This is a genomic window from Clostridium sp. Marseille-Q7071 (assembly GCF_965112025.1).
On sequence record NZ_CBCOPR010000001.1, the window covers coordinates 1,075,172 to 1,131,844 of the forward strand.

Consider the following 56,673-nt stretch of genomic DNA (forward strand, 5'->3'; position numbering starts at 1 on the left):
CGGAGGACAAAGATTTGGAGAGATGGAGGTTTGGGCACTTCAAGCATATGGATCAGCTCATACTCTACAAGAAATCTTAACAGTTAAATCTGATGATGTAGTGGGAAGGGTTAAAACTTATGAAGCTATCGTAAAAGGTGAAAACATACCAGAACCAGGTGTGCCAGAATCATTTAAAGTTCTTATTAAAGAATTACAAGCACTTTGCTTAAATGTTAAACTTCTTGATGATTCACATGAAGAAATTAGGCTTAGGGAATCTGTTGAAGATGAACTTGAAGACTTAGAAGTTAACATAGAAGGAAATGAGGAGATAGTAAAAGAGGCGCCATCACCTGAATATGTTGAACCTGTTGAAGAGGCTGAAGAAGAAGTAGAACTAGATTATGAAAATTTACCTATAGATTTTACTGATGAATTAGAACTTAATGATTTCAGTGATGAAAACTAAAATGAAGGGAGGATGTACCCTTGTTTGAATTAAATAATTTTGATGCAATACAAATAGGGCTAGCTTCTCCAGAACAGATCAGAGAGTGGTCTAGAGGAGAAGTGAAAAAACCTGAAACAATAAACTATAGAACTTTAAAACCAGAGAGAGATGGGTTATTCTGTGAAAGAATATTTGGACCTATGAAAGACTGGGAGTGTCATTGCGGAAAATATAAAAGAGTTAGATATAAAGGAATCGTTTGTGACAGATGTGGTGTTGAAGTTACTAAAACAAAAGTAAGACGTGAGAGAATGGGGCACATAGAACTTGCTGCTCCTGTATCACACATATGGTATTTCAAAGGAATACCATCAAGAATGGGATTAATTCTTGATATGTCACCACGATCCTTAGAAAAAGTTTTATATTTTGCTTCCTATGTAGTTCTAGATCCAAAGGATACAGGACTAGATAAAAAGCAAATATTAACTGAGAAGGACTATAGAGAAGCTATAGATAAGTATGGCTATGATGGATTTGTTGCTGGAATGGGAGCAGAATCAATCAAAGTTTTACTTCAAGATATAGATCTTGATGAGTTAGGCGCTGAACTAAAAGAAGATCTAAAGACAAGTAGCGGACAGAAAAGAGTAAGAACTATAAGAAGATTAGACGTAGTTGAATCCTTTAGAAAGTCAAAAAATAAGCCAGAATGGATGATTATTGATGTTATACCAGTAATACCTCCAGACTTAAGACCAATGGTTCAATTAGACGGAGGAAGATTTGCTACATCTGATTTAAATGACCTTTATAGAAGAGTTATAAACAGAAATAACAGATTAAAGAAACTGTTAGACTTAGGCGCTCCAGATATCATTGTTAGAAATGAGAAGAGGATGCTTCAAGAAGCTGTTGATGCTCTTATAGATAATGGTAGAAGAGGAAGACCGGTTACAGGTCCAGGAAATAGACCACTTAAATCATTATCAGATATGCTTAAAGGTAAGCAAGGAAGATTTAGACAGAACCTTCTTGGAAAACGTGTTGACTACTCAGGACGTTCCGTTATAGTTGTTGGTCCAGAATTGAAAATGTATCAATGTGGACTTCCAAAAGAAATGGCTCTTGAATTATTCAAACCATTTGTTATGAAGAAATTAGTTGAGACTGGAGTTGCACATAACATAAAGAGTGCAAAGAGAATGGTTGAAAGAGTAATGCCTCAAGTATGGGATGTATTAGAAGAAGTTATATCTGATCATCCAGTATTACTAAACCGTGCTCCTACTTTGCATAGATTAGGTATTCAAGCCTTCCAACCAATTTTAGTTGAAGGAAGAGCTATAAAGTTACATCCACTTGTATGTACAGCATACAACGCTGACTTTGACGGAGACCAAATGGCGGTACACGTACCACTATCAGTTGAAGCACAGGCAGAAGCTAGATTTTTAATGTTAGCAGCTCATAATATATTAAAACCATCTGATGGAAAGCCTGTTTGTGTACCTACACAGGACATGGTTTTAGGCTCATATTATTTAACTTTGGATAAAGATGGAGCTAAAGGTGAAGGAAGAATGTTCTCTTCACCAAATGAAGTTTATATGGCATATCAAGTTAAAGATATTGATATACATGCAAAAATTAAAGTTAAAATGAGCAAGATTAAAGATGGTAAGTTAATCACTGGAATCATTGATACCACTCCAGGTAAGCTGATATTTAATGAATCTATTCCGCAAAACTTAGGATTTATTGATAGAAGTAAACCAGAAAATGAGTTTAAGCTTGAAATTGATTTCTTAGCAAGTAAGAAGAATTTAGGTAAAATTATAGATAGATGTTATCTAAAATATGGTGCTACTGAGACATCAAAAATGTTAGATAATATAAAAGCAAAAGGATATCACTACTCATCAATAGGAGCTATAACTGTTGCTACTTCAGATATGGAAGTTCCAGCAGCTAAGGAGACCTTACTAGCTGAGACAGATGCTGCTGTTGATAAGATAGATAAAATGTACAGAAGAGGATTTATATCTGAAGATGAAAGATATGAAAGAGTTATAGATAAGTGGACTAAGACTACTGAAGATATAGCTAATGCCCTTATGGATAGCTTAGATAAATTTAACCCAATAGCAATGATGGCTGATTCAGGAGCCAGAGGTTCTAAGAGTCAGATTAAACAGCTTGCGGGTATGAGAGGGCTTATGGCTAATCCATCTGGTAAAATTATAGAGTTACCAATTAGAGCATCATTTAGAGAAGGTCTTGATGTATTAGAATATTTCATATCTACTCACGGAGCTAGAAAAGGTAACGCCGATACAGCACTTAAAACCGCGGATTCAGGATATCTAACAAGAAGACTTGTTGACGTAAGCCAAGATGTTATTGTAAGACATGAGGACTGTGGTTCTACAGAAGGATTTGAAGTAAGTGAAATCAAAGAAGGAAGCGAAGTAATCGAACCTTTAAGCGAAAGACTTACTGGAAGATATAGTGCGGAAGATATAATTAATCCAAAAACAGGAGAAGTTATTGTTCCAAGAGATACTTATATGGATATACACCTTGCAGAAGAAGTTGAAAGTACAGGAATTAAAAAAGTTAAAATAAGATCTGTATTTACATGTAAATCTAAGATAGGTGTTTGTTCTAAATGTTATGGTATGAACATGGCTACTGCTCAAAAAATTAACATTGGAGAATCTGTTGGTATTATAGCTGCACAATCTATAGGTGAGCCAGGTACACAGCTTACAATGAGAACTTTCCATACAGGAGGAGTTGCTGGAGCGGATATTACTCAAGGTCTTCCAAGGGTTGAAGAGCTATTTGAAGCTAGAAAACCTAAAGGATTAGCAATTGTAAGTGATGTTGCAGGTGCAGTGAGAATTGAAGAAACTAAGAAAAAGAGAACTGTTGTTATAACTACAAATGAAGGGGAAGAGTTTAGCTATGATATCCCATTCGGCTCAAGAATCAAAGTTTTAAATGGAGATACAATTGGAGCTGGAGATGAAGTTACTGAAGGGTCAGTTAACCCACATGATATCATCAGAATTAAGGGAGTAAATGGTGTTAAAAACTATCTTCTTTCAGAAGTTCAAAAAGTTTATAGACTTCAAGGTGTTGATATCAATGATAAACACTTGGAAGTTGTTATAAGACAAATGACTAGAAAAGTTAAAATAGAAGAGTCAGGAGATACTGATTTATTACCAGGAACAATGATAGACATATTTGACTTTGAGGAAGAAAATGAAAGAATTCTTGCTGAAGGTGGAATGCCAGCAGAAGGTAAAATAACATTACTTGGAATAACAAAAGCAGCACTTGCTACTGATTCATTTTTATCAGCGGCTTCGTTCCAAGAAACTACAAGAGTTCTTACTGATGCGGCTATCAAGGGTAAAATTGACAATCTAGTGGGATTAAAAGAAAATGTAATTATTGGTAAATTAATCCCGGCAGGAACAGGGATGACTCGCTATAGAACAATTAAGATTTCTACAGAAAAAGAAAATGAAGAAATCTTAACTGAGGATTTACAAGCATAGAATATATTTTGTTGACAGTGTAGTTCTAAAATGATAAAATACAGTTTGTGTGATTTTAATACTTACAAAGTGCGGTTTCTTTTAGGATAATTACACATATGAGGGGGGTAAATATGATAGGCAGACTCGAAGGTGAAAAGGTGGTTGGAATCAAGCAAACAACAAAGGCTTTGAAGAATAAACAAGGTAAAGTTCTCTATTTAGCTAAAGATGCTGATCAAAAACTATTAAAACCTATTATAGAGTTAGCTAAAACTAATTCCCTGCAGATTGAATATGTTGATACTATGAAAGAACTAGGAAAATTATGTGCAATAGATGTATCAGCTGCAACTGCGCTCATATTATAATTTATATTTAGCTAGCAGGTAATTAATATAAATAAATATATAACATCATGCATTGTCAAGACTTTGATAATGTATGATGTCTGTATAGATATACTATTATTTGATAGTATACCCAAAATATAGGAGGTGAAAAAATGCCAACAATCAGCCAATTAGTTAGAAAAGGAAGAAAATCTTTAGAAACTACCTCAAACTCACCAGCATTAAAAGAGTGTCCACAAAAAAGAGGAGTATGTACAGTAGTTAAAACTACAACTCCAAAAAAACCAAACTCAGCTTTAAGAAAAATTGCTAGGGTTAGACTTACAAATGGATATGAAGTTACTGCTTACATCGGTGGAGTAGGTCACAACTTACAAGAGCACAGTGTTGTTCTTATAAGAGGCGGAAGAGTTAAAGACCTTCCAGGGGTTAGATACCACATAGTAAGAGGTGCTTTAGACTCAGCAGGAGTTGCTAACAGATCACAATCAAGATCTAAGTACGGTGCTAAGAGACCAAAACAAAAATAGAGGTCTTAAAGATTAAACTAAGAGGTGCGATGCCTTCGGCATTTATATAGATATACATAGATAGTTGGAGCAGAGCGCTTTGCGGTAGAAATATCGAGTACCTATGAGTTAATTTAAATTGTTAAGGAGGGAAGAAAAGTGCCAAGAAAAGGATTTATAGCAAAAAGAGATGTATTACCAGATCCAATGTACAATTCAAAAGTTGTTACTAAGTTAATCAACAACATAATGGAAGATGGTAAAAAAGGAGTAGCACAAAAAATATGCTACGATGCTTTCCAAATAATTAGTGAAAAAACAGGTAAAGAACCTTTAGAAGTTTTCGAAGCAGCAATGAATAATGTAATGCCATTACTTGAAGTTAAGGCAAGAAGAATCGGTGGAGCTACTTATCAAGTACCTATCGAAGTTAGACCAGAGAGAAGACAAACTTTAGGTATTAGATGGATGCTTGCGGCTTGTGAAAAAAGAGGCGAAAAGTACATGAGAGAGAGACTTGCAAATGAGTTAATCGACGCTTCTAACAACACTGGTGTTGCTGTTAAAAAGAGAGAAGATACTCATAAAATGGCTGAAGCTAATAAGGCTTTTGCTCATTACAGATATTAATATAGAAACTGTTTTGGCTGCGCTAAAACAGTTTTCTCAAATCTAAAATCACTCGTCGAGAGGAGGAAAAATTGTGACTAGACAATATGCATTAGAAAAATTTCGTAATATTGGAATAATGGCCCATATAGATGCTGGTAAAACAACTACTACGGAGCGTGTATTATTCTATACAGGAAAAACACATAAGATCGGAGAAACACACGAAGGTGGAGCTACAATGGACTGGATGGCTCAAGAGCAAGAAAGAGGTATAACAATTACTTCTGCAGCAACAATGTGTTTTTGGAAAGATCACGTAATAAATATAATAGATACACCTGGACACGTAGATTTTACTGTTGAGGTTGAAAGATCTTTAAGAGTTCTTGATGGAGCTGTATCTGTATTCTGTGCTAAAGGTGGGGTTGAACCTCAATCTGAAACAGTATGGAGACAAGCGAATAAGTATTCAGTACCAAGAATGGCTTATGTAAATAAAATGGATATAATGGGTGCTGATTTCTTTAGAGTTGTTAGTATGATGAAAGAAAGATTAAAAACTAACGCAGTGCCAATACAAATACCAATAGGTAAAGAAGAAAACTTTGTAGGAATTATAGATTTAATGAAAAATAAAGCTGAAATCTACAAAGATGATTTAGGTACTCAAATAGAAGAAAGTGAAGTTCCAGAAGACATGAAAGATTTAGCTGAAGAGTATAGAGCAGCAATGATAGAAGCTATTGCTGAATTAGACGAAGAGCTAATGATGAAATATCTAGATGGAGAAGAAATAACTGAAGAAGAATTAAAAGCTGCACTAAGAAAAGGTGTTATAGACAATGAAATAGTTCCAGTAATATGCGGATCATCTTACAAAAATAAAGGTGTTCAAATGATGATAGATGCAGTAGTTGACTATATGCCATCACCATTAGATATACCTGCTATAAAAGGTGTAGATGCTGTAACTGGAGAAGAAGTTGAAAGACATACAAGTGATGAAGAACCATTAGCTGCATTAGCATTCAAAATTGCTACTGACCCATTTGTAGGTAAGTTAGCATTCACAAGAGTTTACTCTGGTGTAATGGAAAGTGGTACATATGTATTAAATGCTAACAAAGGTAAAAAAGAAAGAATCGGAAGACTTGTTAAAATGCACGCTAACGCAAGAGAAGAAGTTACTGAGTTACGTGCTGGAGATTTAGGTGCTGTTATAGGATTGAAAACAACTACAACAGGAGATACTCTATGCACAGAAAATGATGCAGTAATTCTTGAAAGTATGGAATTCCCAGAACCAGTTATCCATGTTGCTATAGAGCCAAAATCCAAAGCAGGTCAAGAAAAAATGGGTATTGCTTTAGCTAAACTTGCTGAAGAAGATCCAACATTTAAGACATATACAGATCAAGAAACTGGTCAAACAATTATAGCTGGTATGGGAGAGCTTCACCTTGAAATCATTGCAGATAGACTTCAAAGAGAATTTAAAGTTGAATGTAACGTTGGTAAGCCACAGGTTGCTTACAAAGAAACAATTAGAAAACAAGTTAAAGCTGAAGGTAAATTTATTAGACAATCAGGTGGACGTGGACAATACGGTCATGCTGTAATCGAATTAATACCACACAGCGGACCATATGAATTCGAAAATGCTATCGTTGGAGGATCTGTACCAAAAGAGTATATTTCACCAATTGATAATGGAATTCAAGAAGCTTCTGAAGCAGGTATACTTGGCGGATATCCAGTTCTTAACTTTAAAATTAGACTTGTTGATGGATCATATCATGATGTTGACTCATCAGAAATGGCATTTAAAATTGCTGGATCTATGGCATTTAAAAATGCTATGTCTAAAGCAGACCCAGTATTACTTGAGCCAATAATGAAAGTTGAAGTTACTATGCCTGAAGAGTATATGGGTGACGTTATGGGTGACATTAACTCAAGAAGAGGAAGAATTGAAGGTATGGATCCACAAAATGGAGCACAAGTTATAAGAGCAATGGTTCCACTATCACAAATGTTTGGATATGCGACTACATTAAGATCTAGAACTCAAGGTAGAGGAAATTATACTATGGAGTTCGCCGCTTATGAAGAAGTTCCAAAGAGTATTCAAGAAGAAGTTCTAGGTAAAAAATAATAAATATAATTAGACAATTAAAATAAATATTTAAAAATTACTTTAAAGTGTTAAAGGAGGAATAAAAAATGGCTAAGGAAAAATTTGAAAGAAGCAAACCGCACGTTAACATTGGAACTATAGGACACGTTGACCACGGTAAAACAACATTAACAGCTGCAATCACAACAGTATTAGCAAGCAGAGGATTTGCAGAGGCATTCAAATATGACCAAATAGACAAAGCACCAGAGGAAAAAGAAAGAGGAATCACAATCAATACATCACACGTTGAGTATCAAACAGATAACAGACACTATGCTCACGTTGACTGTCCAGGACACGCTGACTATGTAAAGAACATGATAACAGGAGCAGCTCAAATGGATGGAGCAATCTTAGTAGTATCAGCAGCAGACGGTCCAATGCCGCAAACAAGAGAGCATATACTGCTAGCATCAAGAGTAGGAGTACAATACATAGTAGTATTCTTAAACAAAGCAGATATGGTAGACGATCCAGAATTATTAGAATTAGTTGAAATGGAAGTAAGAGAATTATTAAGCGAGTATGACTTCCCAGGAGATGATATTCCAGTAATAACAGGATCAGCATTAAAAGCATTAGAAAACCCAACAGATGAAGCTGCGACAGCATGCATAATGGAATTAATGGAATCAGTAGACAGCTATATTCCAACTCCAGAAAGAGCAACAGACAAAGCATTCTTAATGCCAGTAGAGGACGTATTCACAATCACTGGAAGAGGAACAGTTGCAACAGGAAGAGTAGAAACAGGAATATTAAAAGTTGGAGACGAGATAGAACTTGTTGGATTAAGCGAAGAGAAGAGAAAAGTAGTTTGTACAGGAGTTGAGATGTTTAGAAAACTTCTTGATGAAGCACAAGCAGGAGACAATATAGGAGCATTATTAAGAGGGGTACAAAGAGCAGACATCCAAAGAGGTCAGGTTTTAACAAAACCAGGTTCAGTAAACCCACACGTTAAGTTTGTAGGTCAAGTATACGTACTTAAAAAAGAAGAAGGTGGAAGACATACACCATTCTTTGATGGATATAGACCACAGTTCTACTTCAGAACAACAGACGTAACAGGATCAATCAAATTACCAGACGGAATGGAAATGGTAATGCCAGGAGACCACATTGACATGAACGTTGAATTAATCACTCCAATCGCAATGGATGAAGGATTAAGATTCGCAATCAGAGAAGGTGGAAGAACAGTAGGTTCAGGAGTTGTTACTTCTATAATTAAGTAATATAATTATTTAACTTAGTAATTTAGATAATTTAGTGTATACATGAGAATATGCCTAGGCTTTAAGGAGAAGGGGACGCCCTTCTCCTTAATTAATAATATTGCATAAAAAGTACAAATTTACCAATACTATAACGTATTAATTAATTTATAAATTAATGTATAAATTAATTAAAAAATACTTGTCAAAGTATATAGAGTACGGTATAATATAGAAGTTGTAAAGTGGTAACAGCGATGAGGTAAGAGGTTGCCGGACTTCCGGGGAATTCTTCACCGAGCATGTCCTAATCTTGAATTGGGCGACGGGGTCTGTGTTTGCTCTGTGTTGCGTTAATTTAATGCAACACCCGGAACAGTTTACAGAACATCCGCTGTTGCACGTAAGAAGTATAGCGTGCGATGAAAAGGAGGGAATACAATGTCAAAACAAAAAATCAGAATCAGATTAAAAGCTTTTGATCACAATATATTAGATCAATCAGCTGAAAGAATTGTAGAAACAGCTAAATCTACAGGAGCTAAAGTAGCAGGTCCAGTACCACTACCTACTGAAAAAGATGTAGTAACAGTTTTAAGAGCTCCACATAAATACAAAGATTCAAGAGAGCAGTTCGAAATAAGAACTCACAAGAGACTAATCGATATATTAAGCCCATCACCAAAAACTGTTGATGCGTTAATGAGATTAGACTTGCCAGCAGGCGTAGATATAGAAATAAAACTATAGACGTACATAAGAGTACGAGTAATAGATAACTATTACTAACTATTATGACCACTGAGGTGGTCCGCTAATAAGTAGGAGGTGTATTTGAATGAAAAAAGCTATAATGGGTAAAAAACTAGGAATGACTCAAATATTTGATGAAAATAGAAAAGTAGTTCCAGTAACAGTTGTAGAAGCTGGTCCATGCGTAGTTATCCAAAAGAAAACTCTTGAAACTGACGGATATGAATCAGTTAAGGTTGCTTTCGGAGATATAAGAGAAAAATTAGTTAATAAGCCAATGAAAGGTCAATTCGAAAAGGCTGGAGTTGGTGTTAAGAGACACATAAAAGAGTTTAAATTAGAGGACATGAGCGGCTTAGAAGTTGGTTCAGAAATAAAAGCTGAAGTATTTGCAGCAGGAGATAAAGTAGACGTTTCAGGAGTATCTAAAGGTAAGGGATTCCAAGGCGTAATTAAAAGATGGAACTTCCACAGAGGACCGATGACTCACGGATCTAAGTTCCACAGAGCAGTAGGTTCTATGGGAGCTACAGATGCTGCTAGAACTTTCAAAAACAAGAGAATGCCTGGACATATGGGAAATGTTAATACAACAGTATTAAGTTTAGAAATCGTAAGAGTAATACCTGAGAAAAACATAATCCTTATAAAAGGTGGAATACCAGGACCAAATAAAGGTCTTGTAGTAATTAGAGACGCTGTTAAAGCTTAGGGAAAGGAGGATACAGAATGCCTACATTAAAAGTGTTTAATAAAGAAGGAAAAGAAGTTGGAGATATCCAATTAAATGAAAATATATTTGATGTTGAAGTAAGCAGAGATGCTATGCATCAAGTAGTATTAGCTCAATTAGCTAATAAAAGACAAGGAACTCAAAGCGCTAAAACTAGAGCTGAAGTTCGCGGCGGTGGTATAAAACCATGGAGACAAAAAGGAACTGGTAGAGCAAGACAAGGTTCAATAAGAGCACCACAATGGATTCATGGTGGTATCGTATTTGCACCAAAGCCAAGAGACTATAGAGTTTCAATTCCAAAAAGCATGAGAAGAACAGCTATGAAGTCAGCTTTAACTTCAAAAGTTGTTGACAATGAAATGATAGTATTAGAAAGCTTAAATTTTGAAGCTCCTAAGACTAAAGAAATGATAAAAGTTTTAAGTGCTTTTGAAGCTAAGAAAACTTTAATAGTAGTAGCTGAGTCAAACGAGAATGTTTATAAATCAGCTAGAAATATACCAGGAGTAGCTGTGTTACCAGTAAACAACTTAAACGTATATGATATATTAAAATACGAGAAGTTTGTGGTAACTAAAGAAGCTGTATCTAAAATTGAGGAGGTGTATGCATAATGAAAATGACAAGCCATGATATAATAAGAAAACCTGTTATAACTGAAAAAAGTATGGCAGCAATGGCTGATAAAAAATACACTTTCATAGTTGACATACACGCTAATAAATTCCAAATAAAGAAAGCAGTAGAAGAAGTTTTTGGAGTAGAAGTAGAAAATGTAGCTACAATTAGAAGCTTAGGAAAAACTAAGAGAGTTGGAGTTCATGTTGGTAAAAGAGCAAACTTCAAAAAAGCAATAGTTACATTAACTGCAGATAGTAAAACTATAGAGTTCTTTGAAGGAATGTAGTTAGCGAATAAGCATTTATTGGTTTAGAACCAGATAAGCGAAAAGAAGGAGGGAAACCTAATGGCAGTTAAGAAGTTTAGACCTACCACACCTTCAAGAAGAAATATGACAATGGCTACATTTGAAGAAATAACTACTGATGTACCAGAAAAGTCACTTCTTGTAAGTAAGACAAAATCAGGTGGTAGAAATGCCCATGGTAAAATTACTGTTCGTCACCGCGGTGGTGGAGCGAAACAAAAATATAGAATAATTGACTTTAAGAGAAGAAAAGATGGTATTCCAGCAAAGGTTGCAACTATTGAGTATGATCCAAATAGATCAGCATACATTGCTCTAGTTGTATATGCAGATGGTGAAAAGAGATACATAATAGCTCCAGTAGGATTAAAAGTTGGAGATGTAATAGTATCTGGTCCAGATGCAGATATAAAAGTAGGAAACACTCTTCCAATAGCTAACATACCAGTTGGTAGTGTAATTCATAACATAGAGTTACAAGTTGGAAAAGGTGCTCAACTTGTTAGATCAGCAGGTTCTTCAGCTCAGCTTATGGCTAAAGAAGGAGAATATGCTCAAGTAAGACTTCCAAGTGGAGAAGTAAGATATGTAAGAATTAACTGTAGAGCTACTATAGGAACAGTTTCTAACTTAACTCATGAAATTGTTAAAATAGGTAAAGCAGGAAGAAAAAGGCATTTGGGTTTCAGACCTACAGTAAGAGGTTCTGTTATGAACCCTAATGACCATCCACACGGAGGTGGAGAGGGAAAATCTCCTATCGGACACGCAAGTCCACTTACTCCATGGGGTAAACCAGCTCTTGGATACAAAACTAGAAAAACTAAAAAATACTCTGATAAATTTATTGTTAAGAGAAGAAATAAGAAATAATAAGAAGGGAATATTTTATTCTCTTCTGAACTACGCATACATTGTATGAAGGGAGGCCGCTAACACATGGGTAGATCTATAAAAAAAGGACCTTTTGTTAAAGAGTCGCTTTTAAATAAAATCAATGAGATGAACAAAAATGGTGAGAAGAAAGTTGTAAAAACTTGGTCAAGAAGTTCTACTATTTTCCCACAAATGATAGGTCATACTATCGCAGTTCATGACGGAAGAAAACACGTTCCTGTATATATCCAAGAAGATATGGTAGGACATAAGTTAGGTGAATTCGCATTAACTAGAACTTTCAAAGGTCACATCGATAAGTCAAAATCAAGCAAAGTAAGATAGTCCGGGAAGGAGGAAATACACGATGGAAGCTAAAGCTATAGCAAGATATGTAAGAATGTCTCCAATGAAAGTTGGTATCGTTCTTGATTTAATAAGAGGTAAAGATGTAAATGAAGCTTTTGCTATATTACAATATACTCCAAAAGATGCAGCTGAAGTTGTAAACAAAGTACTAAAGTCAGCAGTTGCAAATGCAGAAAATAATTTAAGTTTAGATAGAAATAGATTATATGTTGCAAGTGCACATACTGGTCAAGGTCCAACATTAAAAAGATTTAGACCACATGCGCAAGGAAGAGCTTTCAGAATAAGAAAGAAAACTAGCCATATAACTTTAGTAATCAAAGAAAGAGCATAAGAAGGAGGGATATATAGTGGGACAAAAAGTACATCCACACGGCTTAAGAGTTGGTGTAATCAAAGATTGGGATGCTAAATGGTACGCAGAAGGAACTAACTTTGCAGACAATTTAGTTGAAGACAATCATGTAAGAGAATACCTTAAAAAGAAGTTATACACTGCAGGAATTTCTAGAATAGAAATTGAAAGAGCAGCAAAAAGAATGAAACTTAATATACATACTGCTAAACCAGGAATGGTTATAGGAAAAGGCGGTCAAGGTATAGAAGAACTTAAAAAAGGATTAAAGAACATTGTTAAGGCAAGTAATGTTCTTATTAATATCGTAGAAGTTAAAAACCCAGAAAACAACGCTCAATTAATGGCTGAAAGCATAGCAGCTCAATTAGAAAAGAGAATATCTTTTAGAAGAGCTATGAAACAAACAATCCAAAGAGCTATGAGAACAGGCGTTAAAGGAGTTAAAACAGCTTGTTCAGGAAGACTTGGTGGAGCAGAAATTGCTAGAGCAGAATTTTACCATGAAGGAACAATTCCGCTACAAACTTTAAGAGCTGACATAGATTATGGATTTGCAGAGGCAGATACAATTTATGGAAAAATTGGAGTTAAAGTTTGGGTATATAAAGGCGAAGTTCTTCCAACAAAGAAAGTTGAAAAGGAAGAAGCTAACGCTTAATAACGTGTAAGGAAGGAGGAATATGACATGTTAATGCCTAAAAGAGTTAAACATCGTAAGGTTCATCGTGGCAGAATGAAAGGTAAAGCTACTAGAGGTAACTTCATCGCTTACGGAGATTACGCTTTACAAGCAACTGAATGTGGTTGGATAACAAGCAACCAAATTGAGTCTGCCAGAATAGCTATAAATAGATACGTAAGAAGAGGAGGAAAGGTTTGGATAAAAATCTTCCCTGATAAGCCAGTTACTGAGAAGCCAGCTGAAACACGTATGGGATCTGGTAAAGGTTCACCAGAATACTGGGTAGCAGTAGTTAAACCAGGCAGAGTGTTATTTGAAATCTCTGGAGTTTCAGAAGAAGCTGCTAGAGAAGCTATGAGACTAGCATCTCACAAACTACCAATTAAAACTAAGTTTGTGACAAGAAAAGATTTTGAGGAAATGGGTGGTGAAATCAATGAAGGCTAATGAATTAAAAGAGTTGAGACAAAGTACTCCTCAAGATTTACAAGTGAAATTAACTGATTTAAAATCAGAATTATTTAACCTTAGATTTCAGTTAGCTACAGGACAGTTAGAAAACCCAATGAGAATTAAACAGGTTAAAAAGTCTATAGCCCAAATTAAAACCATCCTTAGAGAAGAAGAATTAAGGGCTTTTGAGCAGTAATACTGAAAGGAGGTTCGTCTTGTGGAAAGAGGAAATAGAAAGACAAGAATAGGAAGAGTTGTTTCTGATAAAATGGATAAAACAATCGTTGTTGCAGTTGAAACAAAGGTTAGACATCCACTGTACGGAAAAACAGTTAACAGAACTACAAAATTCAAAGCTCATGATGAAAATAATGAAGCTAGAATTAATGATAGAGTATTAATTATGGAGACAAGACCATTATCAAAAGATAAAAGATGGAGACTTGTTGAAATCACTGAGAAAGCTAAATAGTTAACTGAAAGGAGGGTATTTTACATGATACAACAACAAACATTATTAAAGGTAGCAGACAACTCTGGTGCTAAGGAAATAATGTGTATTAGAGTACTAGGTGGTTCCAAAAGAAAATGGGGAAACATCGGAGATATAATCGTTGCTAGCGTTAAAAGTGCAACACCAGGTGGAGTTGTTAAAAAAGGTGACGTTATAAAAGCAGTTATTGTTAGATCAGTAAAAGGTTTAAGAAGAGCAGACGGTTCATACATTAAATTTGATGAAAATGCAGCTGTTGTAATAAAAGAAGATAAAAATCCAAGAGGAACTCGTATCTTCGGACCTGTTGCTAGGGAGCTAAGAGATAAAGAATTTAATAAGATATTATCATTAGCACCTGAAGTTCTATAAGATAGGAGGTAGCTATAATGAAAGTTCATGTTAGAAAGAAAGACACAGTAATGGTTATTTCTGGTAAAGATAAAGGAAAAATTGGTGAAGTTCTAGCTGTTTATCCTAAAAAAGGAAAAGTTGTAGTTAAGGACGTTAGTGTTGTTACTAAACACCAAAAACCTAATAAACAAAACATGCAAGGTGGAATAGTACACTTTGAAGGAGCTATAAACAGTTCAAAGGTTATGTTATACTGCAATAAGTGTAAATCTGTTACTAGAATAAGTAATAAAATATTAGAGGATGGCACTAAAGTAAGAGTGTGCAAGAAGTGCGGAGAAACATTTTAATTCGCGAAAGGAGGTTTAACCAATGGTTGCAAGACTACAAGAAAAATACAATAATGAAGTAGTTCAAGCTATGATGGAGAAGTTCGGATATAAAAACATAATGGAAGTACCTAAGCTTGAAAAGATAGTAGTAAATATGGGAGTTGGAGAAGCTAAAGATAATTCTAAGGTTCTTGAGGCTGCTGTTGCTGACATGCAACTAATAACAGGACAAAAGGCAATCTTAACAAGAGCTAAGAACTCTGTAGCAAACTTTAAAATAAGAGAGAAGATGCCAATCGGATGTAAAGTTACATTAAGAAAGCAAAAAATGTTTGAATTTGCAGATAAGCTAATCAACATTGCTATACCTAGAATTAGAGACTTCAGAGGAGTTCCTTCAAAATCCTTTGATGGAAGAGGTAACTACGCATTAGGAATAAAAGAGCAATTAATATTCCCTGAAGTAGAATATGATAAGATTGACAAAGTAAGAGGTATGGATGTAATATTCGTTACTACTGCAAAGACAGACGAGGAAGCAAGAGAATTATTAAGATTCCTTGGAATGCCATTTGCTCAATAATAAGGAGGGAATAACGTGGCACGTAAAGCTTTAATAGAAAAATGGAAAAAAGAGCCTAAATATTCAACTAGAGCTTATACAAGATGCAGACTATGTGGAAGACCACATTCTGTATTAAAGAAATTTGGTATTTGCCGTATTTGTTTCAGAGAACTTGCTTATAAAGGACAAATTCCTGGATGTAAGAAGGCAAGTTGGTAATAAATTCATTATATGAAAGGAGGCACAATAAATGGTTATGACTGACCCTATCGCAGATTTGCTAACTCGTATAAGAAATGCAAATGTTGTTAGACACGAAATATTAGAAGTTCCTTCTTCAAACATAAAGAAGGCAATCGCAAACATAATGCTTCAAGAAGGATACCTTAAAAATATAGAAGAATATCAAGATGGTTCTGTAGCAATGTTAAGACTTACTATGAAGTATGGTCAAAACAAAGAGAGAGTAATAACAGGACTTAAGAGAATATCTAAACCAGGTTTAAGAGTATACACAAAGAATGAGGATGTTCCAAAAGTATTAAATGGCTTAGGAGTAGCAGTAATATCTACTTCAAAAGGAATCGTAACTGATAGAGAAGCTAGAAAATTAGGATTAGGTGGAGAAGTAATCTGCTATATCTGGTAGTTTGATGAACAGGAGGTGCAATTATGTCAAGAGTAGGAAGACTTCCAATAGCTATACCAAGCGGTGTAACAGTTACAGTATCACCAGAGAACGTTGTTACAGTTAAAGGACCTAAAGGTGAATTAACTAAAGCAATGGCAAAGGTTATAAATATAGCTATAGAAGATAATTCAGTGGTTGTTACAAGACCAAGCGATGTAAAAGAACATAGAGCTCTTCATGGATTAACAAGAGCATTAATAAATAACATGGTAATCGGAGTAACTAACGGTTATACTAAAATACTTCAATTAGTTGGTGTTGGATACAGAGCAACACTAAAAGGAAATAAATTAACATTAAACCTTGGATTCTCACATCCAGTTGAAGTAGAAGCAGTTCCAGGAATCACATTTGAAACTCCTGATGCTAATACAATACACGTTAAAGGCATAGATAAAGAACTAGTTGGAGATATTGCTGCCGACATTAGAGCGTGGAGAAAACCTGAGCCTTATAAAGGAAAAGGAATTAAATATTCTGATGAAGTTATAAGACGTAAAGAAGGTAAAACAGGTAAATAATAAATAGTGGGAAGGAGTGAAGGTAATGTTCAAAAAGGCTGATAGAAAACTATCAAGAGAAACTCGTCACTTAAGAGTACGTAAAAAAATAGCTGGAACAGCTGATAGACCAAGATTAGCTGTTTATAGAAGTGAAAAGAACATATACGCTCAAATTATAGATGACGTAGCTGGAAGAACTTTAGTTGCTGCTTCAAGTTTAGATAAAAACCTTGAATTAAAGGCTGGAAGCAACAAAGAAGCTGCTAAAGCTGTTGGAGAGCTAATAGCTAAAAAAGCGTTAGAAAACGGAATAAAAGAAGTGGTATTTGACAGAGGCGGATACGTTTACCACGGAAGAGTACAAATGCTTGCAGAAGGCGCAAGAGAAGCAGGACTTCAATTCTAAAAAAAGGAGGGAAATTCATGAAAATAGATCCTAGCACACTAGATCTTAAAGAAAAAGTTGTTTTTATTAATAGAGTTGCTAAGGTTGTTAAAGGTGGAAGAAACTTCAGATTCAGCGCACTAGTAGTTGTTGGAGATGAAAACGGACACGTTGGCGTTGGAATGGGTAAATCTATTGAAATACCTGAAGCTATAAGAAAAGGTATTGAAGATGCTAAGAAGAACCTTGTAAAAGTTGAATTAGATGGAACTACAGTTCCTCATACTATAGATGGAAAATTTGGTACTGGAAGAGTGCATATAATGCCAGCAGCAGAAGGTACAGGAGTTATCGCTGGAGGTCCAGCAAGAGCGGTGCTTGAGCTTGCAGGATTAAAAGACGTTAGAGCTAAATCTTTAGGTTCTAACAATCCAAGAAACATGGTAAATGCTACAATCAATGGATTAGCAAACTTAAGAACAGCAGAACAAGTTGCTAAATTAAGAGGCAAAACTGTTGAAGAAATTTTAGGATAGGAGGGGAATGACCTTGGCTAAACTTAAAATAACATTAACAAAAAGCTTAATCGGTAGAAAAAAAGACCATATAGCTACAGTTAATGCATTAGGATTAAAGAAAATAGGTAAAACTGTAGAGCACGAGGAAACTCCTCAAATCAGAGGTATGGTAAACAAAGTTAATTACCTACTGAAAGTAGAAGAAGCATAATACAAGGAGGTGTAGACTATGAAACTTCATGAGTTAAGACCTGCAGAAGGATCAAAAAGAGCCGCTAAAAGAGTTGGTAGAGGTACTGGTTCAGGCTGGGGTAAAACTGCAGGAAGAGGCCAAAATGGACAGAACTCAAGATCAGGCGGTGGTGTAAGACCTGGATTTGAGGGAGGTCAAATGCCTTTATACAGAAGATTACCTAAAAGAGGATTCACTAACATATTCGCTAAAGAATATGCTTGCATAAATGTTGATAGATTGAATATATTTGAAAATGGTACAGAAGTAACACCAGAATTACTAATCGAAAGAGGAGTAATTAAAAAAGTTTATGACGGTGTTAAAATATTAGGAAATGGTAACTTAGAGAGAAATTTAACTGTTAAAGTTAACAAAATCTCTAAAGCTGCTGCTGAAAAGATCGAAGCCGCTGGAGGCAAAGTTGAGGTGATATAGATGTTATCAACCCTACGAAATGCTTGGAAAGTTCCAGAGCTTAGAAAAAGGATGCTATTTACGTTATTTATAGTGGTGATATTTAGACTAGGGATATTTATTCCTGTTCCTGGGGTAGATGCTAGTAAGCTAGCTAACTTAACAAGCTCAGGAACATTGTTCACCTTCTATGATATGCTTTCCGGTGGTGCTCTAAGCAAGTTTAGTATATTTGCCATGGGTGTAGGACCATACATAAATGCATCAATCGTATTGCAATTATTAACAATAGCAGTTCCATATTTAGAGCAACTTTCTAAAGAAGGCCAAGACGGAAGACAAAAAATTCAAAACTACACAAGAATTGCAGCAATAGTTTTTTCAGTAGTTCAAGGTATTGCTGTATATGCTATGATAAATAGTGCTGGAGCACTTCAAATGGATGGAAAATTTGGGTTGTTTTTAGTAATTCTTACAACCACTGCTGGTTCGACATTATTAGTATGGTTAGGCGAACAGATACAAGTATATGGAATTGGAAATGGAGTTTCAGTAATAATTTTCGTAAATATTATTTCTACCATTCCAACCATGGCTTACCAAATTGGCGGACTTCAAAAGGCCGGTTCAGTAAGTATAGTAGAGGTTATAATATTTATACTAGTAGCTTTGGCTTTATTATTATCAGTTATTGTAGTAAATTTAGCAGAAAGAAGAGTGCCTGTGCAATATGCAGGAAAAGCAGTAGGAAATAAGATGTTCAAAGGACAATCAACGCACATTCCTTTTAGCTTAAATTCATCTGGAGTTATGGCGATAATTTTTTCTATGTCAGTGATGCAATTACCTGAAACAATAGCTAGAATTTGGCCAAAATCTTCTTTTGCAACGTTTGTATTGGAAAGTCCTTGGAGTATATTCCAAAGAGGATCCTTAAAATATGTAGTAGTGTATTTCGTATTAATATTATTTTTCTCATGGTTCTATACTATAGTTACATTAAAACCAGATGAGATGGCTGAAAATATGCATAAATCATCAGGGTTTATACCAGGTATAAGACCAGGAGAGAAAACAGCAATTTTCTTAGAAAAAGTTTTAACTAAAGTATCCATAATAGGAGGAACTTTCGCAGGGATAATAGCTGTATTCCCAATTATAATGGAATCCTACACTAAATTTAAAGGAATAGCCTTTGGAGGAACTAGTATATTAATTATTGTTGGAGTTGCTCTTGAAACAATGAAGCAACTTGAATCACAATTAGTAATGAGACATTACCAAGGTTTCCTTAAATAAATATTTTGGAGTTGATGCTAGTGAAAATCATTTTATTAGGTCCTCCGGGAGCCGGAAAAGGAACACAAGCTAAATCGATTAGTAATAAATACTCCATACCGCATATATCAACAGGAGACATTTTTAGAAAAAATATTTCTGAAAAAACTCCTCTAGGAATCGAAGCTAAGAGTTATATAGATAAAGGCCATTTAGTGCCTGATAAACTAACCATAGATATCGTACAGGATAGATTAGAGCAAGGAGACTGTAAAAGTGGTTTTTTACTTGATGGCTATCCAAGAACTGTAAATCAAGCAGAAGCCCTAAAAAACTTTTTAAAGGAAAAAGGAAAGAAACTTGATACAGCTCTATTAATAAAGGTTCCAAAAGAGTATATAATTGATAGAATGACGGGCAGAAGAGTTTGTTTAAGCTGTGGAGCAAGCTATCATGTTAAGTTTAATCCTACTAAAGTAGAAGGCAAATGTGACATTTGTGGTAGCGTTGTAATACAAAGAGATGATGACTGTGAAGAAACAGTAAATGAACGTCTTGAAATATATGATGCTCAAACACAACCACTTATAGATTACTATAAGGAGCAAGACCTTCTATCCGAAGTTGATGGAACCCAAGCTATTAATGATGTTTTTAAGAATATTTGTGGTATCTTAGGAGCGATAAATAGTGATAATAATTAAAAGTGATATGGAAATTGAATATATGAGAAATGCAGGTAAAGTAGTTGCTGATACACTTGCAACCATAGAGGCGGTAATAAAGCCTGGAATAACAACTGCAGAAATCAATAAATTGGCGGAAGAGTTCATATTAGAACAGGGTGCAAAACCATCTTTTAAAGGATACGGTGGATTTCCGGCTTCCATATGTGCATCAGTGAATGATGAAGTTATTCATGGAATCCCTGATAACAGGGTTTTACAAGAAGGAGATATCATAAGTGTAGATTGTGGAGCAGTTCTAAATGGGTTTCATGGTGATGCAGCTAGAACTTTTCCAGTAGGTAAAATATCTAAAGAAGCTGAGGAGCTTATTAGAGTTACTAAAGAATGTTTTTTCAAGGGTGTTGAAAAGGCAAAGGTGAATAATAGGCTTACAGATATATCAGCAGCAATTCAAATTTATGCTGAAAGCTTTGGGTATTCTGTGGTTAGGGATTTTGTAGGACACGGTATTGGTAAGTCCATGCATGAAGATCCTCAGGTTCCTAATTACGGCACTGCTGGTAGAGGACCAAAGTTATCTCATGGAATGGTTCTTGCAATTGAACCTATGATAAACATTGGTAAGTTTAATGTTAAGGTAAAACCTAATGGATGGACGGTTGTTACAAGTGACGGAAGCTTATCCGCACACTACGAAAACACTGTGGCTATATTAAACAGTGGTCCTGAAATATTAACTTTAAGCTAATGAGGTGAATGGATTGGATGATAATAACCTTTTAGGTAAGGTGGTACATTCTAAATCAGGAAGAGATCGTAATAGATACTTTATAATAGTAGGTATACTAAATGCTGATTATGTCTATATTTCAGATGGAGACTTAAGAAAGATTGAGAAACCTAAGAAAAAGAAAATTAAACATTTAATTTTCACAGATATAACAGCAGATGAGATCAGTGAGCTAATCTTACAAGGTAAGAAGATTAGCAATTCTAAGATAAGAAAGTTTTTGCAGGTTGAGGAGGTTTGATTACCTTATGTCAAAAGATGATATAATTGAAATGCAAGGTGTAGTTTTAGAAGCACTACCCAATGCAATGTTTCAAGTTGAACTTGAGAGTGGGCATAAAATATTAGCACATATATCAGGAAAGTTAAGAATGAACTTTATTAGGATATTACCAGGCGATAAGGTTACAATAGAGCTTTCTCCATATGATTTGACACGTGGGAGAATAACTTGGAGAGATAAGTAATAAGGAGGGTTAGCTATGAAAGTAAGACCATCAGTTAAACCTATATGTGAAAAATGTAAAGTTATAAAAAGAAAAGGAAGAGTAATGGTTATCTGTGAAAATCCTAAACATAAACAAAAACAAGGCTAGTAAATAGCTAGTTAGAGTATTTAATGTACTTAGGAGGTGCAAGTTGTAGATGGCAAGAATAGCAGGTGTTGACCTACCAAGAGAAAAAAGAGTTGAGATAGGTCTAACTTATATATTTGGTATAGGATTACCAAAATCACACGAAATACTTGAAGCTACGTCAGTTAATCCAGACACAAGAGTTAAAGATTTAACTGAGGAAGAAGTTAATGCTTTAAGAGAGTATATAAACAAGAATATATTAGTTGAAGGTGACTTAAGAAGAAGAGTTGCTCTTGATATAAAAAGATTAATGGAAATCGGATCTTACAGAGGAATAAGACATAGAAGAGGACTTCCAGTAAGAGGACAAAAGACAAAAACAAACGCTAGAACAAGAAAAGGTCCTAAAAAGACAATAGCGGGCAAAAAGAAATAGTAAGGAGGGAATATAATGGCTCAAAAAGTTAAAAGAAGTAGAAGAAGAAAAGAAAGAAAAAATGTTGAGCATGGTGCAGCACATATTAAATCTACTTTCAACAATTCCATCGTTACGCTTACTGATGCAGCTGGAAACGCATTGTCATGGGCTAGTGCAGGTGGATTAGGATTTAGAGGATCAAGAAAGAGCACACCATTCGCAGCTCAAATGGCAGCTGAAACTGCAGCTAAAGCAGCAATGGAACATGGATTAAAAAGTGTTGAAGTTTACGTTAAAGGACCAGGAGCAGGAAGAGAAGCGGCTATAAGATCTTTACAAGCTGCTGGATTAGAGGTTACTTTAATAAAAGACGTAACTCCAATTCCACATAACGGATGTAGACCACCAAAAAGAAGAAGAGTTTAGTAAACAGGAGGTGTAATTAATGGCAAGATATACTGGAGCTACTTGCAAACTGTGCAGAAGAGAAGGTTTAAAACTTAACCTTAAAGGTGACAGATGCTTCACAGAGAAATGTGCTTTCGCTAGAAGAAGCTATGCACCAGGACAACACGGACAAAGCAGAAAAAAAGTGTCAAACTACGGATTACAATTAAGAGAAAAGCAAAAAGCGAAAAGATTATATGGAGTTCTTGAAAAACAATTTAGACTATATTATGATAAAGCTGAAAAACAAAGAGGTATAACAGGTGAAAATCTATTAAGATACCTTGAGTTAAGACTTGATAATGTAGTATATAGATTAGGATACGGAAATTCAAGAGCTGAAGCGAGACAATTAGTTAATCATGGACACTTTTTAGTGAATGGAAAAAAAGTTGACATCGCATCATACAGTGTTTCATTAAACGATGTAATATCAGTATCTGAAAAGAGCAGAGCTACTGAGAAATTCAAAGTGTTCAATGAGAATCCAAAAACTTTACCTAACTGGTTAGAGGCTAATCAAGCTGCTTTCGAAGGAAAGGTTCTATCTTTACCAGCTAGAGAAGATATAGATGTTCCTGTTAACGAAACATTAATCGTCGAGTTATACAGCAAATAGTCAATAATTTAAATCAGTTGCCCTCAAAATAGAACACCCATTTAATAAAGAAGGAGGGTTATATATATGTTAGAAATAGAAAAGCCAAAAATAGAATGTGTAGAAACCGCTGAAAATGGTACATATGGAAAGTTTGTCATTGAACCATTAGAAAGAGGTTATGGAATAACTTTAGGTAATGCTTTAAGAAGAATTCTTCTTTCTTCATTACCTGGAGTTGCTGCAAATTCAATTAAAATAGAAGGTGTACTTCATGAATTTTCAACAATAAATGGAGTAAAAGAAGATGTGTCAGAGTTAATTCTAAACATAAAAGGATTAGCTTTAAAAATGACAGGGGAAGGTTCTAGAACAGTATACATTGACGCTGAAGGACCAGGTGAGGTAACAGGCGCTGATATTAGAACTGATGGAGATGTAGAAGTTATTAACAAGGATATTCATATTGCTACTTTAGATGAAAATGCTAAGTTATTTATGGAAATCAATGTTAGCAAGGGAAGAGGTTATGTTTCTCAAAATAAAAACAAAACTGAAGATAAACCTATAGCTACTATACCTGTAGACTCAATATATACTCCTGTTAAGAGAGTTAACTATACAGTTGAAAACACAAGAGTAGGCCAAATTACTGATTATGATAAGTTAACTATTGAAATTTGGACTAATGGAACAATTAGACCTGATGAAGCAATAGGATTATCAGCTAAAATTCTTATCGAGCACTTTAAGCTATTTATGACATTAACGGATCATGCGGATAATGTTGAAATAATGGTTGAAAAAGAAGAAGATAAAAAAGAAAAAGTATTAGAAATGACAATAGAAGAGCTTGATTTATCTGTTAGAAGCTTCAACTGCTTAAAAAGAGCAGGTATAAATACTGTTCAAGAATTAACAGAGAGATCTATGGATGACATGATGAAAGTTAGAAACTTAGGAAAGAAATCTCTCGAAGAGGTTGAACAAAAACTTGAAGCCTTGGATTTATCATTTAAACCAAGCGAAGAGTAAGGAGGTATAGACATGGCACAACAACGTAAGTTAGGACGTCCAACTGATCAAAGAATGGCAATGCTTAGAAATCTTGTGACTAGTTTCTTAAAGTACGGAAAGATTGAAACTACTGAAACTAGAGCTAAAGAAACTAAGAGACTAGCTGAAAAAATGATCACTCTTGCTAAAAGAGGAGACTTACATGCTAGAAGACAAGTTCTTGCATTTGTGACTGAAGAAGAAGTTGTTAAAAATTTATTTGATAATGTAGCTCCAAAGTATGCTGAAAGAAATGGTGGATATACTAGAATAATGAAAGTAGGTCCAAGAAGAGGCGACGGAGCAGAAGTTGTTATATTAGAATTAGTATAATATATTCCAGGGGATTAAGTATGCCTAGCTTAGTCCCCATTTTATTATAGATATTGAGTATTTTTGATATTACATGGAGGGATGAGAAATGGAAAAAAATAAAAATTTCGTGGCAGAGAACCCTCAAGCTTTAGATAGAATTGATGATAAAAAAATCGAAATACACAGTGAAAATTTAGTTTTTAAATATGATAATAATGGAAGTAATGACGTAAAAGTTGCTATTGATTCTGTTAATATTGACATCAATAAAGGAGACTTTGTTGTTATTTTAGGTCATAATGGTTCAGGAAAATCTACTTTTGCTAAGCATATAAATGCATTACTTATACCTACAGAAGGTAAGTTATATGTGGGTGGATTGGATACGACAGTAGAGGAAAATGTATGGAATATAAGAAATAAAGCAGGTATGGTATTCCAAAATCCAGATAATCAAATAGTTGCAACTATAGTGGAAGAAGATGTAGCTTTTGGACCAGAGAATTTAGGAGTTGAACCTGAAGAAATAAGAAGAAGAGTTGATGATTCTTTAAAAAGAGTTAATATGTATGAGTATAAAAAACATGGACCACATCTACTATCTGGTGGACAAAAACAAAGAGTGGCTATAGCGGGTATTTTGGCAATGATGCCAGAATGTATAGTTCTTGATGAACCTACAGCAATGTTAGATCCTTCTGGTAGAAAAGAAGTTATAAAGACCGTTAGAGATTTAAATAAAGAATATGGGATAACTATAGTACTTATAACACACTATATGGAAGAAGCAGTAGAAGCAGACAAAATATATGTTATGGATTCTGGAAAAATTGTTATTGAAGGAACTCCTAGAGAGGTATTTAAAGAAGTAGAAACAATGAAAAAACTTGGCTTAGATGTACCTCAAATGACAGAACTTGCTTATGAGCTTAAGAAAAATGGTGTTGATATAAGTGAAGATATATTAACTATAGATGAGATGGTGAATGCATTATGTCAATTAAAATAGAAAATTTAACTCATATATATATGCCAAAGTCACCTTTTGAAAAAACAGCGCTAGACAATGTGTCTGTCGAGATAAAAGATGGTGAGTTTATGGCTCTAATAGGTCATACAGGTTCAGGAAAATCGACTTTGATTCAACATATTAATGGATTATTAAAGCCTTCTTCAGGAAAGATAATAGTAGATGATATAGATATTACTGCTCATGGAGTAAAGCTTAGTGATATAAGAAAAAGAGTAGGGTTAGTGTTTCAATATGCTGAGTATCAATTATTTGAAGAAACTATAGAAAAGGATATTGCTTTTGGACCTCGTAACTTAGGATTAAATGAAGAGGAAATTACTTCTAGAGTAAAAAGAGCAATGAATATAGTTGGATTAGACTATGAAACTTATAAAGATAAATCACCTTTTGAGTTAAGTGGAGGTCAAAAAAGGAGAGTAGCTATAGCAGGAGTTGTAGCTATGGAACCTAAGGTTCTTATATTAGATGAGCCTACCGCTGGGTTAGATCCGAAGGGAAGAGATGAGATACTTGGTAAGATAGAATTATTACATAGAGAATATAATATGACTATAATTTTAGTTTCTCATAGTATGGAAGATGTAGCAAAAGTAGCAAATAGAATATTAGTTATGGAAGATGGAAAATGTATTTTAGACGGTCCTCCAAATTTAATATTTAGAGAAGTAGAAACTTTAGAGAGAGTTGGCCTTGCAGTACCACAAGTTACTTATTTAATCAGAGAACTTAGGAAAAAAGGCTTTGATATATCAGAAGACATATTTACCTTAAAACAAGCTACTACTGAAATACTAAGAGTTCTAAAGAGTTCATAATATATTGTGTAAAAGTGTAATTTTCTTTTACCCATTGGAGGAGTTAATATGATTAAAGATATTACAATAGGACAGTATGTTCCTGGTGACTCTTTTATACATAAGCTTGATCCTAGAGTTAAAATATTAATATCACTATTCTTTATAATAGATTTATTTTTAGTTAATAGCTTTATAGGGTATTTAGTGGTATTTCTATTTCTAATATTAATTATTTTTATATCTAAAGTTCCTTTTAGATATATTTATAAAGGGTTAAAGCCAATATTTATATTGATGTTAATTACAGCAGTATTCAATTTATTCTTTACTAGAGGAGAAGTTCCGTTATGGGAGTGGGGTTTTATAAAGATATATAAGGAAGGTATTATATTAGCCATATTTATGATATTAAGATTAACTTTCTTGATTGCAGGTACATCTTTATTAACTTTAACTACTTCACCAATAGAACTTACTGATGGTATAGAAAAGTTACTTAATCCTTTTAGAAAAATAGGGGTTCCAGCCCACGAATTAGCTATGATGATGACAATAGCACTTAGATTTATACCTACGCTTATGGATGAAACAGATAAAATTATGAAAGCACAAATGGCTAGAGGTGCAGATTTTGAAAGTGGTAATCTATTAAGCCGAGCAAAGAACCTAATCCCGTTGCTAGTTCCACTGTTTATAAGCTCTTTTAGAAGGGCAGAAGAATTAGCTATGGCAATGGAGGCAAGATGTTATAGAGGTGGCGAAGGAAGAACTAGAATGAAGGTATTAAAGCTAACAAATAAGGATACTGTAGCATTTATAGGCTTTGGTGTATATACATCATTAATTTTATTACTTAGAATTTATTTATAAAGGTGTTAGACTATGAAAAATATAAAATTAATAGTAGAGTATGATGGTACCAATTATTCTGGATGGCAGAAACAAAATAATAATATTACAGTACAAGGTACTTTAGAAGAAATCCTTAGTGAATTAACTAAGGAGAAAATTGAAATTATAGGTTGTAGCAGGACAGACAGTAAAGTTCATGCAAGAAAATATATATGTAATTTTCACACTAATAGTACTATACCAAGCCATAAGTTTAGAGAGGCTTTAAACGTAGGGCTTCCTTGTGATATAGCCATATTAGAATCTTCAGAAGTACCACTAAACTTTCATGCAAGATATGACTGTATAGGGAAAAAGTATAGCTATACTATACTTGAAAGATCTGTTAAAGCAACTATTGATAGAAATTTTACATATCAATGTAAATATAATCTAGATATAGCAAAAATGCAGGAAGCTACTAAACATTTTATAGGTACTCATGATTTTTCAGCTTTTAGGAATAATGGAAGTTCTGTGAAAACATCTACTAGAAATATAACAGAGCTTAAAGTAGAAAAACTAGGAAATTATGTAAAAATATATGCTTCAGCAGATGGATTTTTATATAATATGGTAAGAATAATAGTAGGTACATTAGTTGATGTAGGTACTAATAAAATAAAGCCAGAAACTATTATAGATATTATAAATTCTAAAGACAGGTCAGAAGCAGGAAAAACTGCACCACCACAAGGTTTATGCCTAGAAGAAGTCTATTATTAATTAGTTATATTTTAACATAAAAAATATATGTTTTTATTATGTAATAATATTTTAAATAATTGACACGCGTGGCAAATTGTATTATAATATCTATGTTTGTATAGTAAAATTGTGTATAAGATCCACTAGCCCCGGATCTTTAGCATAGAATTCGGACTGTTAAAAATTCAGGGAGGGAAAAGAAATGAAATCATACTTAGCAAAACCAAATGAAGTTCAAAAAAAATGGTATGTAGTTGATGTTGCAGGAATGCCATTAGGAAGAGCTGCTAGCCAAATAGCTTCTATATTAAGAGGAAAAAATAAACCACAATTTACACCACATGTTGATACTGGAGACTATGTAATAGTTGTAAATGCGGATAAAATCGTTTTAACTGGAAAAAAATTAGATCAAAAAATGTTAAGACACCACTCATTATATCCAGGTGGACTAAAAGAAACTCCATACAGAGAAGCTTTAGCTAAAAAGCCAGAGTTTGTATTTGAAGAAGCTGTAAGAAGAATGCTTCCAAATGGAGTATTAGGAAGAAAAATGCTTAAAAAATTAACTGTATACAGAGGACCAGAGCATAAGAATCATGCTCAAAACCCAGAAGTATTAGAGTTAAGATACAAATAAGCTAGTAGTTGGAGGGAGGAAGAAAAATGGCAAAAGTTCAATATTTTGGAACAGGAAGAAGAAAGCAATCAGTTGCTAGAGTTAGACTTGTACCAGGAGAAGGTAAAGTTATCATAAATAAAAGAGATATAGAAAATTATTTTGGATTAGAAACATTAAGATTTATAGTTAATCAACCATTAGCATTAACTGGAACAAAAGAAAAATTCGACGTTTTAGTTAACGTACACGGTGGTGGATATACAGGTCAAGCTGGTGCTATAAGACACGGAGTATCAAGAGCACTATTAAAAGCTGATGAAAATTTAAGACCAGAATTAAAGAAAGCTGGTTTCTTAACAAGAGATCCAAGAATGAAAGAAAGAAAGAAATACGGTCTTAAAAAAGCAAGAAGAGCTTCTCAGTTCTCAAAAAGATAGTATTTCGGATTTATTTACGTATTTATACCAAGGTTATTCAAGTGTTAATCTTTGGAATACATATGGGGGATGCATATACTCAGTAGAGTATATGCATTTTTTTTTGTAAATTTTCTAGTAGTGGATAGAATAAATTATATAATTAATGAAGCTTATTATTAATATAATAGATTATCCGCATATTTAATTATATTTTAAAATTTCACGAAAGCTAAAGATTATGTTATGTTTATGTTAAATTTGCAAATTACGTATTAACAGTACCGAAGATATATTGTATCATTTAAATGGAATTTTACTGAGCAAATTTTTTTGGAGGTAATGTATGGAAGTATTTATTACAGTGATTAATTTATTTGGAGGACTTGGTTTATTTCTCTACGGAATGAAAATGATGGGTGATGGGCTTGAAAATGCTGCCGGAGATAAACTAAAAGGAATATTTGATAGGATAACATCAAACCCAGTAAAAGGAGTATTAACAGGAGCAATAGTTACAGCAATTATACAAAGTAGTAGTGCTACTACAGTTATGATTGTAGGATTTGTTAATGCAGGACTTATGAACTTATATCAAGCAACTGCAGTTATAATGGGTGCCAATATAGGTACAACAATTACTGCACAACTTATAAGTTTTCAATTTGATGCACTTGCACCAATATTTTTAGCCATAGGTGCAATGATAGTATTATTTACTAAAAGCAAAAATACTAAACAAGTTGGTAATATCATATTAGGATTTGGTATATTATTTTTAGGGTTAGAATTGATGAAGAATTCAATGTCTCCATTAGCAGACTCACCATTTTTTTCTGAGCTAATAATAAAACTTCAAGGTAAGACAATATTAGGAGTTTTATTAGGAGTAGTAATGACAGCAGTAATACAGAGCTCTTCTGCATCAACAGGAATATTAGTTGCATTAGCGTCAACTGGTGCATTGCCACTTAATGTTGCAGTACCTATACTATTTGGTAATAATATAGGAACTTGTGTTACAGCACTGATTTCAAGTATAGGAACGTCTAAAACAGCTAAGAAAGCAGCACTAATTCACTTATTATTTAACGTTATAGGAACATTAATATTTATACCATTAATTGGTCAGTTAACCGGCATAGTTCAAGGTATAACACCAGGTATGGGAGCAGAAGCTGTTAAAAGACAAATAGCAAACGCACATAGTATATTTAATATAATTAATACTTTAATATTAATGCCATGTATTAAATTATTAGTATATATAGTAAACAGAATAATCCCAGGAGAAGATGAAAAAGAAGCAATGGGAGTACAATACATAGATGAAAGATTACTAGAAACTCCGGTTATTGCCTTAGGACAAACTACAAATGAATTAGTAAGAATGGCAAACAAGGCAAAAGACAATTTAGAATTAGCTATGGATGCCTTTAACAATAATAATGAAGAATCTCTTAATAAAGTTTATGAGAATGAAAAATTGATAAATATCTTAGAGGATGATATAACTAGATTTTTAGTTAAACTTTCAAATACAGAAATTGGTGAAGAGCAAAAAAATATTGTGGCAGCAATGTTTCATGTGGTAAATGATATTGAGCGTATAGGAGATCACGCTGAAAATATTGCAGATTTAGCTAGTGAAAAAATGGCAAAACATATAGTATTTTCAGAAGAGGCAAGTAAAGAACTTTTATCAATGTTCAATTACACAGTAAGTGCATTGGAAATGAGTATAGATTGCTTTAAACATTATAATAAAGAAAAAGCTCGCACAGTAAGAGGAGTAGAAGATAGAATAGATAGCTTAGAAAAAGAGTTAAGAGCATCACATATTAGAAGACTTAATACAGGAATATGTAATGCTACAGTAGGTGCTATATTCTTAGATGTTATAAGTAATTTTGAGAGAATAGGTGACCATGCTGTAAATGTAGCTGAAATAGTTTCAGAAACACCCTATAAATTAAATTAAAATATATAAAATAAACTAGTCAGTATGCGAAAAAATAAATAAGTATACTGACTAGTTATTTTTTTGAATATATATTATAATTGTACATTTTAAAATCCCTTGTAATAAAATTACAAGGGATTTTATTAGTTATATAAAATAAAAAACTAATAAAAGATTTTGAAGGTAGCTCATAAAAAAGCAGGAGAGTGAAGAGATATTAAAATGTAAGTTAATATATCAGTAATATAATGTTATGAATGAAAAATTAAGAATGAAAGATTAAGAATTATAGTTAGGATTAATTCTTAATAAATTAATTTCTTAAGCTGAAATATTGTATACTTTTTAGAGTTTAATGTGTCTAATTAGTATAAGGTGTCTTCAAAAAAATAATAGACCACTATGTCAGCCTATTTTCCATCAGACTATGTTGTCAGATATAAAATATACTAACATCTTTGGTTTATTATTTTTGTTCAGATGTCTAAAGGGAAAGTAAGAGAGGATTAAATGGATAAGGATATATTATTAAGACTTTATAAAACTCAAGTAAGAATTATATATGGATACCTTTTGAGTAATGGCTGTAGCAGTGAAGAGGTAGAAGATATAATTCAGGATAGTTTTATTAAAGCTATTGAGCATATGGATGGGGTAGACATTAGTAAATTATCATCATGGATTTTTAAAGTTGCACTTAACAATTGTAGAAATACTATTAGAAGGAAAAAGTCAAGAAAACAAATTAGTATAGATGAAGAAGAGTTTTATAATAAATTTGTTTTAGATGAAGATTTTACAGATAAACTCATTTTCAAAGAGAATAATAAGAAAGTAAGAAGTACACCAAATAAAATGAAAGATGGATATAAGGATTTACTAATATTAAAGTATGAAATAGAGCTTAGCCATTTAGAAATAGGAAAACTTTTAAATATGAATGAAAATACTGTCAGCACCTATCTATATAGGGCTAGAAATCAATTTAAAAGACTTTGGGGGATTATAATGAATGAAATAAGTTAGAAGACATATTTGATGACGAGAAGTTAAATAGAGCTGTTAAAAAGGGAAGAAGAAAAACAATAATAAAGATTACTTTGATAGTATTAATAATTTTAATAGTTAGTTATATAGAAGATTTATTTTTAACATCTAGAATTTGCATTGAAGCTGCAAAAAGAGAAGAGGCATATGTAGGGCTTATAGTTTCAAATGGATATATAAGTAAAGCTAAATATGATTTTAGCATTTTGAGTGGAATTGGAAATCATAAGATTAGTAAAAATTTAGGAAATAAGTCAGTCATATTAGAAGAAAACAGAATGGCTTTTGGATTGATTCCAGCTCAAATAGCGAGGAGGAAGAGGTAGCAGTCATACTTCAGGACAATGACCAAGTAGGTATTGAGAAAATGGTTATAGAAAGATGATGTTTTTTCACACTAATGTAGATTATAAGGAATATAAAAATGATTTAGCAGAACTAGATAAAATTCCTGATGACAAGTTGATAGAAATTGGAAATTCCTTTGATAAGCCTTATCCAATTATAGATAGATATAATATTCTTCCAGCTGAAATTAATAAAACTTGGCATTGGATAGATACTTTTTCAGATGAGGATATTGAAAAATTTAAAGATGAAGTAGATAATTATGATTTCAAAGCTTGTTATATTAATGAGGAAAATGTGTGGGCATATCTGTATGGAGTGATACTGGAGATGTAACATTAGATAATAGCTATAACAAGTTTTTAGAAAATCTACAGAATAGTAAATATTATGAACATGAAAAAAATTATGAGGAATTGAAGGAAAAGAGCAAATTACAGTTAGAAAATACTTATATGTTAGGTACTACTATAATTGGAACTAAAGAAGAGCTTAAAAAGCTCATAGGAAACCCACATATAAAAGCTTTATCAATAGGAATAGTGATAGATAAATTCTAATTGAACAGGAAGAAGAAGTTAAAATAAAGAATTGAATAAGAAATCAATTTTAAGGGAGTTAATATTTTTTCATTGTTAACTTTTAGTACTAGCTCAACTAAGATTTGAAATTTTAGTCATCGATAAAAACTTATTCCTATATTATAAGAATGTAATAATAAACTATGGACTAGCTGAATAAATATAGTTACAGAGTAATATATTAAAGGTGGTTTTATGAGATATAAAAATAAGAATTTAATTGTATCATTATTAGTTATATCAATTTCATTAGTAGGAATATTAGCTATAAATATAAAATCAGCTAAGACTACAACAAGTATGGAAGTGGATAAAATGATGGGGACTAAAGTTATATTAATAGACCCTGGTCATGGAGGAATGGATGGAGGGGCCAGTGCTAGCGATGGCACAGTAGAAAAGCATATCAATTTAAACATATCATTGCATTTACAAAAATTACTTATGGAGTCAGGATATAAGGCTATATTAACTAGAGATGAGGATGTAGGATTATATGGAGATAGTGGTACTGTTAAAGAGAAAAAAAGAGAAGATTTAAACAAAAGATGTGAACTTAAAAAAGAAACAGACTGTAATATATTCGTGAGTATACATTTAAATAAGTTCCAACAGCCTAATTGTAAGGGCGCACAAGTATGGTATTCTAATAATCCTGAAAGCGCCATTGTGGCTAAAATAATGCAAGACAATTTAAGGATGGATTTAGATGAAAATAATACTAGAGTAGCAAAACCAGCTAAGGATATGTATAAGGTATTAAGATGCAATGATACCATGCCAGGTGTTATAGTTGAATGTGGTTTTTTATCTAATAAACAAGATTTAGAACTTTTAAAGGATGAAAGTTATCAAAAAAAAGTTGCAGAGTCACTTTATAAATCAATAAGAGAATATTTTGAAAAGTCCAATTGAGTCCAATTGGACTAAAGAAAAGCTAAAAAAAGTCCATTTGTTAATGAAAAATTTAATTGAAATAACAAAAAACGAAAAAAATTATTAATTTATGCTATAAAATTTAATAGAGCTGCAGTTTAGTATAGCACACTTATATCATACTAAAGTGAATAGTCAGAAAAAAGCAAGAAAAAAGTCTATCTTCAATTTGAAGGTTGACTTTTTTCTTAATTTTTATAAAATTGGCGTTGAATTAAATAGGTCCATATGATATTATAACGGTGGGAATGGATTAGTCCATTAATCCATTAACAACTTTGGGAGGTATTTTATGAATATTGTGGTAGATAAAAAATGTGGGATACCGCTGTATATTCAAGTTAAAAAGCAAATTATGGACTTGATTAAAGAAGGTACTCTCAAGGTTGGAAGTAAAATGCCAACAGAAAGAGAGCTTTCTCAAGAGCTAAATGTAAGCAGAAATACAATAAGTACAGCTTACAATCAACTTGAAAGCAGTGGAGTATTAAGATCCATTCAAGGAAAAGGCACTTTTGTTGCTGAAGAGGCTATATCTTGGAAAGACCAAGAGGTAAAAAATAAGATTGTTAAATTTGTAGACTTGGCACTTGAAGAAGCCTTAGAAATTGGTGTGGAAGCAGAAGACTTTTTAGAGATAGTAGTCCAAAGAGTAAAAGAGAAAAAAGAATTAATGGAAAGAATAACTGCAGTCTTTGTAGAATGTAATATTGAACAAGCTAGAATGTTTAGCAGACAACTTACAAAAAATAGCAATATGAATGTGGTGCCATTAACAGTTGGAGATTTAGATAAAATGACAGAAGAAACAGCTAATATTATTGAACAATGTCAAGTAATAATAGCAACCTTCAATCATGTTAATGAAGTTAAGAATTCCATTAAACATATGGACAAGGAAGTACTAGGGGTTGCCATTAATCCAAATCTAGAATCTATTGTTAAAATAGCTAGGCACCCAGCAGATAGTAAGTTTGGTTTTATATGCTTATCTGAGGAATTTATATTTAAAATAAAATCCGCACTGGAAGGTGCAGGACTAGGAGATTTGAAAGTAGATTATTTCAATGATCTAGATGAAGAAAAGGTAAAGCAAATAATTGAAGAGTTTGATGTGCTTATAGTTACACCTGGTAGATATAAGGATGTTTCTAGGCTGAATTTACAGAATAAAGAAATAATTGAGTTTTCCTATAGTTTAGATAATGGCTCTGTAAAAGCGCTTAAATCTAAAATTATAGAAATAAAATATAAGCAAAATCACAATTAATTTTTAGGAGGCTTTTAAAAATGGAAAAGAAGACTTTGGTTCTTGGAGTTATAGGAGCAGATTGTCATGCAGTTGGTAATAAAATATTAGACTATGCTTTAACAGAAGCAGGATTTAATGTAGAAAACATAGGAGTTTTATCACCACAAGAGGATTTTATAAATGCAGCAGTAGAAACAAATGCTGATGCAATAATAGTATCTTCATTATATGGACATGGTGAAATCGACTGTAGAGGCTTAAGAGAAAAATGTGATGAAGCAGGACTTAAAGAAATATTACTTTATGTAGGTGGAAATATAGTTGTAGGAAAGCAGAACTGGGAAGAGGTACAAGTTAGGTTTAAATCAATGGGATTCGATAGAGTTTACCCACCAGGAACTACTCTTGAAACAACAATTCATGATTTAAAAGAAGACTTAGGTCTACTATAATAAAGGTGGAGTGATTTAGGTGGATGCATATTTACTTTTAGACTTTGGAAGCACCTATACGAAGTTGACAGCTGTAGATATAGAAACTGAGGAAATAATAGCTACAGCAAAAGATATTACGACAATAGAAGATGATATAATGGTAGGATTTAATAAGTCTTATAAAAAGATTCAAAAGCTATTAGAAGGAAAAGATGTGAACTTTGTAAAAAAATTAGCTTGTTCATCAGCAGCTGGTGGATTAAAGATGGTTGCTATTGGACTTGTACCTGAGCTTACAGCAGAAGCAGCTAAAAGAGCTGCATTAGGCGCAGGAGCAAGAGTACTGAAAGTTTATAGTTATGAATTAACAGAAGATGAAATTAATGAAATTGAAAATTCTGATGTAGATATAATATTACTTGCTGGAGGAACAAATGGTGGAAATAAACAGTGTATTTTGCATAATGCAGAAATGATTGTTAATTCTAAACTAAATGTTCCTATAGTAGTAGCTGGCAACAAAAGTGCTAATGATGAAATAAAGAGAATGTTTACAAAAGCCAATTTATATTTTAGTATAACAGAAAATGTTATGCCACAACTAAATTCATTAAATGTTGAGCCAGCTCGTGAAGAAATAAGAAAAGTTTTCATGGAGAAAATAACAGATGCAAAAGGACTTTCCAATGCTGAGAATTTTGTAAATGGCATATTGATGCCAACGCCAGCAGCTGTACTTAAAGCAGCAAGAGTTTTAAGTGAAGGTAGTGATGAAGAAGAAGGTATTGGTGATTTAGTAATTGTTGATATTGGTGGTGCCACTACAGATATACATTCTATTGCAGATGGTGAACCTACAAAAGCAGGAGTAAATATGAGAGGACTTGAGGAACCTTTTGCTAAAAGAACAGTAGAGGGTGATCTTGGAATGAGATATTCCGCAATTTCTCTATGGGAAGCAGCAGGAAGTAGAAAACTTAGGAAATATTTAAAAGATGATAAAAGAGAAATTAATATAGAGGAGTGCTGTACATACAGAAATAAGAATATAAAGATGGTTCCTGAAAATGAGGATGAGATAAAATTTGATGAAGCTATGGCAAAAATTGCTACAGAACTATCAATGGAAAGACATTCAGGAGTGATAGAAAATATATACACTCCTATGGGTGTAGTTTATAATCAAACAGGAAAAGATTTAATGGAAGTTAAGTATATGATAGGAACTGGAGGAGTATTAGTTCATAGTAGAAATCCAGGAGAAATTTTAAGTGCAGGCACTTTTAGTAGTGAAAATCCAATTTCACTAAGACCACAAAATCCAAAATATTTATTAGATAAAACATATATATTATCAGCTATGGGATTGTTAGCTCAAGATTATCCGGATAAAGCTGTTAGAATCATGAAAAAATATTTAGTCAGAGTGTAATTATCAGGAGGTAATTTAAAGTGGAATTAAAAAATAAAAAATGGACTGAAGAAGAGTTTTTTAAGGTAAGAGAAGAAGTCTTAGCTCAATGGCCAACAGGTAAGGAAATAGATTTACAAGAAGCAATCGAATATAATAAAAGAATTCCAGATCATAAAAACTTTGCTAAAAAGCTTATAAAAGCAAAAGAAGAAGGTATAACATTAGCACAACCTAGAGCAGGGGTTGCATTAATAGATAAGCATATAGAGTTATTAAACTTTCTTCAAAATGAAGGTGGAGCAGACCTTTTACCTTCTACAATAGATAGCTATACAAGACAAAATAGATATGAAGAATGCGAAATTGGTATTAAAGAAAGTATAAAAGAAGGTAGATCTTTATTAAATGGTTTCCCAGGAGTTAACCATGGACTTAAAGGTTGTAGAGAAGTTTTCGAGGCTGTTAACTTACCATTAGAATCAAGACACGGTACTCCAGATGGAAGATTACTTGCTGAAATTACACATGCATCAGGATGGACTTCAAATGAGGGCGGTGGTATTTCTTATAACATACCATATGCTAAAAATGTTACATTAGAAAAAACAATATTAGATTGGCAGTATTGCGATAGATTAGTTGGATATTATGAAGAACATGGAATATCTATAAACAGAGAACCATATGGACCATTAACTGGTACATTAGTTCCACCAAGTACTTCAAATGCAGTAGCTATAGTAGAAGCATTACTTGCAGCAGAGCAAGGTGTTAAGAATATAACAGTTGGATATGGACAATGCGGAAATTTAGTACAAGATGTTGCTGCTATAAGAGCATTAGAAGAGCAATGTAATGAATACTTAAAAGCTAATGGATACAATGATGTATATTTAACTACAGTATTCCATCAATGGATGGGTGGATTCCCAGCTGATGAGGCTAAAGCTTATGGAGTTATTTCTACTGGTGCAGCAGCAGCAGCATTATCAGGAGCTACAAAAGTTATAGTTAAAACAACTCATGAAGCTATAGGTATACCAACAAAAGAAGCAAATGCTCAAGGTATAAAAGCTACTAAAATGACTCTTAACTTATTAAGAGGTCAAAGATTACCGATGTGTGAAGAGTTAAGAACTGAAATAGAAATTATAAAAGCAGAAACTAAATGTATGATAGATAAATTATATGAAGTTGGAAATGGTGACTTAGCAATAGGAGCTGTTAAAGGAATTGAAATGGGAGTAATTGATATTCCATTTGCACCAAGTAAGTATAATGCTGGTAAGATGATGCCTGCAAGAGACAACAATGGAGCAGTAAGATACTTGAAATTTGGTAACGTTCCATTTACTGAAGAACTAAAAGCTTATAACATGAAGAAGTTAGAAGAAAGAGGAAAGTTCGAAGGTAGAGAAGTTGGATTCCAAATGACAGTTGATGATATATTTGCAGTTGGAAAAGGAAGACTAGTAGGAAGACCTGAATAATTATAAAAACAATTTAAAAAGCTAATAACAAAATTTAAGAAGGCAAGGTGTTTTAAAATGAAAATTGTTGACGTAGTATGTTCAGCAGGAAGAACAGGATTCTATTTTGACGACCAAAGAGCAATAAAAAAAGGAGCGGGACATGATGGATTCACATATGTTGGAGAACCTGTAACAGATGGATTCACATCAGTAAGACAAGCAGGTGAATCTATATCTGTAATGTTAATCCTTGAAGATGGTCAAGTAGCCACTGGAGATTGTGCTGCAGTACAATATTCAGGAGCTGGTGGAAGAGATCCGCTATTTTTAGCTAAGGATTTTATACCTGTTATAGAAAAAGAAATAGCACCAAAGCTAATTGGAAGAGAGCTTGAAAGTTTTAAAGCATTAGCAGAAGAGTTTGATCATATGACAGTTGATGGAAAGAGATTGCATACTGCTATAAGATATGGTGTAACTCAAGCAATACTTGATGGAGTTGCTAAAGCTAAAAAGGTAACTATGGCTGAAGTTGTAAAAGAAGAATACAACACAGGAGTAGATATAAAGAGAATTCCAATATTCACTCAATCAGGAGATGACAGATACTCAAATGCTGATAAAATGATAATAAAAGGTGCAGATGTAATGCCTCACGCATTAATTAACCATGTAGAGGACAAGCTAGGAACTAAAGGTGAGAAATTACATGCATATGTTAAATGGTTAAGTGAAAGAGTATTAAAATTAAGAACAAGCGAAGACTATAGTCCAATATTCCACATTGACGTTTATGGAACAATTGGAGTAGCCTTTGATTATGATATAAAAGCTATGGCTGATTATTTATCTACATTAGAAGAAGCTGCTAAACCATTCAAATTAAGAATAGAAGGACCTATGGATGTTGAGCACAGAGAAAGACAAATGGAAGCTTTAAGAGATTTAACAACTGAGCTTGATAACAGAGGAATAAATGTTGAACTTGTTGCTGATGAATGGTGCAATACTTTTGATGATGTTAAGTTCTTCGCTGATAATAAATCAGGACATATGCTTCAAATAAAAACTCCAGACCTTGGTGGAGTAAATAATATTATTGAAGCTATACTATACTGTAAAGAAAAAGGTGTAGGAGCTTATTGTGGTGGAACATGTAACGAAACAAATAGATCAGCGGAAATCTGTACTAATATTGCTATAGCTTGTGGAGCAGACCAATGTTTAGCAAAACCAGGTATGGGTGTTGACGAAGGTTACATGATAGTAAACAATGAAATGAACAGAGTAATTGCATTAATTAATAGAAGAAATAAATAATTATGTAACAAGTGAAAGGCGGTTTATACAAACTGCCTTTTACACTATAATTGAATATATAAGGCATCTTCAAAAAAATAATAGACCAGTATATTAGCCTATTTTCCATCATACTGCGTCGTCAGAACCTGCCCATAGCTCCACTATGAGCAGAACCTAACGCCTTGTCTGATATGAGGTATATTCAAAAAAATAACTAGTCAGTATGCTCATCTATTTTGTATCATACTGCGTCGTCAGAACTCCATGATAGTTAAACTATCATGGAAACCTGTCTTCTTGTCTGATGCAAAATATATTTCGCATCTTTAACTAGCTATTTTATTTCATATGCTTAAAATATACTAACATTTTTGATCTATTATTTTCTTTCAGATGCCTAAGTAAAAAAATACTAAGCATGGAGGAATTTTTATGAAAGAAATAAATGTTTCAGAGATAATTAAAGCAGTTAGAAAGCTGTGCATAGATGCTAACTACTACTTAGGTGATGACGTTAAAAATGCTTTAATTAATGCTAGAGATAAAGAGGACTGGGCTATAGCTCAGGGGATATTAGATAAAATAATAGCTAATGCTAAAATTGCTGAAAATGAGGATATGCCAATGTGTCAAGACACAGGAATGGCTTGTGTATTTGTAGAATTAGGTCAAGATGTTCATATAGTAGGTGGAAACCTAGAAGAAGCTATAAATGAGGGGATAAGACGTGGTTATGGTGATGGATTCTTAAGAAAATCAGTAGTTAAAGATCCACTAGATAGAGTTAATACAAAAGATAATACTCCGGGAGTAATATATTATAATGTTGTGGCTGGTGATAAATTAAAAATAACTGTAGCACCAAAAGGTTTTGGTTCAGAAAATATGAGTCAATTAAAGATGTTAAAACCATCTGATGGATTACAAGGTGTTAAAGATTTTGTATTAAAAGTTGTTAAAGAAGCAGGTCCAAATCCATGCCCACCAATAATTGTTGGAGTAGGAGTTGGAGGAACTTTTGATAAAGCAGCAAACCTAGCTAAGAAAGCATTAATAAGACCAGTAGAAATAAGAAATTCAAATCCTTTCTATGAAGAGCTCGAAAAAGAATTATTGGAGCTAATTAATAATTTAGGAATAGGACCACAAGGCTTTGGAGGAAGAAGTACTGCACTTGCGGTAAATATAGAAAGTTACCCAACACATATTGCAGGGCTTCCTGTAGCAGTTAATATAAATTGTCATGCTACAAGACATGCTGAAGTAGAGCTTTAATTTAAGGGGGGATTTATAATGGAAAAAAGAGTTACCATGCCATTAACTGAAGAAAAAGTTAAAGACTTAAAAGCAGGTGATAGCGTTTTACTTTCTGGAACAATATATACAGCAAGAGATGCTGCACATAAAAGATTAGTTGATTTAATAGATAAAGGTGAAGATCTACCTATAGATGTTAAAGATAGTGTCATATATTATGTTGGACCAACACCAGCCAAACCAGGAATGGCAATAGGTTCAGCAGGTCCTACTACAAGCTATAGAATGGATGCATATACTCCACAGCTTTTAGAAAAGGGCTTAAGAGGAATGGTAGGGAAAGGCTTACGTTCTCAAGAAGTTATAGATTCAATGATTAAAAATGGTGCTGTTTACTTTGCTGCTATTGGTGGTGCAGCAGCACTTATGGCTAAATGTGTAAAATCTGCAGAAATTATAACCTATGAAGATTTAGGTGCAGAAGCTATAAGAAAACTTGAAGTAGAGGATCTACCGTTAGTAGTTGTTATTGATAGCGAAGGAAATAACCTTTACGAAATAGGTAAAGAGGCATATTTAAATAGTTTGAGGTGATAGTATGGAAATCAAGAAAGTTGCAAAAGCAGGAACACTAGAATCTAATGACATTTATATAATGGTTATGCCAAATGATGAAGGTGGGATAGAATTAGACCTTGAAAGTATAGTTATAAAACAATTTGGTGATGAAATAAGAAAAGCTATACTAGATACACTAAATGATTTAGGTGTAGAAAAAGCTATAGTTAAGGCTCAAGATAAAGGAGCATTAGATTATACTATAAAAGCTAGAGTAGAAACTGCTGTTAAAAGAGCACAGTAATAGAGGTGAATACTATGAAAAAATTAAGAAGAACTATGCTTTTTATGCCTGGTAATAATCCAGGAATGCTTCAAAATGCAGGGATTCTAGGAGCGGACTCTGTTATATTAGATTTAGAAGATGCTGTTAGCCTTACAGAAAAGGATAGTGCAAGAATACTTGTTAGAGAAGCTATAAAAAATGTAGATTATAGCAATGTTGAAGTTGTGGTAAGGATTAACCCTCTTTCAACAGAATATGCTAATGAAGATATAGATGTAATTGCAAGAGTTAAGCCAGATGCATTAATGGTACCTAAAGCTACAGAAGAGGAACTTGAAGAAATAGATAAAAGGCTTACTAAAATAGAAAATGAAGAAGGTTTTGAAGCTAAATCTATAAAATTAGTACCAATAGTTGAATCTGCTTATGGTGTAGAAAATGTTTATACTATAATAAAGGCTTCAGATAGAATTGTAGGAGTTTTACTCGGAGGAGAAGATTATACTTCTGATATGGGCATTAAGAGAACTAAAGTTGGAGAAGAGATCTTCTATGCAAGAAATAGAGTTGCTATAGCTTGTAGAGCAATGAAGGTTGATGCTATAGATACTCCATTTACAGATACAAATGATAGTGAAGGCCTATTAGTAGATACAACTAAGGCTAAATCTCTTGGAATGACAGGTAAAGCATCTATAAATCCAAGACAAATAGATGGAATTCATTCAGTATTTGCACCTACTGCATCAGAAATAAGACATGCAGAAAGAGTTTTAGAGGCTATGGAAGAAGCAGAAAAAGAAGGTAAGGGAGTATTCTCATTAGATGGAAAAATGGTAGATGCTCCAATCATCAATAGAGCTAAGACTACAGTAGAATTAGCAAAAGTTTTAGGACTTATTTAATAAAGGTTAAATATTGAGGTGATAAAATGAAGAACGTATTAGGACGTGAACTTCCAAGCTTTATAGAAGGATATGGTGAGGTTATACCTTTTGAAGGTGCCTTTAAAAAAGCTGGAGAAAAGAAAAAGGCTACAGTAAATATAAAATCTGTAACTCCAATGGATAAAAAACTTGTAAATAGCATAGAAGAAGTTTTAGATAAAGTTAGTATAAAAGATGGAATGACAATATCTTTTCACCATCATTTAAGAAATGGTGATTATGTTTTAAATACAGTAGTAGAAGCTATTGCTAAAAGAGGAATTAAGGATTTAAGGATAGCAGCAAGTTCAATATTCCCAATACATGCGCCACTTGTAAAATATATGGAAAGTGGAGTAGTTACAAGAATTGCTGCAAACTATATATCAGGTCCAGTAGCAAAAGCTATATCAGAAGGAAAATTAAAGTATCCAGCAGTAATGCATAGTCATGGTGGAAGAGCAAGAGCGATTGAAAGTGGAGATTTGCATATAGATGTTGCTTTTGTAGCTGCACCCGCTTGTGATAGCTATGGAAATATTAATGGATTATATGGAAAGTCAGCTTGTGGAGCACTTGGATATGCAGTAGCAGATGCAGAAGGTGCTGATAAGGTTGTAGCAATTACAGATAACTTAGTGCCATATCCAAACTGCCCAATAGAAATAAGTCAGATTTATGTTGACTATGTAGTGAAAGTAGAGTCTATAGGAGATCCAGCAGGAATAGTTTCAGGTACAACTCAAATAACTAAAGATCCGGTTGGACTTAAAATAGCTAAAATGGCACTAGATACAATGATAGCATCAGGTCTTGTTAAAGACGGAATGAGCTTCCAAACTGGAGCTGGTGGAATATCTTTAGCTGTTGCAGCAGAACTTAGAGAATTTATGAAAAAAGAAGATATAAAAGGAAGCTTTGCATCTGGTGGTATAACTGGATACATAGTAGATATGTATAGAGAGGGATTATTTAAAAATCTATTTGATGTTCAATGCTTTGACTTAAAAGCTGTTGAATCTTATTCCTCAACTCATGAGCATATGAGAATGTCAGCATCTATGTATGGAAATCCAGATAATAAAGGAGCTGTTGTAAACAACTTAGATATAGTTATATTAGGTGCAACAGAGATAGATACCAACTTTAATACAAACGTAACTACAGCTTCAGATGGAGTTATAATGGGAGGCTCAGGCGGACATAGTGATACAGCTGCAGGAGCAAAATTAACTATAATAGTTACTAAGCTTACAAAAGCTAGACTTCCAATTATAAAAGATAGTGTTACAACAGTAACAACTCCTGGAGAAAGTATAGATGTTATAGTAACAGAAAGAGGAATAGCTGTTAATCCAAGAAGAATAGACCTAATTGAGAAATTAAAAAACACTAATCTTCCTGTTGTGACAATAGAAGAATTAAAGGCTATAGCAGAAAAAATGACTGGAAAGCCTAAAGCAATAGAACTATCTGATGAAGTAGTTGCAGTAGTAGAGTATAGAGATGGTTCAGTTATAGATGTAGTGAAAAAACCATTATAGAATAAATAGATAAAAGACATAGAATAAACAGAATTATTCTATGTCTTTTCTTTATTTAATAAGTTGGAATTTGTAAATTGTGTGCATTTTCATAATGAAAATATGGATTTAATATCTCTACATAATTTTTTAGAAACAATATTAATAATTAATTCTTCCACTGCCGAAATGCTTGCAATAAAACAAACTAAAATAGTTGTTGTGTATAATCCTAATACAACATATATAAAAGGGAAACAAAACAAAACTATACCTGTTAACTTATTTGCATAAGTGTGTAAGAAGGAGAGTTGTTTATAGCGCATAAAACCAACTCCCAACGATATAAAGCGAATAACTGCAATAATAACTACCCAGTATATGCCCAATAAAGAAAATTTTAAATTAGGCACAAATATGAACAAAAAAACTATAAACATAAAAAAATCTGCAATACTATCAAGAACCTGCCCCTTTTTACTTACTAAATTCATCTTTCGTGCAATCATTCCATCCAAAACATCACTGATACCACATATAAAATATATTATAAAGAATATTTTCGAAAATGGTTTTATAAACACCAAAACTATTGTTCCTAATATTCTTGCTATTGTAATTAAATTGGGAATATTTTTCATTTATATCACCATCACTCTAACATAAAGTATGCTTCCTACAAATTAATATTTATCCACATTTTTAATGACTTTACTTATTGCATTAATAGAATAACTTATGTCCTCTATGGTGGTAAAATGTGAAAAACTAAATCTCACAGTACCCCTAGGAAAAGTCCCTAATGACTTGTGGGCAGAAGGAGCACAATGTAATCCACTTCTAGTAGAAATTCCATAATTTTTGTTTAAATAATAAGAAACTATACCATTATCTCTATTTAAAAAATCTAAAGATACCACTGCAGTTCTATTTTTATTATCTTTTATACCTATAATTTTTATTTCACTTAGATTATGTATCTCTTTTAAAAATTTACTAGTAATTTGTAGTTCCTTTTCTCTTATTGAAGATACTCCTTCTTTTAATACATATTTCAATGAAGCGTTTAATCCAAATATTCCAGGAATATTTGGTGTTCCAGATTCAAATTTATCTGGCATATATTCAGGTTGAGTTTCTAGTTCTGAAAGACTACCTGTACCACCTTCAATTATAGGAGAAGCATTATGAGCCAGCTCAGAACTTATCAAAAAACCTCCAATTCCTTGAGGACCTAGTAATCCTTTATGACCAGTAAAGGCTATTGCACTGGCATTTAGCTCATAAAAATCTATATCTAAGAATCCAGCAGATTGAGCTCCATCAATTATAAAAAATAAGTTATATTTCTTACAAATTTCACCTATGCTTTTTAATGGTAAAATTGTTCCACATACATTAGAAGCATGAGTCATAATTATAGCTTTAGTATTTGTTTTTATAAGAGAACTTAATTTATCTAAGTAAAGATTACCATCACTATCACAAGGACATTTAGAAAATTCTACTCCAATATTAACTAAAGAAGAAAGTGGCCTCATAACAGCATTGTGCTCCAATGATGAAACTATAACATGATCTCCATTTTTTAATAATCCTTTTAAAAGCATGTTCAAACTAGTGGTAATGTTAGAAGTAAATATAACATTTTCTGGCTTATCAAAATCAAACAATGAACATAGGAGTTCTCTAGTTTCAAAAGCTATGTTTTCCGCCTCTAATGATTTAGAATAAACTCCTCTATTTATGTTACAACCTATATTTAAAATATAGTTGCTCATGCTTTCAGCCACTCCTGGAGCTTTAGGAAAGGAAGTAGCTGCATTGTCCATATAAAATGTTTTCATATAATCCTCCTTAACAATTATTAGTATTAGAAATAGATACATGAATGTCTATATAATAATATAATTTTACTGAGTTATACTTATTTGTTAAAATTTACTTAAGGAATCGTCATAATTAATAATAACAAAATTAGGGGGAGGAGTAAATTATGAAAGGAAAAAAAGGTATAATCCTTGGAGGAGCTATCATTGGTTTACTAGCAGTTATATCAGTTTACTTTGGTAATCCAAAGAATATGGGAATTTGTATTGCTTGCTTTATAAGGGATACTGCTGGAGCACTTGGATTACATAACACTGGTATTGTACAGTATGCAAGACCTGAAATAATGGGCATGATATTAGGGGCATTTTTAATTTCCTTTTTTACTAAAGAATTTAGTTCTAGAGGAGGTTCTTCACCATTTATAAGGTTTATCTTAGGATTTATGGTGATGGTAGGAGCATTAGTATTTTTAGGTTGTCCTACTAGAATGGTTTTAAGATTAGCAGGTGGAGATTTAAATGCTATTTTCGGAATAGCAGGATTTACTGTAGGGATATTAATAGGAATATTCTTCTTAAATAGAGGATTTAGCTTAAAGAGGAACTACAAACAAACTAAAATAGAGGGATTTGTATTCCCAATAATTAATATTGGATTATTTGCTTTAGTTGCAACTTATTCAGGACTTTTAATATTTTCAAAAGAAGGTCCTGGCTCTATGCATACTCCAATATTATTAGCACTAGTTATAGGTTTAATAGTAGGTGTAATATGTCAGAGAACAAGAATATGTATGGTTGGAGGAATAAGAGATTTAGTTTTATTTAAAGATTCTTATCTAATATGGGGTTTTATAGCTATATTTGTTGCAGCGCTAATAGGAAATATAATGCTAGGAAATTTTAATCTTGGTTTTGTAGATCAACCAATAGCACATACTGATGGATTATGGAACTTTATGGGCATGGTAGTAGCTGGATGGGGATCAGTACTTCTAGGGGGATGTCCTATGAGACAGCTCATATTAGCAGGAGAAGGAAATATTGATTCAGTTATAACAATATTAGGAATGCTTGTTGGAGCAGCTTTTAGTCACAATTTTAAACTTGCTTCAAGTGCTAAAGGAGCTACTGTAAATGGTCAAATAGCAACTATGCTATTTATGATAGTTTTATTAGCTATTTCTTATTTGAGTATAGATAAAAGCTTTAACTTAAAGAAGAAAGGAGATGTAAGTGTTGGTCAAAATTGATGCTAGAGGAATGTCATGCCCTGAGCCAGTGTTAATGACGAAAAAGGCACTAGAAGAAAATAAAAATGGAGCTAGTGTATTGGTAGATAACAATACAGCTTGTGGAAATGTAGAGAGATTTATGAAGAATGCAGGTTATAATGTTTCAATTGAAAATGTAGGAGAAGATTTCTTACTAACTGCTAAAAAATAATATGGATTATATAGCTACGTTTTATACTCATTCAGGAGCTATAAAATTTAATAGATTTCTATTAAAAAATAATATATCAAATGAAACATTACCTGTACCTAGACAATTGAGTTCAAACTGTGGAATTGGAGTTAGTTTTTCATATGAAAATAATGTAGAAAATATTTTTACTGATGATATGGAAAAACTGTACTTATGTAATAAGGACAAGTTTAAACTTATAAAAACTTTTGAATGATAGTAATTAAATAATAAAATCCTAGGGAAGTATGATTCCTTAGGATTTTTATTTACATTTATATCTTTAGTCTTTAAATTCAACTATCAAATAATCATCATAAAAATCAAATAATATATTTTTCTCTTTTTCTTTTATATAAAAGAAAACCTACTATCATCATTAACAATAGTGCTGTGCCATAATATAGTCCAATACCAATGGCAGCTTTAATAAAGAAAGTTTCTGGCATCATTTGAATCAAAACCTCTGTTTCTGGATCCAATAGCCATAAATCATTGCTAAAGAATATTTCATGAAAATAAGTAAAGTACTGGGTAAAATCACTTTGTATTAAAAGTACTAGAATTAATAGTAGAGATAAATTTATGCCCACAGTAATCATCAGTGTCTTGCTAAGATAGGATGAATTTAGGGCTTTCATTTTAAATAAAATTAATAAGGTTCCAATTGCTACAATAGCAGAGATTACTTTTATCCATTGGCTAAGTTTAAAAAGAACTTTTACATCTATCATATGTAAAATTTCACGTTCTCCATAAACTGGTCTTAGCTCGCCTTTTATCACTGCTGTAGTATCCAATTCTGCTCTATCATCTTTCAAATATTTAATGAAATCCTCAGCCACATGACGAAGATTTTCTTCATCCATATTTGTAACTTCCTCAATATTGTTTTCTTTAAAAGAATTCATATAGTAATTAATATCGAAACTTTTTATATTAATAGAAGTAGTTAATATAAAAAGAGAAAGACTAAGCCCTAATAAAAAGTAGAGGAATATCTTAAAGTTTTTCATATAATGCCTCCTTTATGTATTTGTTATTACATTTTTTATGCAGTTATATAATTTATATTATATTCAATAAAAATAATATAAATCCTTTTTATAAAAGGGACGGTTCATTATAATTAGCATAACTAGAGTAATTCCTTGAATAAAGCATTTTTAATATTAATAAAAATAATGAACCGTCCCTTAACTATGATAAAATAATTAGTAAGGGGGTAAGTGTTATGGGTAAAAAATTTAATTGTATGATTTGTGGAGAAGAATTGACATATTTAAATGAAAGTAAGGGAATGGAATGTTATTATTGTAAGAAAAAGATTTACTCTAATGCTAGTTGTAAATATGGACATTATGTTTGCGATAACTGTCATAGTTTAGATGCCTTTGAAGTAATTAAGAATTATTGTATATCAAGTACAAGTATTAATCCTGTAGAAATTGCAATGGATTTAATGAAACATCCATCTGTAAAAATGCATGGCCCAGAGCATCATTTCTTAGTTCCATCAGTATTACTAACAGCTTATTTAAATAAAACTTCTGAAAGAGAAAAACTGTCAAAATTACTTCAAGAGTGTGAAAAAAGATCTAAAAATGTTTTAGGTGGATTTTGTGGATTTTATGGATGTTGTGGTGCAGCTGTAGGAACTGGTATTTTTATGAGTTTAATTTTAGGAGCAACACCTTTATCAAAGGAAAAATGGGGACTATGTAATCTTATGACATCAAAAAGCTTAGAGGTTATAAGTTCCTTTGGTGGCCCAAGATGCTGTAAAAGGGACTCATTTTTAGCTATTGAAACATCTATTGATTTTATTAAGGAAAATTTAAATATAGAATTAGAAAAAAATAAAAATACATACTGTAATTACAGTAAAATAAATAGTGAATGTTTAAAAGAAAATTGTAAATTTTATAAGGCGCTTGAAATAAAATAATACACTACAATATGAATGCTGAAATATGACTTTAGAGATTATAATTGTAATCCTCTAAAGTCTTATTTTACTATATTGCAAAATAGTTTTTTATACATTAACAATTTATGAAAATTACAATATTTTCATTAAATAAGGTATAATAAATTATAGTTTTTTAAAAGGATATTTACAAAAATAGCTTTTAGCTATCTTTGTAAAATAAATAATATTTTAAAATTAAATGTCTAAAAACTAACAAAGTGAGGTAAATTATGTATAACTTAAACTTAGAAAAAATAAATTTAAATAAAGATAGAGATGTTTTGGAAGTTAAAAAATTTTTAAAAGAGTTTAATTTAGATTTAGATAAAGATGTAGATTATGCTGTAGTTATTAGACAAAATGGTGAAATTAAAGCTACTTGTTCTAAAGCAAAAAGTGTTTTTAAGTGTTTTGCAGTATCAGAGGAATTAAGAGGAGAAGGTGTTTCTGCTATCCTTTTAAATGCACTTAATGACAAATTGTTTGACGAAAACATATATCATAGTTTTATATTTACCAAACCAGAGAATATAGAAATTTTTTTAGGATTAGGATATAAACTTATAGAAAGAGTAGAAAAAGTAGCACTACTTGAAAATGGAATATATAATATAGAGTCTTATTTACATAAAATATCTAAGAAGTATAATTTAGAGGAGAAAAAAGAAAGAAGTTCATTAGTTATGAATTGTAATCCTTTTACTTTAGGTCATTTGTATTTAATTGAAGAGGCATCTAAAGTTAGTGAAGAAGTTTTAGTATTTATAGTAGAGGAGAATAAGTCATTATTTCCTTTTGAGGTAAGATATAACTTAGTAAAGAGTGGAACTGAACATTTAAAGAATGTTAAAGTTTTACCTGGGGGAGAATATATTATATCTTCTGCCACTTTTCCGTCTTATTTTTTAAGGAAAAAAGATGATATACTGAGTGCTTATACATCACTAGATGGAAAAATTTTTGGAAAATACTTTTGTAATAAATTTAACATAAATAAGAGGTTTTTAGGTGAAGAACCTTATTGTGAAGTTACAAATCAATATAATAAAAGCTTAAAAGAAATACTGCCACAATTTAATGTAGAGGTTATAGAAATTCCACGTAAAGACTATGAAGACATCGCTATAAGTGCCTCAGCAGTTAGAGAATTAATTAAGGAAGAAAATATGGATAAAATTAAAGAAATTGTTCCAAAGGTAACCTACGATTTTTTAAATGCGAAAGAAGGAGTTGAAATAAGGGAGAAAATTAAATTGTCTAATTCTCCTCATTAAATTATGAATAAAGAAGAAATGTTAAAATTAGAAGAATTATTAGAAGCAAGAGAAGAAAGAGTTTCATTTATTGAAAAACTTATAAATGAATATCACGCTCCTGTAGTTTGTGCTAGAAGTAACTATCCAGGACTTAATAAAGCTAATGAGATTACAGAAAACCTTATGGCAATAGCGGATAAAGTACTTATAGAAAAGCTAGAGGATAAAACAATATTTAAAACTAAAATGACCACTGCTGAAGGATATATAATCATTTTGGTAGTGGAAGGGGATGCGATAGAAATTAAAAAAACTACTGTAGAAATAGAGCATTCTCATTCATTAGGTAGATTTTTAGATATTGATGTTTATGATGAAGAAAAGAATAGTTTAAGTAGAGAACACTTAGGCTATTATAGAAGAAAATGTTTCATATGTGATGAAGATGCACATGTATGCGTTAGAAATAAGAATCACCATATAGAAGAAATAAAAGATCACATAAGAATAAGTGTTAGAGATTATATGGAGAACAATGATGTGTAAAACTTATAGTATAAATAATATATCTTTTAAAATAAGCAGTTTTGCAGTAGAGTCTATGCTTTACGAAATAAGCTGCTTTCCTTCTCCAGGACTTGTATCACCTATATCTAGTGGAGCTCACAATGATATGGATTATTATACTTTTATACAAAGTACCTCTGAACTTATAAAGTATATGATTTTGTTTGCAGAAAAAGGATACTCGAAAAATACAGCTAAAGAAATTTTTCAAAGCATAAGAGAAGTCGGAATAGAAGCTGAAAACTCAATGTTTGAAAAAACTAAAGGAATTAATACTCATAAAGGAATGATTTTTCTTTTAGGAATAGCTGTTGCTGCTACTACAAAAGCAATACATGATAAAAAAACTTTTAGTGACATAAGAAATATAATAAAGGAAATGACTGGCGGAATAGTTGAAAAGGAATTAAAAAATATAGATAAAAGCAAAAAGCTAACCTATGGAGAAAAATTTTATATTGAGTATGGGATTGAAGGAATAAGAGGACAAGTTGAAAAGGGATTGCCTTTGGTTTTTGATTATGGATTAAAAATATTCAAGGAAACCTATGAATTAAGTTTTAATGATAGGCTAATTCATACATTAATAGCTTTAATGGGAAGAGTAGATGATTCTAATATACTTCATAGACATTCTTTAGAAATGCTAAAGAATGTAAATATGCAAGCTAAAGAAATAATAGAACTAGGTGGTATGAGAACACTAAAGGGAAGAGAAAGAATTTTATCTATGGAAAAAGAATTTATAAGTCTTAGAATAAGTCCAGGGGGATGTGCTGATCTACTAGCAATCACAGTGTTTTTTTATTTAACAGAAGAATATTTTAAAGAATTGAGTATTGAAGAGTGACAATAGGCAATTGTACTTTAAAAGAAGTTTTAAAAAAACGGTGAAGCATCTTCAAAAAAAATAATAGACCAGTATGTTATCTTATTTTCCATCATACTACGTTGTCAGAACTTCATGATAGCTACACTATCATGAAAATCTGTCTCCTTGTCTGATGCAAAATATATTTCGCATCTTTAACTAGCTATTTTATTTCATATGCCTAAAATATATTAACATCTTTGATCTATTATTTTCTTTCAGATGCCTAACTTTAATAGAAGTAAGTTCGTATTAATTATATAAAGCGAGGTAAAATGATGGCAAGAGTTGATGCCTTTGAAGATATTAACTTAGTCAATAATGTGTTGAAGGGGGATGTGGATAGCTTCAATACAATTGTTAGTAAGTATGAACTTATGGTGCTAAAATTTGTTTATAATATGTTAAAACAAAAGGAAGCATCAGAGGATATAACCCAAGAAGTCTTTATTACTATATATAACAAACTTTACATGTATGATAAAAAGTTTAAATTCTCAAATTGGATACTTCAAATTGCAAGAAATAAAACTATAGATTATATAAGAAAATATAATAAAATTTATGAAACTAATATAGATGAAGCTTATGATTTATCATCAAAAGAGATGTCACCAGAACAAATAGCAGAATATAAAGAAACAAAAGAAGATATAAAAGAATATATTGACAGCTTAAATGAAGATGATAAACAAATACTAATTTTAAGATATTCTGAAAAACTCACTTTTAGTGATATAGCAGAACTACTAAAAATGACAGAGTCAACAGTAAAGCGGAGGTACTATAGAATAAGAGAAAACTACAAAACTTATCTTAGTGAAAAAGAGGTGAAGTATAAATGATGAATTGTGATTTATTTAAAAACAAAATATTAGAGTATATTCATGGTACTTTATCAGCAGATGATGATAGAGAAATGGAAGATCACATTTCAAACTGCGAAAGCTGTAGAAGTTTATACGAAGAAGAACTAGCCTTAGAAGACGCTTTTACAGATGTTTTCAGTATTGATGGAATTGAGTTTAAAAGCTCAAAAGAAGCAATTATGAATTCTATAGATAAAAATAAATATAAGAATACTATAAATAATAAACTTCATTATAGTTTTAAAAAACACAGCAAAAAATATATAGGTGTTGCAGCAGTATTACTAATAGGAATTTTTATGATACCTATGGCTTTCAAAGGAAACTCTAAAAAGCCAGAGATTATGACTAAGAGTGCTGCGGAAGAATATTCTTCTTTTCAAGATAATTCTATAACAGAAGATTCTAATATAGGGAATAAGGAATCAAAGGATAAGTCTTTTAAAGTATTAGAAAATATATCTTTATTTAATATGAACGAAGTAGATTTAAATAAAAAGTTAGAATTTTCTACACCATGGAAAACAACAGTTGATGGTAAATTTGAAGCAGCTATTGAAGGAAGAGGCACATATGGTAAAGAAGAAGGCGTAGGAACTATATTTGTAAAAGATATAGTTAATAGTAAGATGTATGAATTTAAATTAGCTGATGAAACTGCACAGCAAAGTCCGTTATATATACAATGGTATGATAATGAAAATTTAATTGTTATTACTGGTTTAGGATACGGGAGATTAGAAACAGGAGATAAAGCTATTTTATTAAATGTAAAAAATAACAGCTATATTTCAATGTATGAAGCTCAAAATCCTAGAGAAAGATTAATATCAATCAGCCCTGAAGGAAATAATTTAAAAATAAAGTTAATACATTATATTGATGACACATTAAATAAATATGAAGATAAAGAGAAAATAATAGAGAAGTATACTCCAGGAGATTTAATAACAATAGAATAAACAATTTATGGAAGTTAATATTTTAGCTTCCTTTTTTTATTATTTTATTCTTAAATTGTAAATTGTCCATTCTCAATTAACTAAAGTTTAGCTATATATTAATTTTTAGAATAGTTTACCTATAGAAATCAAAGGTGAAATTTATTGTAAAAGCCCTGAAGCTATTGATAGTGGAGTTTTAAATATAATTTTTCATTTTCATTCATTATAAAGTATCTTAACTCTTTATTTTTTATCACGATGATATAGTTATAAAGATTAATTATACAAAAAAGATATGGTTTATTAAGTTTTAATTTACAATAATTATTTTACTTATACAGGGTAATTTTAAAATTAAATGTAGTTAGTAAAATTATGGTATAATTGACTTATAACTAGGTAAGAAGTGCGGTGAAATCATGGAAAAATCTAAGAAAAATTATATGAAAGCAATGAACTATTACTATGAAGGGAATTTTGAAAAAGCATTAATTTATTGTGAAAAAAGTTTAGAGTTAGGAAGGGGAAATTCAGCAGCATTAAATTTAAAAGGACTTTTGCACTATTTAAAAGGTGATTTAGAAGAGGCAAGGAATCAATGGAAAATTAATTATAGATTAAATAATGATGATGTAGCTAGAAAGTATTTAGAGGATAGCAATAGAGATAAAGAAAATCTTAAACTATTTAATGAAGGAAAAGCTGCCTTTACACAGTTGAAAATAAAAGAATCACTAGAGCTTTTTAAGAACTGTCAAAAATCTCATTTTAATTTTATAAATTTAAATAATTATTTAGCTCAATGTTATATAAAATTGGGTCAATATAATAATGCGGAGAAACATATTAATGAAGTATTAAAAACAGATAAAAATAATAAAATGGCAACAGAAACTATGAAATTAATGAATGATTTAGGTGTAATTAAATATAAGAAAAAATATTCTAATAAAATTTTAGTAGGATCATCTATTGCTTTAATTTTATTAATTTCTTTATCTATATATACTTTTATTAAAGTAAGCTATAATAAAAATAACTTAATAGTAGAAGATAATAATAAGCAAAATAATGAGCAGAAACAAGAATTAAATGTAAAAGAAGAAAAAGAGGAAGAAAAAAATAAAAATAAAGTAGAAGAAAATAAAGTAGAAGAAAATAAAAAAGAGGAGAATAAATTTCCTTTTGAAGAACTAAAAGTACATATAGACAATAGTAAATATGATGATATAATAAAAATTCTAAAAGATTATAAAAATAGTGTACTTAATGATAATGAAAAACAAATGTATATAAAAGCTTTTAACTTTATAAATAAAGAAGCTATAAAAGTTTATTATGATAAAGCAGAAGAATTTAGAAATAAGGGTGATTATAAAAATTCTATAAGAGAATTAGAAAAAATATATGAATTTAGCGAAGGAAATTATTTATATGAGCATATAATATATATGTTAGCATTAAGTTATGAAAAAGAAAGTGATATAACTACTTCTATAAAGTATTATGAAATTTATGCTAATAAATTTAAAGATGGAGATTATATAGAAAATGTAGTTTATAATTTAGCAGTTTTAAACGAACATACTAATATTGAACAATCTAAAAAGTATGCCAATGAAATAATAAATAAATTCCCTTATTCTCAATTTAATAATTCTAAAATAGAAAACATTTTAAAATAGATTCAGGCATATAAAATAATTAATTGATAATTTTATAAAATTTTATAGGATTATCAATAATAATTATTATTAATTGCAAATTACTATTGATAAATATATAAATTTGTATTAAAATTTATAGTAATTTAAACTTAATATAAATTCTAAAAATCATTTAGAATAAAAAGAATTTATAGTTTATAATTAGAAGATAATAATAACATAGTTATTAATATAAAATATTAATTTGAATTGGAGGAGTATTTTAATGTTAGAATTAAGAGAAGATAATTTTAAATTAGAATTAGCTAATACAGATAAACCAGTTGTTGTTGATTTTTGGGCTTCTTGGTGTGGTCCATGTGAAATGTTAAGACCTGTTATTGAAGAACTATCTCAAGAAATGCCAGAAGCAATATTTGCTAAAGTTAATGTTGAAGATAATTCTGCATTAGCTAGAGAGCATAGAGTAATGAGTATACCAACAATTAAAATATTTAAAAATGGTGCTGTTGTGGAAACATCAGTTGGATTTAAACAAAAAGATGAATTGAGAGCTATAGTTGAAAAACATGTATAAAAAGAGCGTGACTTAGGGTCACGCTTATTTTATACGTAAATAAAATTCTTTTTAAACATCAATGGTAAAATAGAATTCAGAATCTGTAAAAATATATAAGAAAATAAAGGTAGATAATATTACTACCTTTTTAAGCTAGAGTTCATATAAAAAATTTGTTGTACTTTGAAATACTTCTATAGATTTAACGTTAAATTTTATCATAGTATCTTGTTCT

General features: G+C 31.9%; 76 protein-coding genes (2 of these 76 only partly in view). 72 read left to right on the forward strand and 4 right to left on the reverse strand.

Features of this window, described 5'->3' with window-relative positions:
- From rpoB to citF, 61 genes are all read left to right on the forward strand, one after another.
- On the forward strand, positions 1-451 hold the end of the coding sequence (gene rpoB, locus ACWPW7_RS05035; protein ID WP_454052609.1) for a DNA-directed RNA polymerase subunit beta. It extends 3,251 nt beyond the left edge of the window; only the last 451 of its 3,702 coding nucleotides appear in the window; its start codon lies off the left edge, out of view; the stop codon is at positions 449-451.
- 20 nt (positions 452-471) lie between these two features.
- Complete coding sequence (rpoC, locus tag ACWPW7_RS05040; protein WP_454052610.1) at positions 472-4,005, forward strand: DNA-directed RNA polymerase subunit beta'; 3,534 nt, start codon at positions 472-474, stop codon at positions 4,003-4,005.
- Positions 4,006-4,118: 113 nt separating this feature from the next.
- Complete coding sequence (locus tag ACWPW7_RS05045) at positions 4,119-4,355, forward strand: ribosomal L7Ae/L30e/S12e/Gadd45 family protein (protein WP_454052611.1); 237 nt, start codon at positions 4,119-4,121, stop codon at positions 4,353-4,355.
- A 134-nt stretch (positions 4,356-4,489) separates the two neighbouring features.
- Entirely contained in the window at positions 4,490-4,867 is a 378-nt protein-coding gene (rpsL, locus tag ACWPW7_RS05050; RefSeq protein WP_039629574.1) for a 30S ribosomal protein S12, read from the forward strand.
- Positions 4,868-5,005: 138 nt separating this feature from the next.
- A complete protein-coding gene (gene rpsG / locus ACWPW7_RS05055) occupies positions 5,006-5,476 on the forward strand; it encodes a 30S ribosomal protein S7 (protein ID WP_039629576.1) in 471 nt (156 codons plus the stop codon).
- A gap of 73 nt (positions 5,477-5,549) precedes the next feature.
- Positions 5,550-7,613 carry an elongation factor G gene (gene fusA, locus ACWPW7_RS05060; RefSeq protein WP_454052612.1) on the forward strand — a complete coding sequence of 688 codons (2,064 nt, stop codon included), beginning with the start codon at positions 5,550-5,552 and terminating at the stop codon, positions 7,611-7,613.
- A 68-nt stretch (positions 7,614-7,681) separates the two neighbouring features.
- Positions 7,682-8,875 (forward strand): elongation factor Tu, encoded by a 1,194-nt coding sequence (gene tuf, locus ACWPW7_RS05065; protein ID WP_454052604.1) that lies wholly within the window; start codon positions 7,682-7,684, stop codon positions 8,873-8,875.
- A gap of 420 nt (positions 8,876-9,295) precedes the next feature.
- Positions 9,296-9,604, forward strand: a complete 309-nt coding sequence (gene rpsJ, locus ACWPW7_RS05070) for a 30S ribosomal protein S10 (protein WP_039630647.1) — start codon at positions 9,296-9,298, stop codon at positions 9,602-9,604.
- Between the two features lie 88 nt (positions 9,605-9,692).
- Positions 9,693-10,319, forward strand: coding sequence for a 50S ribosomal protein L3 (gene rplC / locus ACWPW7_RS05075; RefSeq protein ID WP_454052613.1), 627 nt, complete (start codon positions 9,693-9,695; stop codon positions 10,317-10,319).
- A gap of 17 nt (positions 10,320-10,336) precedes the next feature.
- A complete protein-coding gene (gene rplD / locus ACWPW7_RS05080; protein ID WP_291560986.1) occupies positions 10,337-10,957 on the forward strand; it encodes a 50S ribosomal protein L4 in 621 nt (206 codons plus the stop codon).
- Positions 10,957-11,250: a 50S ribosomal protein L23 gene (gene rplW, locus ACWPW7_RS05085; RefSeq protein ID WP_291560989.1), complete on the forward strand. Its 294-nt coding sequence runs from the start codon at positions 10,957-10,959 to the stop codon at positions 11,248-11,250. The genes rplD and rplW overlap by 1 nt, the downstream gene beginning before the upstream one ends.
- Before the next feature lie 60 nt (positions 11,251-11,310).
- Entirely contained in the window at positions 11,311-12,144 is an 834-nt protein-coding gene (rplB, locus tag ACWPW7_RS05090; protein ID WP_291560992.1) for a 50S ribosomal protein L2, read from the forward strand.
- 66 nt (positions 12,145-12,210) lie between these two features.
- A complete protein-coding gene (gene rpsS / locus ACWPW7_RS05095) occupies positions 12,211-12,492 on the forward strand; it encodes a 30S ribosomal protein S19 (protein ID WP_039630657.1) in 282 nt (93 codons plus the stop codon).
- Between the two features lie 22 nt (positions 12,493-12,514).
- Entirely contained in the window at positions 12,515-12,850 is a 336-nt protein-coding gene (rplV, locus tag ACWPW7_RS05100; RefSeq protein WP_039630658.1) for a 50S ribosomal protein L22, read from the forward strand.
- A gap of 16 nt (positions 12,851-12,866) precedes the next feature.
- Positions 12,867-13,532: a 30S ribosomal protein S3 gene (rpsC, locus tag ACWPW7_RS05105; RefSeq protein ID WP_454052614.1), complete on the forward strand. Its 666-nt coding sequence runs from the start codon at positions 12,867-12,869 to the stop codon at positions 13,530-13,532.
- 27 nt (positions 13,533-13,559) lie between these two features.
- Positions 13,560-14,003, forward strand: a complete 444-nt coding sequence (gene rplP, locus ACWPW7_RS05110) for a 50S ribosomal protein L16 (protein ID WP_291560999.1) — start codon at positions 13,560-13,562, stop codon at positions 14,001-14,003.
- Complete coding sequence (gene rpmC, locus ACWPW7_RS05115; RefSeq protein WP_039630665.1) at positions 13,993-14,205, forward strand: 50S ribosomal protein L29; 213 nt, start codon at positions 13,993-13,995, stop codon at positions 14,203-14,205. The genes rplP and rpmC overlap by 11 nt, the downstream gene beginning before the upstream one ends.
- A 21-nt stretch (positions 14,206-14,226) precedes the next feature.
- Positions 14,227-14,481 carry a 30S ribosomal protein S17 gene (gene rpsQ / locus ACWPW7_RS05120; protein ID WP_039630667.1) on the forward strand — a complete coding sequence of 85 codons (255 nt, stop codon included), beginning with the start codon at positions 14,227-14,229 and terminating at the stop codon, positions 14,479-14,481.
- A gap of 24 nt (positions 14,482-14,505) precedes the next feature.
- Positions 14,506-14,874, forward strand: coding sequence for a 50S ribosomal protein L14 (gene rplN / locus ACWPW7_RS05125; RefSeq protein WP_291561005.1), 369 nt, complete (start codon positions 14,506-14,508; stop codon positions 14,872-14,874).
- Positions 14,875-14,888: 14 nt separating this feature from the next.
- Positions 14,889-15,206: a 50S ribosomal protein L24 gene (rplX, locus tag ACWPW7_RS05130; RefSeq protein ID WP_454055472.1), complete on the forward strand. Its 318-nt coding sequence runs from the start codon at positions 14,889-14,891 to the stop codon at positions 15,204-15,206.
- Between the two features lie 22 nt (positions 15,207-15,228).
- Positions 15,229-15,771 carry a 50S ribosomal protein L5 gene (gene rplE, locus ACWPW7_RS05135; RefSeq protein WP_454052615.1) on the forward strand — a complete coding sequence of 181 codons (543 nt, stop codon included), beginning with the start codon at positions 15,229-15,231 and terminating at the stop codon, positions 15,769-15,771.
- A gap of 15 nt (positions 15,772-15,786) precedes the next feature.
- Positions 15,787-15,972 carry a type Z 30S ribosomal protein S14 gene (locus ACWPW7_RS05140; RefSeq protein ID WP_010295312.1) on the forward strand — a complete coding sequence of 62 codons (186 nt, stop codon included), beginning with the start codon at positions 15,787-15,789 and terminating at the stop codon, positions 15,970-15,972.
- A gap of 31 nt (positions 15,973-16,003) precedes the next feature.
- Entirely contained in the window at positions 16,004-16,402 is a 399-nt protein-coding gene (rpsH, locus tag ACWPW7_RS05145; RefSeq protein WP_039630678.1) for a 30S ribosomal protein S8, read from the forward strand.
- Between the two features lie 23 nt (positions 16,403-16,425).
- The gene (gene rplF, locus ACWPW7_RS05150; protein WP_454052616.1) at positions 16,426-16,965 is read left to right on the forward strand and encodes a 50S ribosomal protein L6; all 540 of its coding nucleotides are present in this window, start codon (positions 16,426-16,428) and stop codon (positions 16,963-16,965) included.
- A 25-nt stretch (positions 16,966-16,990) separates the two neighbouring features.
- Positions 16,991-17,353 carry a 50S ribosomal protein L18 gene (gene rplR / locus ACWPW7_RS05155; protein WP_454052617.1) on the forward strand — a complete coding sequence of 121 codons (363 nt, stop codon included), beginning with the start codon at positions 16,991-16,993 and terminating at the stop codon, positions 17,351-17,353.
- A 17-nt stretch (positions 17,354-17,370) separates the two neighbouring features.
- On the forward strand, positions 17,371-17,868 hold the full coding sequence (gene rpsE, locus ACWPW7_RS05160; RefSeq protein WP_291561016.1) for a 30S ribosomal protein S5: 498 nt from the start codon (positions 17,371-17,373) through the stop codon (positions 17,866-17,868).
- Positions 17,869-17,881: 13 nt separating this feature from the next.
- Positions 17,882-18,061 carry a 50S ribosomal protein L30 gene (gene rpmD / locus ACWPW7_RS05165; protein WP_039630685.1) on the forward strand — a complete coding sequence of 60 codons (180 nt, stop codon included), beginning with the start codon at positions 17,882-17,884 and terminating at the stop codon, positions 18,059-18,061.
- Between the two features lie 18 nt (positions 18,062-18,079).
- Positions 18,080-18,520: a 50S ribosomal protein L15 gene (gene rplO / locus ACWPW7_RS05170; RefSeq protein ID WP_291561019.1), complete on the forward strand. Its 441-nt coding sequence runs from the start codon at positions 18,080-18,082 to the stop codon at positions 18,518-18,520.
- A complete protein-coding gene (gene secY / locus ACWPW7_RS05175) occupies positions 18,521-19,798 on the forward strand; it encodes a preprotein translocase subunit SecY (RefSeq protein WP_454052618.1) in 1,278 nt (425 codons plus the stop codon).
- Between the two features lie 20 nt (positions 19,799-19,818).
- Positions 19,819-20,481: an adenylate kinase gene (locus ACWPW7_RS05180; RefSeq protein WP_454052619.1), complete on the forward strand. Its 663-nt coding sequence runs from the start codon at positions 19,819-19,821 to the stop codon at positions 20,479-20,481.
- Entirely contained in the window at positions 20,468-21,214 is a 747-nt protein-coding gene (map, locus tag ACWPW7_RS05185; protein ID WP_291561029.1) for a type I methionyl aminopeptidase, read from the forward strand. Before ACWPW7_RS05180 ends, map begins: the two co-directional genes overlap by 14 nt.
- A 13-nt stretch (positions 21,215-21,227) precedes the next feature.
- On the forward strand, positions 21,228-21,497 hold the full coding sequence (locus tag ACWPW7_RS05190) for a KOW domain-containing RNA-binding protein (protein WP_039630695.1): 270 nt from the start codon (positions 21,228-21,230) through the stop codon (positions 21,495-21,497).
- A gap of 7 nt (positions 21,498-21,504) precedes the next feature.
- Positions 21,505-21,723, forward strand: coding sequence for a translation initiation factor IF-1 (gene infA, locus ACWPW7_RS05195; protein WP_312573213.1), 219 nt, complete (start codon positions 21,505-21,507; stop codon positions 21,721-21,723).
- A 15-nt stretch (positions 21,724-21,738) separates the two neighbouring features.
- Positions 21,739-21,852, forward strand: coding sequence for a 50S ribosomal protein L36 (gene rpmJ, locus ACWPW7_RS05200; protein ID WP_003373491.1), 114 nt, complete (start codon positions 21,739-21,741; stop codon positions 21,850-21,852).
- Positions 21,853-21,901: 49 nt separating this feature from the next.
- Complete coding sequence (rpsM, locus tag ACWPW7_RS05205) at positions 21,902-22,270, forward strand: 30S ribosomal protein S13 (protein WP_039630701.1); 369 nt, start codon at positions 21,902-21,904, stop codon at positions 22,268-22,270.
- A gap of 12 nt (positions 22,271-22,282) precedes the next feature.
- Positions 22,283-22,678 carry a 30S ribosomal protein S11 gene (gene rpsK, locus ACWPW7_RS05210; RefSeq protein WP_186269536.1) on the forward strand — a complete coding sequence of 132 codons (396 nt, stop codon included), beginning with the start codon at positions 22,283-22,285 and terminating at the stop codon, positions 22,676-22,678.
- Between the two features lie 19 nt (positions 22,679-22,697).
- Positions 22,698-23,318 (forward strand): 30S ribosomal protein S4, encoded by a 621-nt coding sequence (rpsD, locus tag ACWPW7_RS05215; RefSeq protein WP_454052620.1) that lies wholly within the window; start codon positions 22,698-22,700, stop codon positions 23,316-23,318.
- Positions 23,319-23,384: 66 nt separating this feature from the next.
- Positions 23,385-24,332 (forward strand): DNA-directed RNA polymerase subunit alpha, encoded by a 948-nt coding sequence (locus ACWPW7_RS05220; RefSeq protein WP_291561034.1) that lies wholly within the window; start codon positions 23,385-23,387, stop codon positions 24,330-24,332.
- 12 nt (positions 24,333-24,344) lie between these two features.
- Complete coding sequence (gene rplQ / locus ACWPW7_RS05225) at positions 24,345-24,686, forward strand: 50S ribosomal protein L17 (protein WP_039630707.1); 342 nt, start codon at positions 24,345-24,347, stop codon at positions 24,684-24,686.
- A gap of 88 nt (positions 24,687-24,774) precedes the next feature.
- Complete coding sequence (locus ACWPW7_RS05230) at positions 24,775-25,677, forward strand: energy-coupling factor transporter ATPase (protein WP_454052621.1); 903 nt, start codon at positions 24,775-24,777, stop codon at positions 25,675-25,677.
- On the forward strand, positions 25,662-26,516 hold the full coding sequence (locus ACWPW7_RS05235; protein ID WP_454052622.1) for an energy-coupling factor transporter ATPase: 855 nt from the start codon (positions 25,662-25,664) through the stop codon (positions 26,514-26,516). The genes ACWPW7_RS05230 and ACWPW7_RS05235 overlap by 16 nt, the downstream gene beginning before the upstream one ends.
- A 48-nt stretch (positions 26,517-26,564) precedes the next feature.
- Positions 26,565-27,368 carry an energy-coupling factor transporter transmembrane component T family protein gene (locus tag ACWPW7_RS05240; RefSeq protein ID WP_291561038.1) on the forward strand — a complete coding sequence of 268 codons (804 nt, stop codon included), beginning with the start codon at positions 26,565-26,567 and terminating at the stop codon, positions 27,366-27,368.
- 12 nt (positions 27,369-27,380) lie between these two features.
- The gene (gene truA / locus ACWPW7_RS05245) at positions 27,381-28,115 is read left to right on the forward strand and encodes a tRNA pseudouridine(38-40) synthase TruA (RefSeq protein ID WP_454052623.1); all 735 of its coding nucleotides are present in this window, start codon (positions 27,381-27,383) and stop codon (positions 28,113-28,115) included.
- A gap of 184 nt (positions 28,116-28,299) precedes the next feature.
- Positions 28,300-28,737, forward strand: a complete 438-nt coding sequence (rplM, locus tag ACWPW7_RS05250; RefSeq protein WP_291561043.1) for a 50S ribosomal protein L13 — start codon at positions 28,300-28,302, stop codon at positions 28,735-28,737.
- A 26-nt stretch (positions 28,738-28,763) separates the two neighbouring features.
- Positions 28,764-29,156: a 30S ribosomal protein S9 gene (gene rpsI / locus ACWPW7_RS05255; protein WP_454052624.1), complete on the forward strand. Its 393-nt coding sequence runs from the start codon at positions 28,764-28,766 to the stop codon at positions 29,154-29,156.
- A gap of 325 nt (positions 29,157-29,481) precedes the next feature.
- Positions 29,482-31,116 carry a Na/Pi cotransporter family protein gene (locus ACWPW7_RS05260; protein WP_454052625.1) on the forward strand — a complete coding sequence of 545 codons (1,635 nt, stop codon included), beginning with the start codon at positions 29,482-29,484 and terminating at the stop codon, positions 31,114-31,116.
- Between the two features lie 492 nt (positions 31,117-31,608).
- Complete coding sequence (locus ACWPW7_RS05265) at positions 31,609-32,124, forward strand: RNA polymerase sigma factor (RefSeq protein ID WP_454052626.1); 516 nt, start codon at positions 31,609-31,611, stop codon at positions 32,122-32,124.
- A 74-nt stretch (positions 32,125-32,198) separates the two neighbouring features.
- The gene (locus ACWPW7_RS05270) at positions 32,199-32,471 is read left to right on the forward strand and encodes a hypothetical protein (RefSeq protein ID WP_454052627.1); all 273 of its coding nucleotides are present in this window, start codon (positions 32,199-32,201) and stop codon (positions 32,469-32,471) included.
- A 55-nt stretch (positions 32,472-32,526) separates the two neighbouring features.
- On the forward strand, positions 32,527-32,829 hold the full coding sequence (locus ACWPW7_RS05275) for an anti sigma factor C-terminal domain-containing protein (protein WP_454052628.1): 303 nt from the start codon (positions 32,527-32,529) through the stop codon (positions 32,827-32,829).
- Entirely contained in the window at positions 32,793-33,053 is a 261-nt protein-coding gene (locus ACWPW7_RS05280) for an anti sigma factor C-terminal domain-containing protein (RefSeq protein ID WP_454052629.1), read from the forward strand. Before ACWPW7_RS05275 ends, ACWPW7_RS05280 begins: the two co-directional genes overlap by 37 nt.
- Positions 33,054-33,269: 216 nt before the next feature.
- A complete protein-coding gene (gene cwlD, locus ACWPW7_RS05285; RefSeq protein ID WP_454052630.1) occupies positions 33,270-33,989 on the forward strand; it encodes an N-acetylmuramoyl-L-alanine amidase CwlD in 720 nt (239 codons plus the stop codon).
- A 313-nt stretch (positions 33,990-34,302) separates the two neighbouring features.
- On the forward strand, positions 34,303-35,280 hold the full coding sequence (locus ACWPW7_RS05290) for a GntR family transcriptional regulator (protein WP_291561058.1): 978 nt from the start codon (positions 34,303-34,305) through the stop codon (positions 35,278-35,280).
- Between the two features lie 20 nt (positions 35,281-35,300).
- Positions 35,301-35,714, forward strand: coding sequence for a methylaspartate mutase subunit S (glmS, locus tag ACWPW7_RS05295; protein WP_291561060.1), 414 nt, complete (start codon positions 35,301-35,303; stop codon positions 35,712-35,714).
- Between the two features lie 19 nt (positions 35,715-35,733).
- Positions 35,734-37,128: a methylaspartate mutase accessory protein GlmL gene (glmL, locus tag ACWPW7_RS05300; RefSeq protein ID WP_454052631.1), complete on the forward strand. Its 1,395-nt coding sequence runs from the start codon at positions 35,734-35,736 to the stop codon at positions 37,126-37,128.
- A gap of 20 nt (positions 37,129-37,148) precedes the next feature.
- The gene (locus ACWPW7_RS05305) at positions 37,149-38,600 is read left to right on the forward strand and encodes a methylaspartate mutase subunit E (protein WP_454052632.1); all 1,452 of its coding nucleotides are present in this window, start codon (positions 37,149-37,151) and stop codon (positions 38,598-38,600) included.
- Between the two features lie 57 nt (positions 38,601-38,657).
- The gene (locus ACWPW7_RS05310) at positions 38,658-39,902 is read left to right on the forward strand and encodes a methylaspartate ammonia-lyase (RefSeq protein ID WP_454052633.1); all 1,245 of its coding nucleotides are present in this window, start codon (positions 38,658-38,660) and stop codon (positions 39,900-39,902) included.
- Positions 39,903-40,316: 414 nt separating this feature from the next.
- The gene (locus tag ACWPW7_RS05315) at positions 40,317-41,159 is read left to right on the forward strand and encodes a fumarate hydratase (RefSeq protein ID WP_454052634.1); all 843 of its coding nucleotides are present in this window, start codon (positions 40,317-40,319) and stop codon (positions 41,157-41,159) included.
- Between the two features lie 18 nt (positions 41,160-41,177).
- Positions 41,178-41,735, forward strand: coding sequence for a Fe-S-containing hydro-lyase (locus ACWPW7_RS05320; protein WP_454052635.1), 558 nt, complete (start codon positions 41,178-41,180; stop codon positions 41,733-41,735).
- Positions 41,736-41,739: 4 nt separating this feature from the next.
- Positions 41,740-42,003: a citrate lyase acyl carrier protein gene (citD, locus tag ACWPW7_RS05325; RefSeq protein ID WP_454052636.1), complete on the forward strand. Its 264-nt coding sequence runs from the start codon at positions 41,740-41,742 to the stop codon at positions 42,001-42,003.
- 14 nt (positions 42,004-42,017) lie between these two features.
- Positions 42,018-42,890, forward strand: a complete 873-nt coding sequence (locus ACWPW7_RS05330; RefSeq protein WP_454052637.1) for an HpcH/HpaI aldolase/citrate lyase family protein — start codon at positions 42,018-42,020, stop codon at positions 42,888-42,890.
- A 26-nt stretch (positions 42,891-42,916) separates the two neighbouring features.
- The gene (gene citF / locus ACWPW7_RS05335) at positions 42,917-44,455 is read left to right on the forward strand and encodes a citrate lyase subunit alpha (protein WP_454052638.1); all 1,539 of its coding nucleotides are present in this window, start codon (positions 42,917-42,919) and stop codon (positions 44,453-44,455) included.
- Between the two features lie 89 nt (positions 44,456-44,544).
- Here citF and ACWPW7_RS05340 read toward each other — a convergent pair whose 3' ends face one another.
- Together ACWPW7_RS05340 and ACWPW7_RS05345 are read right to left on the reverse strand one after the other, a co-directional pair.
- Complete coding sequence (locus ACWPW7_RS05340; RefSeq protein ID WP_454052639.1) at positions 44,545-45,075, reverse strand: CDP-alcohol phosphatidyltransferase family protein; 531 nt, start codon at positions 45,073-45,075, stop codon at positions 44,545-44,547.
- Positions 45,076-45,117: 42 nt separating this feature from the next.
- Complete coding sequence (locus ACWPW7_RS05345; protein ID WP_454052640.1) at positions 45,118-46,281, reverse strand: aminotransferase class V-fold PLP-dependent enzyme; 1,164 nt, start codon at positions 46,279-46,281, stop codon at positions 45,118-45,120.
- Between the two features lie 149 nt (positions 46,282-46,430).
- Between ACWPW7_RS05345 and yedE the strand changes: the two genes are divergently transcribed.
- From yedE to ACWPW7_RS05360, 3 genes are read left to right on the forward strand one after another with little or no spacing between them, the layout of a single operon-like run.
- Positions 46,431-47,519, forward strand: coding sequence for a YedE family putative selenium transporter (gene yedE / locus ACWPW7_RS05350; RefSeq protein WP_454052641.1), 1,089 nt, complete (start codon positions 46,431-46,433; stop codon positions 47,517-47,519).
- Positions 47,503-47,712: a sulfurtransferase TusA family protein gene (locus tag ACWPW7_RS05355; RefSeq protein ID WP_349676783.1), complete on the forward strand. Its 210-nt coding sequence runs from the start codon at positions 47,503-47,505 to the stop codon at positions 47,710-47,712. The genes yedE and ACWPW7_RS05355 overlap by 17 nt, the downstream gene beginning before the upstream one ends.
- Before the next feature lies 1 nt (position 47,713).
- The gene (locus tag ACWPW7_RS05360; RefSeq protein WP_291561091.1) at positions 47,714-47,950 is read left to right on the forward strand and encodes a DUF3343 domain-containing protein; all 237 of its coding nucleotides are present in this window, start codon (positions 47,714-47,716) and stop codon (positions 47,948-47,950) included.
- 106 nt (positions 47,951-48,056) lie between these two features.
- Here ACWPW7_RS05360 and ACWPW7_RS05365 read toward each other — a convergent pair whose 3' ends face one another.
- Positions 48,057-48,749, reverse strand: coding sequence for a TIGR01906 family membrane protein (locus ACWPW7_RS05365; RefSeq protein ID WP_454052642.1), 693 nt, complete (start codon positions 48,747-48,749; stop codon positions 48,057-48,059).
- Between the two features lie 218 nt (positions 48,750-48,967).
- On the opposite strand from ACWPW7_RS05365, the gene ACWPW7_RS05370 reads away from it, so the two are divergent.
- The 8 genes from ACWPW7_RS05370 to trxA all read left to right on the forward strand — a co-directional run bounded on the left by ACWPW7_RS05370 (position 48,968) and on the right by trxA (position 56,456).
- Positions 48,968-49,681 (forward strand): DUF5714 domain-containing protein, encoded by a 714-nt coding sequence (locus ACWPW7_RS05370; protein ID WP_454052643.1) that lies wholly within the window; start codon positions 48,968-48,970, stop codon positions 49,679-49,681.
- 254 nt (positions 49,682-49,935) lie between these two features.
- Entirely contained in the window at positions 49,936-50,979 is a 1,044-nt protein-coding gene (gene citC, locus ACWPW7_RS05375) for a [citrate (pro-3S)-lyase] ligase (protein WP_454052644.1), read from the forward strand.
- Positions 50,980-50,982: 3 nt separating this feature from the next.
- On the forward strand, positions 50,983-51,507 hold the full coding sequence (gene citX / locus ACWPW7_RS05380) for a citrate lyase holo-[acyl-carrier protein] synthase (protein ID WP_454052645.1): 525 nt from the start codon (positions 50,983-50,985) through the stop codon (positions 51,505-51,507).
- Positions 51,500-52,378: a triphosphoribosyl-dephospho-CoA synthase CitG gene (gene citG / locus ACWPW7_RS05385; RefSeq protein ID WP_454052646.1), complete on the forward strand. Its 879-nt coding sequence runs from the start codon at positions 51,500-51,502 to the stop codon at positions 52,376-52,378. Before citX ends, citG begins: the two co-directional genes overlap by 8 nt.
- Positions 52,379-52,677: 299 nt before the next feature.
- On the forward strand, positions 52,678-53,244 hold the full coding sequence (locus ACWPW7_RS05390; RefSeq protein ID WP_454052647.1) for an RNA polymerase sigma factor: 567 nt from the start codon (positions 52,678-52,680) through the stop codon (positions 53,242-53,244).
- Positions 53,241-54,230 (forward strand): DUF4652 domain-containing protein, encoded by a 990-nt coding sequence (locus ACWPW7_RS05395; RefSeq protein WP_454052648.1) that lies wholly within the window; start codon positions 53,241-53,243, stop codon positions 54,228-54,230. Before ACWPW7_RS05390 ends, ACWPW7_RS05395 begins: the two co-directional genes overlap by 4 nt.
- Before the next feature lie 401 nt (positions 54,231-54,631).
- A complete protein-coding gene (locus ACWPW7_RS05400) occupies positions 54,632-55,897 on the forward strand; it encodes a tetratricopeptide repeat protein (RefSeq protein ID WP_454052649.1) in 1,266 nt (421 codons plus the stop codon).
- A gap of 247 nt (positions 55,898-56,144) precedes the next feature.
- The gene (trxA, locus tag ACWPW7_RS05405) at positions 56,145-56,456 is read left to right on the forward strand and encodes a thioredoxin (RefSeq protein WP_454052650.1); all 312 of its coding nucleotides are present in this window, start codon (positions 56,145-56,147) and stop codon (positions 56,454-56,456) included.
- A 135-nt stretch (positions 56,457-56,591) separates the two neighbouring features.
- On the opposite strand, the gene ACWPW7_RS05410 is transcribed toward trxA, so the two are convergent.
- Positions 56,592-56,673: the 3' portion of a hypothetical protein gene (locus tag ACWPW7_RS05410; protein ID WP_454052651.1), read on the reverse strand. It continues 74 nt past the right edge of the window; the window shows 82 of its 156 coding nt (coding positions 75-156); its start codon lies off the right edge, out of view — the gene reads right to left on this strand; it ends in the stop codon at positions 56,592-56,594.

Bases quoted from the DNA above. Each gene is read 5' to 3' on its own strand.
- rplV (WP_039630658.1), top strand. From the start codon at position 12,515: ATGGAAGCTAAAGCTATAGCAAGATATGTAAGAATGTCTCCAATGAAA.
- citC (WP_454052644.1), top strand. From the start codon at position 49,936: ATGTATAACTTAAACTTAGAAAAAATAAATTTAAATAAAGATAGAGAT.
- ACWPW7_RS05265 (WP_454052626.1), top strand. From the start codon at position 31,609: ATGGATAAGGATATATTATTAAGACTTTATAAAACTCAAGTAAGAATT.
- rplF (WP_454052616.1), top strand. From the start codon at position 16,426: ATGTCAAGAGTAGGAAGACTTCCAATAGCTATACCAAGCGGTGTAACA.
- rpmJ (WP_003373491.1), top strand. From the start codon at position 21,739: ATGAAAGTAAGACCATCAGTTAAACCTATATGTGAAAAATGTAAAGTT.
- ACWPW7_RS05340 (WP_454052639.1), bottom strand. From the start codon at position 45,075: ATGAAAAATATTCCCAATTTAATTACAATAGCAAGAATATTAGGAACA.
- rplP (WP_291560999.1), top strand. From the start codon at position 13,560: ATGTTAATGCCTAAAAGAGTTAAACATCGTAAGGTTCATCGTGGCAGA.
- rpsE (WP_291561016.1), top strand. From the start codon at position 17,371: ATGAAAATAGATCCTAGCACACTAGATCTTAAAGAAAAAGTTGTTTTT.
- rpsJ (WP_039630647.1), top strand. From the start codon at position 9,296: ATGTCAAAACAAAAAATCAGAATCAGATTAAAAGCTTTTGATCACAAT.
- ACWPW7_RS05330 (WP_454052637.1), top strand. From the start codon at position 42,018: ATGAAAAAATTAAGAAGAACTATGCTTTTTATGCCTGGTAATAATCCA.
- ACWPW7_RS05045 (WP_454052611.1), top strand. From the start codon at position 4,119: ATGATAGGCAGACTCGAAGGTGAAAAGGTGGTTGGAATCAAGCAAACA.
- ACWPW7_RS05260 (WP_454052625.1), top strand. From the start codon at position 29,482: ATGGAAGTATTTATTACAGTGATTAATTTATTTGGAGGACTTGGTTTA.
- ACWPW7_RS05310 (WP_454052633.1), top strand. From the start codon at position 38,658: ATGAAAATTGTTGACGTAGTATGTTCAGCAGGAAGAACAGGATTCTAT.
- ACWPW7_RS05315 (WP_454052634.1), top strand. From the start codon at position 40,317: ATGAAAGAAATAAATGTTTCAGAGATAATTAAAGCAGTTAGAAAGCTG.
- citD (WP_454052636.1), top strand. From the start codon at position 41,740: ATGGAAATCAAGAAAGTTGCAAAAGCAGGAACACTAGAATCTAATGAC.
- yedE (WP_454052641.1), top strand. From the start codon at position 46,431: ATGAAAGGAAAAAAAGGTATAATCCTTGGAGGAGCTATCATTGGTTTA.
- rplM (WP_291561043.1), top strand. From the start codon at position 28,300: ATGAAATCATACTTAGCAAAACCAAATGAAGTTCAAAAAAAATGGTAT.
- rplB (WP_291560992.1), top strand. From the start codon at position 11,311: ATGGCAGTTAAGAAGTTTAGACCTACCACACCTTCAAGAAGAAATATG.
- ACWPW7_RS05230 (WP_454052621.1), top strand. From the start codon at position 24,775: ATGGAAAAAAATAAAAATTTCGTGGCAGAGAACCCTCAAGCTTTAGAT.
- rpsD (WP_454052620.1), top strand. From the start codon at position 22,698: ATGGCAAGATATACTGGAGCTACTTGCAAACTGTGCAGAAGAGAAGGT.
- ACWPW7_RS05395 (WP_454052648.1), top strand. From the start codon at position 53,241: ATGATGAATTGTGATTTATTTAAAAACAAAATATTAGAGTATATTCAT.
- rplD (WP_291560986.1), top strand. From the start codon at position 10,337: ATGCCTACATTAAAAGTGTTTAATAAAGAAGGAAAAGAAGTTGGAGAT.
- rpsH (WP_039630678.1), top strand. From the start codon at position 16,004: ATGGTTATGACTGACCCTATCGCAGATTTGCTAACTCGTATAAGAAAT.
- ACWPW7_RS05320 (WP_454052635.1), top strand. From the start codon at position 41,178: ATGGAAAAAAGAGTTACCATGCCATTAACTGAAGAAAAAGTTAAAGAC.
- ACWPW7_RS05400 (WP_454052649.1), top strand. From the start codon at position 54,632: ATGGAAAAATCTAAGAAAAATTATATGAAAGCAATGAACTATTACTAT.
- ACWPW7_RS05360 (WP_291561091.1), top strand. From the start codon at position 47,714: ATGGATTATATAGCTACGTTTTATACTCATTCAGGAGCTATAAAATTT.
- ACWPW7_RS05220 (WP_291561034.1), top strand. From the start codon at position 23,385: ATGTTAGAAATAGAAAAGCCAAAAATAGAATGTGTAGAAACCGCTGAA.
- cwlD (WP_454052630.1), top strand. From the start codon at position 33,270: ATGAGATATAAAAATAAGAATTTAATTGTATCATTATTAGTTATATCA.
- rplO (WP_291561019.1), top strand. From the start codon at position 18,080: ATGAAACTTCATGAGTTAAGACCTGCAGAAGGATCAAAAAGAGCCGCT.
- infA (WP_312573213.1), top strand. From the start codon at position 21,505: ATGTCAAAAGATGATATAATTGAAATGCAAGGTGTAGTTTTAGAAGCA.
- glmS (WP_291561060.1), top strand. From the start codon at position 35,301: ATGGAAAAGAAGACTTTGGTTCTTGGAGTTATAGGAGCAGATTGTCAT.
- tuf (WP_454052604.1), top strand. From the start codon at position 7,682: ATGGCTAAGGAAAAATTTGAAAGAAGCAAACCGCACGTTAACATTGGA.
- ACWPW7_RS05275 (WP_454052628.1), top strand. From the start codon at position 32,527: ATGATGTTTTTTCACACTAATGTAGATTATAAGGAATATAAAAATGAT.
- ACWPW7_RS05390 (WP_454052647.1), top strand. From the start codon at position 52,678: ATGGCAAGAGTTGATGCCTTTGAAGATATTAACTTAGTCAATAATGTG.
- rpsL (WP_039629574.1), top strand. From the start codon at position 4,490: ATGCCAACAATCAGCCAATTAGTTAGAAAAGGAAGAAAATCTTTAGAA.
- ACWPW7_RS05290 (WP_291561058.1), top strand. From the start codon at position 34,303: ATGAATATTGTGGTAGATAAAAAATGTGGGATACCGCTGTATATTCAA.
- ACWPW7_RS05235 (WP_454052622.1), top strand. From the start codon at position 25,662: ATGTCAATTAAAATAGAAAATTTAACTCATATATATATGCCAAAGTCA.
- rplQ (WP_039630707.1), top strand. From the start codon at position 24,345: ATGGCACAACAACGTAAGTTAGGACGTCCAACTGATCAAAGAATGGCA.
- rpsM (WP_039630701.1), top strand. From the start codon at position 21,902: ATGGCAAGAATAGCAGGTGTTGACCTACCAAGAGAAAAAAGAGTTGAG.
- citG (WP_454052646.1), top strand. From the start codon at position 51,500: ATGTGTAAAACTTATAGTATAAATAATATATCTTTTAAAATAAGCAGT.
- rplN (WP_291561005.1), top strand. From the start codon at position 14,506: ATGATACAACAACAAACATTATTAAAGGTAGCAGACAACTCTGGTGCT.
- truA (WP_454052623.1), top strand. From the start codon at position 27,381: ATGAAAAATATAAAATTAATAGTAGAGTATGATGGTACCAATTATTCT.
- rpsI (WP_454052624.1), top strand. From the start codon at position 28,764: ATGGCAAAAGTTCAATATTTTGGAACAGGAAGAAGAAAGCAATCAGTT.
- citF (WP_454052638.1), top strand. From the start codon at position 42,917: ATGAAGAACGTATTAGGACGTGAACTTCCAAGCTTTATAGAAGGATAT.
- rplR (WP_454052617.1), top strand. From the start codon at position 16,991: ATGTTCAAAAAGGCTGATAGAAAACTATCAAGAGAAACTCGTCACTTA.
- rpsS (WP_039630657.1), top strand. From the start codon at position 12,211: ATGGGTAGATCTATAAAAAAAGGACCTTTTGTTAAAGAGTCGCTTTTA.
- ACWPW7_RS05345 (WP_454052640.1), bottom strand. From the start codon at position 46,281: ATGAAAACATTTTATATGGACAATGCAGCTACTTCCTTTCCTAAAGCT.
- ACWPW7_RS05370 (WP_454052643.1), top strand. From the start codon at position 48,968: ATGGGTAAAAAATTTAATTGTATGATTTGTGGAGAAGAATTGACATAT.
- ACWPW7_RS05365 (WP_454052642.1), bottom strand. From the start codon at position 48,749: ATGAAAAACTTTAAGATATTCCTCTACTTTTTATTAGGGCTTAGTCTT.
- ACWPW7_RS05240 (WP_291561038.1), top strand. From the start codon at position 26,565: ATGATTAAAGATATTACAATAGGACAGTATGTTCCTGGTGACTCTTTT.
- trxA (WP_454052650.1), top strand. From the start codon at position 56,145: ATGTTAGAATTAAGAGAAGATAATTTTAAATTAGAATTAGCTAATACA.
- citX (WP_454052645.1), top strand. From the start codon at position 50,983: ATGAATAAAGAAGAAATGTTAAAATTAGAAGAATTATTAGAAGCAAGA.
- rpmC (WP_039630665.1), top strand. From the start codon at position 13,993: ATGAAGGCTAATGAATTAAAAGAGTTGAGACAAAGTACTCCTCAAGAT.
- rplC (WP_454052613.1), top strand. From the start codon at position 9,693: ATGAAAAAAGCTATAATGGGTAAAAAACTAGGAATGACTCAAATATTT.
- rplW (WP_291560989.1), top strand. From the start codon at position 10,957: ATGAAAATGACAAGCCATGATATAATAAGAAAACCTGTTATAACTGAA.
- secY (WP_454052618.1), top strand. From the start codon at position 18,521: ATGTTATCAACCCTACGAAATGCTTGGAAAGTTCCAGAGCTTAGAAAA.
- rplE (WP_454052615.1), top strand. From the start codon at position 15,229: ATGGTTGCAAGACTACAAGAAAAATACAATAATGAAGTAGTTCAAGCT.